Origin of the sequence: Xanthomonas nasturtii, from assembly GCF_023337365.3 — a bacterium.
Lineage (GTDB): Bacteria > Pseudomonadota > Gammaproteobacteria > Xanthomonadales > Xanthomonadaceae > Xanthomonas > Xanthomonas nasturtii.
In genome coordinates, this window is sequence record NZ_CP142084.2 from 3,961,774 (window position 1) to 4,019,444 (window position 57,671).

The 57,671-nt window shown below is 62.9% G+C and carries 52 protein-coding genes (2 of these 52 only partly in view); 23 read left to right on the forward strand and 29 right to left on the reverse strand.

Translation table 11 applies throughout. From position 1 onward, the window contains the following. Positions 1–1,243, reverse strand: partial view of a threonine/serine exporter family protein gene (locus M3O59_RS17215; protein ID WP_064635208.1) — the 5' portion only. 17 nt of this gene lie to the left of the window's left edge; only the first 1,243 of its 1,260 coding nucleotides appear in the window; the start codon lies at positions 1,241–1,243; its stop codon lies off the left edge, out of view. 169 nt (positions 1,244–1,412) lie between these two features. Here M3O59_RS17215 and M3O59_RS17220 point away from each other — a divergent pair, with 169 nt between their 5' ends. The 4 genes from M3O59_RS17220 to M3O59_RS17235 all read left to right on the forward strand — a co-directional run bounded on the left by M3O59_RS17220 (position 1,413) and on the right by M3O59_RS17235 (position 5,035). Beyond that, positions 1,413–2,525, forward strand: a complete 1,113-nt coding sequence (locus tag M3O59_RS17220; protein ID WP_064635207.1) for an MlaE family ABC transporter permease — start codon at positions 1,413–1,415, stop codon at positions 2,523–2,525. Positions 2,526–2,610: 85 nt separating this feature from the next. Further along, positions 2,611–3,447: an ABC transporter ATP-binding protein gene (locus M3O59_RS17225; RefSeq protein ID WP_249046945.1), complete on the forward strand. Its 837-nt coding sequence runs from the start codon at positions 2,611–2,613 to the stop codon at positions 3,445–3,447. 2 nt (positions 3,448–3,449) lie between these two features. Continuing rightward, positions 3,450–4,376 carry an MlaD family protein gene (locus M3O59_RS17230; RefSeq protein WP_064635202.1) on the forward strand — a complete coding sequence of 309 codons (927 nt, stop codon included), beginning with the start codon at positions 3,450–3,452 and terminating at the stop codon, positions 4,374–4,376. Then, the gene (locus M3O59_RS17235; protein ID WP_064635200.1) at positions 4,373–5,035 is read left to right on the forward strand and encodes an ABC-type transport auxiliary lipoprotein family protein; all 663 of its coding nucleotides are present in this window, start codon (positions 4,373–4,375) and stop codon (positions 5,033–5,035) included. Before M3O59_RS17230 ends, M3O59_RS17235 begins: the two co-directional genes overlap by 4 nt. Here M3O59_RS17235 and M3O59_RS17240 read toward each other — a convergent pair. After that, complete coding sequence (locus M3O59_RS17240) at positions 5,032–5,631, reverse strand: alpha-ketoglutarate-dependent dioxygenase AlkB family protein (RefSeq protein ID WP_064635198.1); 600 nt, start codon at positions 5,629–5,631, stop codon at positions 5,032–5,034. The two genes, M3O59_RS17235 and M3O59_RS17240, sit on opposite strands and share 4 nt — an antisense overlap. A 125-nt stretch (positions 5,632–5,756) precedes the next feature. On the opposite strand from M3O59_RS17240, the gene M3O59_RS17245 reads away from it, so the two are divergent. Both M3O59_RS17245 and M3O59_RS17250 read left to right on the forward strand, forming a co-directional pair. Continuing rightward, positions 5,757–7,406, forward strand: a complete 1,650-nt coding sequence (locus M3O59_RS17245; protein ID WP_249054562.1) for an electron transfer flavoprotein-ubiquinone oxidoreductase — start codon at positions 5,757–5,759, stop codon at positions 7,404–7,406. Continuing rightward, complete coding sequence (locus M3O59_RS17250; RefSeq protein WP_064635194.1) at positions 7,403–9,490, forward strand: glycoside hydrolase family 99-like domain-containing protein; 2,088 nt, start codon at positions 7,403–7,405, stop codon at positions 9,488–9,490. Before M3O59_RS17245 ends, M3O59_RS17250 begins: the two co-directional genes overlap by 4 nt. 54 nt (positions 9,491–9,544) lie before the next feature. On the opposite strand, the gene M3O59_RS17255 is transcribed toward M3O59_RS17250, so the two are convergent. After that, complete coding sequence (locus M3O59_RS17255) at positions 9,545–10,174, reverse strand: CoA transferase subunit B (protein WP_064635192.1); 630 nt, start codon at positions 10,172–10,174, stop codon at positions 9,545–9,547. Then, positions 10,174–10,905, reverse strand: a complete 732-nt coding sequence (locus M3O59_RS17260) for a CoA transferase subunit A (RefSeq protein WP_064635190.1) — start codon at positions 10,903–10,905, stop codon at positions 10,174–10,176. Before M3O59_RS17260 ends, M3O59_RS17255 begins: the two co-directional genes overlap by 1 nt. 135 nt (positions 10,906–11,040) lie before the next feature. Between M3O59_RS17260 and M3O59_RS17265 the strand changes: the two genes are divergently transcribed. Together M3O59_RS17265 and M3O59_RS17270 are read left to right on the forward strand one after the other, a co-directional pair. Continuing rightward, complete coding sequence (locus tag M3O59_RS17265) at positions 11,041–12,387, forward strand: phosphohexomutase domain-containing protein (RefSeq protein WP_064635189.1); 1,347 nt, start codon at positions 11,041–11,043, stop codon at positions 12,385–12,387. Between the two features lie 45 nt (positions 12,388–12,432). Further along, positions 12,433–13,836 carry a mannose-1-phosphate guanylyltransferase/mannose-6-phosphate isomerase gene (locus M3O59_RS17270; protein WP_249054566.1) on the forward strand — a complete coding sequence of 468 codons (1,404 nt, stop codon included), beginning with the start codon at positions 12,433–12,435 and terminating at the stop codon, positions 13,834–13,836. 115 nt (positions 13,837–13,951) lie between these two features. On the opposite strand, the gene rfbD is transcribed toward M3O59_RS17270, so the two are convergent. Genes rfbD through rfbB form a run of 4 tightly spaced genes read right to left on the reverse strand, consistent with a single transcriptional unit; the run spans position 13,952 to position 17,405 of the window. After that, positions 13,952–14,860, reverse strand: a complete 909-nt coding sequence (gene rfbD / locus M3O59_RS17275; protein ID WP_116905736.1) for a dTDP-4-dehydrorhamnose reductase — start codon at positions 14,858–14,860, stop codon at positions 13,952–13,954. Next, positions 14,857–15,414, reverse strand: coding sequence for a dTDP-4-dehydrorhamnose 3,5-epimerase (gene rfbC / locus M3O59_RS17280; protein ID WP_064635183.1), 558 nt, complete (start codon positions 15,412–15,414; stop codon positions 14,857–14,859). Before rfbC ends, rfbD begins: the two co-directional genes overlap by 4 nt. Then, positions 15,411–16,298, reverse strand: coding sequence for a glucose-1-phosphate thymidylyltransferase RfbA (gene rfbA, locus M3O59_RS17285; protein WP_064635182.1), 888 nt, complete (start codon positions 16,296–16,298; stop codon positions 15,411–15,413). The genes rfbC and rfbA overlap by 4 nt, the downstream gene beginning before the upstream one ends. Before the next feature lie 51 nt (positions 16,299–16,349). Continuing rightward, positions 16,350–17,405 carry a dTDP-glucose 4,6-dehydratase gene (gene rfbB / locus M3O59_RS17290; protein ID WP_249054571.1) on the reverse strand — a complete coding sequence of 352 codons (1,056 nt, stop codon included), beginning with the start codon at positions 17,403–17,405 and terminating at the stop codon, positions 16,350–16,352. 229 nt (positions 17,406–17,634) lie between these two features. Between rfbB and M3O59_RS17295 the strand changes: the two genes are divergently transcribed. The 7 genes from M3O59_RS17295 (at position 17,635) to M3O59_RS17325 (ending at position 25,628) form a co-directional block, all read left to right on the forward strand. After that, entirely contained in the window at positions 17,635–18,381 is a 747-nt protein-coding gene (locus M3O59_RS17295; protein WP_116905738.1) for an electron transfer flavoprotein subunit beta/FixA family protein, read from the forward strand. Next, complete coding sequence (locus M3O59_RS17300) at positions 18,381–19,325, forward strand: electron transfer flavoprotein subunit alpha/FixB family protein (protein WP_249054573.1); 945 nt, start codon at positions 18,381–18,383, stop codon at positions 19,323–19,325. Before M3O59_RS17295 ends, M3O59_RS17300 begins: the two co-directional genes overlap by 1 nt. A 555-nt stretch (positions 19,326–19,880) precedes the next feature. Next, the gene (locus M3O59_RS17305) at positions 19,881–20,981 is read left to right on the forward strand and encodes a DegT/DnrJ/EryC1/StrS family aminotransferase (protein ID WP_064635173.1); all 1,101 of its coding nucleotides are present in this window, start codon (positions 19,881–19,883) and stop codon (positions 20,979–20,981) included. Beyond that, positions 20,966–21,937 (forward strand): glycosyltransferase family 2 protein, encoded by a 972-nt coding sequence (locus M3O59_RS17310; protein WP_064635171.1) that lies wholly within the window; start codon positions 20,966–20,968, stop codon positions 21,935–21,937. Before M3O59_RS17305 ends, M3O59_RS17310 begins: the two co-directional genes overlap by 16 nt. Continuing rightward, the gene (locus M3O59_RS17315) at positions 21,934–22,863 is read left to right on the forward strand and encodes a WxcM-like domain-containing protein (protein ID WP_249054578.1); all 930 of its coding nucleotides are present in this window, start codon (positions 21,934–21,936) and stop codon (positions 22,861–22,863) included. Before M3O59_RS17310 ends, M3O59_RS17315 begins: the two co-directional genes overlap by 4 nt. Beyond that, positions 22,850–23,287, forward strand: a complete 438-nt coding sequence (locus M3O59_RS17320) for a GtrA family protein (RefSeq protein ID WP_064635167.1) — start codon at positions 22,850–22,852, stop codon at positions 23,285–23,287. The genes M3O59_RS17315 and M3O59_RS17320 overlap by 14 nt, the downstream gene beginning before the upstream one ends. Positions 23,288–23,375: 88 nt before the next feature. Next, a complete protein-coding gene (locus M3O59_RS17325) occupies positions 23,376–25,628 on the forward strand; it encodes a sugar translocase (protein WP_249054580.1) in 2,253 nt (750 codons plus the stop codon). A gap of 184 nt (positions 25,629–25,812) precedes the next feature. Here M3O59_RS17325 and M3O59_RS17330 read toward each other — a convergent pair whose 3' ends face one another. The 14 genes from M3O59_RS17330 to M3O59_RS17395 form a co-directional block, all read right to left on the reverse strand. After that, positions 25,813–26,751 (reverse strand): NAD-dependent epimerase/dehydratase family protein, encoded by a 939-nt coding sequence (locus tag M3O59_RS17330; RefSeq protein ID WP_082925909.1) that lies wholly within the window; start codon positions 26,749–26,751, stop codon positions 25,813–25,815. After that, positions 26,735–27,769, reverse strand: a complete 1,035-nt coding sequence (gmd, locus tag M3O59_RS17335) for a GDP-mannose 4,6-dehydratase (RefSeq protein ID WP_064635161.1) — start codon at positions 27,767–27,769, stop codon at positions 26,735–26,737. The genes M3O59_RS17330 and gmd overlap by 17 nt, the downstream gene beginning before the upstream one ends. Positions 27,770–27,848: 79 nt before the next feature. Beyond that, entirely contained in the window at positions 27,849–28,448 is a 600-nt protein-coding gene (locus M3O59_RS17340; RefSeq protein WP_064635160.1) for a hypothetical protein, read from the reverse strand. Between the two features lie 31 nt (positions 28,449–28,479). Continuing rightward, on the reverse strand, positions 28,480–30,225 hold the full coding sequence (locus M3O59_RS17345) for a glycosyltransferase (RefSeq protein WP_249054616.1): 1,746 nt from the start codon (positions 30,223–30,225) through the stop codon (positions 28,480–28,482). A 20-nt stretch (positions 30,226–30,245) separates the two neighbouring features. Beyond that, a complete protein-coding gene (locus M3O59_RS17350) occupies positions 30,246–31,307 on the reverse strand; it encodes a glycosyltransferase family 4 protein (RefSeq protein ID WP_064635156.1) in 1,062 nt (353 codons plus the stop codon). Between the two features lie 51 nt (positions 31,308–31,358). Next, entirely contained in the window at positions 31,359–33,422 is a 2,064-nt protein-coding gene (locus M3O59_RS17355) for a methyltransferase domain-containing protein (protein WP_249054581.1), read from the reverse strand. A gap of 40 nt (positions 33,423–33,462) precedes the next feature. Continuing rightward, positions 33,463–34,749, reverse strand: coding sequence for an ABC transporter ATP-binding protein (locus M3O59_RS17360; RefSeq protein ID WP_249054583.1), 1,287 nt, complete (start codon positions 34,747–34,749; stop codon positions 33,463–33,465). Then, positions 34,746–35,531 carry an ABC transporter permease gene (locus M3O59_RS17365; protein ID WP_181920537.1) on the reverse strand — a complete coding sequence of 262 codons (786 nt, stop codon included), beginning with the start codon at positions 35,529–35,531 and terminating at the stop codon, positions 34,746–34,748. Before M3O59_RS17365 ends, M3O59_RS17360 begins: the two co-directional genes overlap by 4 nt. Before the next feature lie 90 nt (positions 35,532–35,621). After that, the gene (locus M3O59_RS17370; protein ID WP_064635148.1) at positions 35,622–37,001 is read right to left on the reverse strand and encodes a glycosyltransferase family 4 protein; all 1,380 of its coding nucleotides are present in this window, start codon (positions 36,999–37,001) and stop codon (positions 35,622–35,624) included. Then, complete coding sequence (locus tag M3O59_RS17375) at positions 36,998–38,197, reverse strand: cystathionine gamma-synthase (protein WP_064635146.1); 1,200 nt, start codon at positions 38,195–38,197, stop codon at positions 36,998–37,000. The genes M3O59_RS17370 and M3O59_RS17375 overlap by 4 nt, the downstream gene beginning before the upstream one ends. A 101-nt stretch (positions 38,198–38,298) precedes the next feature. After that, the gene (locus M3O59_RS17380; RefSeq protein ID WP_064635249.1) at positions 38,299–39,669 is read right to left on the reverse strand and encodes a pyridoxal-phosphate dependent enzyme; all 1,371 of its coding nucleotides are present in this window, start codon (positions 39,667–39,669) and stop codon (positions 38,299–38,301) included. Positions 39,670–39,907: 238 nt separating this feature from the next. Next, the gene (locus M3O59_RS17385; RefSeq protein ID WP_005991804.1) at positions 39,908–40,126 is read right to left on the reverse strand and encodes a YdcH family protein; all 219 of its coding nucleotides are present in this window, start codon (positions 40,124–40,126) and stop codon (positions 39,908–39,910) included. Positions 40,127–40,479: 353 nt separating this feature from the next. Further along, positions 40,480–41,370, reverse strand: coding sequence for a hypothetical protein (locus M3O59_RS17390; RefSeq protein ID WP_064635144.1), 891 nt, complete (start codon positions 41,368–41,370; stop codon positions 40,480–40,482). Further along, on the reverse strand, positions 41,367–41,750 hold the full coding sequence (locus M3O59_RS17395; RefSeq protein WP_116905752.1) for a DUF4398 domain-containing protein: 384 nt from the start codon (positions 41,748–41,750) through the stop codon (positions 41,367–41,369). Before M3O59_RS17395 ends, M3O59_RS17390 begins: the two co-directional genes overlap by 4 nt. A gap of 99 nt (positions 41,751–41,849) precedes the next feature. On the opposite strand from M3O59_RS17395, the gene M3O59_RS17400 reads away from it, so the two are divergent. After that, positions 41,850–42,983, forward strand: coding sequence for a PilT/PilU family type 4a pilus ATPase (locus M3O59_RS17400; RefSeq protein ID WP_064635139.1), 1,134 nt, complete (start codon positions 41,850–41,852; stop codon positions 42,981–42,983). A gap of 329 nt (positions 42,984–43,312) precedes the next feature. Here the strand turns inward: M3O59_RS17400 and maiA are convergent, their stop codons facing one another. Both maiA and M3O59_RS17410 read right to left on the reverse strand, forming a co-directional pair. Beyond that, positions 43,313–43,975, reverse strand: coding sequence for a maleylacetoacetate isomerase (maiA, locus tag M3O59_RS17405; protein WP_249045707.1), 663 nt, complete (start codon positions 43,973–43,975; stop codon positions 43,313–43,315). 43 nt (positions 43,976–44,018) lie between these two features. Beyond that, entirely contained in the window at positions 44,019–45,008 is a 990-nt protein-coding gene (locus M3O59_RS17410; RefSeq protein WP_116905776.1) for a fumarylacetoacetate hydrolase family protein, read from the reverse strand. A 376-nt stretch (positions 45,009–45,384) separates the two neighbouring features. On the opposite strand from M3O59_RS17410, the gene M3O59_RS17415 reads away from it, so the two are divergent. The 3 genes from M3O59_RS17415 (at position 45,385) to M3O59_RS17425 (ending at position 47,782) form a co-directional block, all read left to right on the forward strand. Beyond that, on the forward strand, positions 45,385–46,767 hold the full coding sequence (locus tag M3O59_RS17415; protein ID WP_064635133.1) for a DEAD/DEAH box helicase: 1,383 nt from the start codon (positions 45,385–45,387) through the stop codon (positions 46,765–46,767). Positions 46,768–46,899: 132 nt separating this feature from the next. Continuing rightward, entirely contained in the window at positions 46,900–47,253 is a 354-nt protein-coding gene (queD, locus tag M3O59_RS17420) for a 6-carboxytetrahydropterin synthase QueD (protein WP_055850251.1), read from the forward strand. A gap of 193 nt (positions 47,254–47,446) precedes the next feature. Beyond that, positions 47,447–47,782, forward strand: a complete 336-nt coding sequence (locus M3O59_RS17425; RefSeq protein WP_116905754.1) for a phasin family protein — start codon at positions 47,447–47,449, stop codon at positions 47,780–47,782. Between the two features lie 321 nt (positions 47,783–48,103). Here the strand turns inward: M3O59_RS17425 and bioD are convergent, their stop codons facing one another. Beyond that, a complete protein-coding gene (bioD, locus tag M3O59_RS17430; protein ID WP_249054591.1) occupies positions 48,104–48,778 on the reverse strand; it encodes a dethiobiotin synthase in 675 nt (224 codons plus the stop codon). A gap of 307 nt (positions 48,779–49,085) precedes the next feature. Between bioD and M3O59_RS17435 the strand changes: the two genes are divergently transcribed. Then, on the forward strand, positions 49,086–49,568 hold the full coding sequence (locus M3O59_RS17435) for a GAF domain-containing protein (protein ID WP_249046266.1): 483 nt from the start codon (positions 49,086–49,088) through the stop codon (positions 49,566–49,568). Beyond that, positions 49,565–49,957, forward strand: a complete 393-nt coding sequence (locus tag M3O59_RS17440) for a TfoX/Sxy family protein (RefSeq protein ID WP_064635126.1) — start codon at positions 49,565–49,567, stop codon at positions 49,955–49,957. Before M3O59_RS17435 ends, M3O59_RS17440 begins: the two co-directional genes overlap by 4 nt. Before the next feature lie 183 nt (positions 49,958–50,140). Here M3O59_RS17440 and M3O59_RS17445 read toward each other — a convergent pair whose 3' ends face one another. From M3O59_RS17445 to dinB, 4 genes are all read right to left on the reverse strand, one after another. Then, the gene (locus tag M3O59_RS17445) at positions 50,141–51,067 is read right to left on the reverse strand and encodes an alpha/beta hydrolase (RefSeq protein WP_116905757.1); all 927 of its coding nucleotides are present in this window, start codon (positions 51,065–51,067) and stop codon (positions 50,141–50,143) included. 91 nt (positions 51,068–51,158) lie between these two features. Continuing rightward, the gene (locus tag M3O59_RS17450; RefSeq protein ID WP_116905758.1) at positions 51,159–53,402 is read right to left on the reverse strand and encodes a TonB-dependent siderophore receptor; all 2,244 of its coding nucleotides are present in this window, start codon (positions 53,400–53,402) and stop codon (positions 51,159–51,161) included. A gap of 405 nt (positions 53,403–53,807) precedes the next feature. After that, entirely contained in the window at positions 53,808–54,458 is a 651-nt protein-coding gene (locus tag M3O59_RS17455; protein WP_064635122.1) for a phosphoglycolate phosphatase, read from the reverse strand. 160 nt (positions 54,459–54,618) lie between these two features. Next, complete coding sequence (gene dinB, locus M3O59_RS17460) at positions 54,619–55,698, reverse strand: DNA polymerase IV (RefSeq protein ID WP_249054597.1); 1,080 nt, start codon at positions 55,696–55,698, stop codon at positions 54,619–54,621. Between the two features lie 345 nt (positions 55,699–56,043). On the opposite strand from dinB, the gene fabA reads away from it, so the two are divergent. Next, complete coding sequence (gene fabA / locus M3O59_RS17465) at positions 56,044–56,559, forward strand: 3-hydroxyacyl-[acyl-carrier-protein] dehydratase FabA (protein ID WP_249046954.1); 516 nt, start codon at positions 56,044–56,046, stop codon at positions 56,557–56,559. Continuing rightward, a protein-coding gene (fabB, locus tag M3O59_RS17470; RefSeq protein ID WP_064635117.1) for a beta-ketoacyl-ACP synthase I crosses the window boundary here: on the forward strand, positions 56,559–57,671 show its 5' portion. The gene runs 96 nt beyond the window's last position; only the first 1,113 of its 1,209 coding nucleotides appear in the window; its start codon is at positions 56,559–56,561; its stop codon lies beyond the right edge, outside the window. Before fabA ends, fabB begins: the two co-directional genes overlap by 1 nt.

Consider the following 57,671-nt stretch of genomic DNA (forward strand, 5'->3'; position numbering starts at 1 on the left):
CCGGAATCAGTAGATTGCCAAACAGCAATCCGGCCATCAACGCCATCACGATATTGGTCACCGCCAATAGCGCGGCTTGTCCCACGCTGACATCCTGTTGCTGCACCAGGGTCAAAAAGCCACGCAAACTGACGCTACCGGGAACCAGCATGATGATGCCGGGCAAACGGATCAGCGCACCGGGTTTGTGCACCACCCGCCCGAACAGATTTCCGGCAGCGGTCAATGCCATGGCCGATGCGAAGACGCCGGCAGGACCGCCCCAGGCATGTCCTGCATAACGCGCGATGACATACCCGGACATGGCCGCGGCCATGATCCATAAATAATCGCGTCGATTGGCTTTGAACAACACCGCAAACGCATAAGCGGCGACGAATAACGACGCCCATTCGACCCAGCCGGCCTGCGGCCGCAATGCGGCCACCTGCGGATGCAGGCCAACCAGCTGGGTCAGCGTGACCGCAATCACCGCACCGACGGTCAACTTGAGCACCGTGGTGACCGCACCGGCCAGCCGCGCCGTGCCGGAGACCCAGTGCTGGCTGGCCAGCTCGTTGAATGCATTGGTCAATGACATGCCCGGCAGCAGCACCACCAGCGAGGCGATGATCACCGTATTGAGGTTCAACGGCCCCACCAACGACGCCACCAGCGCGGCCACCACACCGGCCAGCAGGCCGGCCAGCGCTTCGCCAGCCTCCTTGGTGGCCGCGCGTTTGTCGGTGTACTGGGTGAGCAGGCCGATCGACATGCCGATCGCCCCCGCTGTGGCGATATCCAGCCAGGGCAGCTTCCACAACCCGGCCACACCGGCGGCGGCCAGCCCGAACGCCAGCACCTGCATGGTCTTGCCGCGCCGGTCCACCTCGCGGTCCAGCCGGCGCAGCGCGGTATGCCCCTGCGCAATGCTCATGCGCCCGTTGGCCACGCCGTCGGCCACGTAGTCGGCCACGCTGAGCTTGTATAGATCGTTCTCGCCCGGGGCCAGGCGGATCACCCGGGTGATGTCGCTGGAGCCGATCGCCTTGGTCGGGTCGCTGAAGCTCAGGATGATGCCGGTGGGGTTGGACCAGGGCTCGCAGTCCAGGCCCAGCTTCTGCGACAGCCCGATCACCGCCGCCTCCAGCCGTTGCGCGGTGGTGCCATAGGAATGCAGGCGCCCGGCGATCTCAGACACGAAGGCGACGCGCTGGGCGTAGGTGGCGCTGGCGGACGGAAGGACGACGGAGGCAGCGGACATGCGTGGCGGGTTGGATTGGAAGAATGCCGTGTCCGGCGAGGCCGCCAGTGTATGCCGCAGCGCGTGTGGCCGGCGCCCTCATCGCCGGCTGCATGCCGACCGCTTCCTTTCGCGTCCCCATCCTTCGCTCACATCGGCCCTGTATGCTGGCGCCACGGACAGGCCACCCATGATCAAACCGCAACCTCCACGCATCGAACAAGACTCGCAGGATCAGGCACAGCTCCGCCTCGCTGGCAGTTGGGTCCTGGCGACCGCCCTGCCGCAGGCAGAACTATTGCAGGCCGTGCCCGACGGGGTGCGCCGCATCGACGCGCGCGGCATCGGGCAACTGGATTCGGCCGGCGTGCTGCAGCTGCTGCGTTTTGCCAGCCGCATGGGCCTGAAGGAAGACGCGATCGATTTCCGCGATGAACACCAGGCGCTGGTGTGCACCATCGAAGAACTCAACGACGAGCGCCCCAAGCCCAAACGCGATTACGGCTTTGTCGCCGCACTGGACCGCCTGGGCCGCACCACCCATGGCGTGGGCCAGGGCATTCTCGAGTTGAACAGTTTTCTGGGCGAGAACCTGGTCAAGATCGGGCGGCTGATCCACGAGCCGCGCCGCTTCCGCCTGACATCCACCGTGCACCACATGGAGCAGGTGGGCCTGGATGCGGTGCCGCTGGTGGTGCTGTTGTCGTACCTGGTGGGCGCGGTGATCGCGTTCCTGGGCTCGACCATCCTGCGCGACTTCGGCGCGGAAATTTATGTGGTGGAACTGGTCTCCATCGCCTTTTTGCGCGAGTTCGCGGTGCTGCTGACGGCAATTGTGTTGGCCGGCCGCACCGCCAGCGCCTTCACCGCGCAGATCGGTGCGATGAAATCGCGCGAGGAAGTGGATGCCATCCGCACGCTGGGCCTGGACCCGATCGACCTGCTGGTGATTCCGCGCCTGCTGGCCTTGATCTTCACCCTGCCGCTGCTGACCTTCATCGCGATGATTGCCGGCCTGGCCGGTGGCGTCACCGTGGGCGCCTTCGATCTGGATATTCCGCCGCAGATGTATCTGGCGCGCATGCACGACACCATCCAGTTGCGGCATTTCCTGGTCGGGTTGTCGAAGGCGCCGCTGTTCGCGCTGGTGATCGGCCTGATCGGCTGCCTGGAAGGCCTGAAGGTCAGCGGCACCGCGCAATCGGTGGGCGAGCGCACGACCTCGTCGGTGGTGCAGACCATTTCCTTGGTCATCATCCTCGACGCGATTGCGGCGTTGTGGTTCATGAAGATGGGGTGGTGATGGAGCCGGGATTCGACATTCGGAATTTGGGATTCGCACGAAGCAGACGCGCAGCCAGCGGCCTGATATCCGGAAGCGCTGTGCTGTGACCAATCCCCAATCCCCACTCCCCACTCCCGGCCCAGAGGCCGACGACGACCAGTTGGCCATCTCCGTCCGCGGGCTGACCAATCGCTTCGGCAGCCAGACCGTGCACGAAGATCTGGATCTGGACGTGCGCCGCGGCGAGATTCTTGGCGTGGTCGGCGGTTCGGGTACCGGTAAATCGGTGTTGATGCGCAGCATCCTGGGCCTGCGCGAGCCCGATGCCGGCAGCATCCAGGTGCTGGGTGCGGATGCGCGCTCGGGCCGGTTCGCCGACCGTCAACACATCACCCGCAACACCGGCGTGCTGTTCCAGGACGGCGCGCTGTTCTCGTCGATGACCGTTGGCGAAAACGTGCAGGTGCCGTTGAAGGAGCATCACGGCGAGTTCCCGGAGCGCTGGTATTTCGAACTGGCGCTGCTGAAGATCAAGCTGGCTGGCTTGCCTGCCGATGCATTGGACAAGCTGCCCTCGCAATTGTCCGGCGGCATGCGCAAGCGCGCCGGCCTGGCGCGGGCGCTGGCACTGGATCCGCCGCTGCTGTTCCTGGACGAGCCCACCGCTGGCCTGGACCCGATCGGCGCGGCCGCCTTCGACCGCTTGATCCGCACCCTGCAGCAGGCGCTGGGCCTGACCGTGTTCCTGATTACCCACGACCTGGATACGCTGTACGCCATCTGCGACCGCATCGCGGTGCTGGCCGATCGCAAGGTGATCGCCAACGCGCCGCTGGCCGAAGTCGAACAACTCGACCACCCCTGGATCCAGGAATACTTCCACGGTCCGCGCGCCCGCGCCGCGCGCGCGGCCAAGACCGACTCCACCGAGACCGCCTGAGCATGGAAACCAAAGCCAATTACGTCCTGATCGGCGCCTTCACCATCGTGGCGGGCCTGGCCCTGCTGCTGTTCGGTCTGTGGGCGGCCAAATACTCCTCCGACCGCACCTGGCAGCAATACCGGGTGGTATTCCGCGAGGCGGTCACCGGCCTGTCGGTCGGCAGCCCGGTGCAGTACAACGGCATCGCGGTCGGCTCGATCACCGCGCTGACGCTGGCGCCGAACGACCCGCGCCAAGTGGTCGCGCACGTGCGTGTCAACTCCACCACGCCGATCAAGAGTGACACCCGCGCCAAGCTGGCCATCACCAGCCTGACCGGCCCGTCGATCATCCAGCTCTCCGGCGGCACGCCCGAGGCGCCGTCGCTGACCACCATCGACAAGAGCGATGCGCCGATCATCCAGACCACGCCCTCGGCGCTGCAGAACATCACCGACACCGCCAACCGCATCGTCGAGCGCATGGACGAAATGCTCTCGGACAAGAACGTGGCCAGCATTTCGGCAACGCTGCAAAACCTGGAAAAGATCAGCGGCGGCATCGCCGACCGCGACGAAGGCATGCAGGCGCTGATCGTCAGCGCACGCGATGCCGCACGCAATCTGGATACCACCCTGACCACCACCAACGGCACCATCAAGCGGCTGGACCAGAACCTGGTGCAGCAGCTGCCGGGCATCTTGAACAAGCTGGACGCAACCCTGGTCAAGCTGGATTCGGCCGCCGGCAACGCCGACAACATCCTTGGCGAGAACCGCGCCGCCATCAATAGTTTTGCCAACGACGGGCTGGGCCAGCTCGGACCGACACTGACCGAGTTGCGCGGCCTGATTCGCGACCTGCGCCGGGTCAGCGACAAACTGGACAACAACCCTGCGCGCTACCTGCTCGGCCGCGACGCACCCAAGGAGTTCGAACCGAAATGACTGCCATGCGCCTGTTGCGTCCCTTGCTATGCGTCTCGTTGCTGGCGCTGGGCGGCTGTTCGGTCCTGACCGGCGGCGACCAGAAGCCGGCCACGATCTATGCCCCCACCGTGCGGATCACCCCGAATCCGTCCTGGCCGCAGGTGACCTGGCAGCTGGTGGTGGCCAAACCCAGCGCCGCACGCGTCATCGACAGCCCGCGGATCAATGTGCGCCCCACCCCTGGCGAACTGCAGGTCTATCACGGCGCCGGCTGGGCGCAGCCAGCGACCGACATGCTGGAGGACAGCGTGGTACGCGCCTTCGAGGACTCCGGCAAGATCGCCGCCGTGGCCCATGTCGGCACCGGCATCCGATCCGATTACAAACTGGCGATCGACCTGCGCCGCTTCGAATCCGATTACGCCGGCCAGACGCTGCCCTCGGCCACCATCGAACTCAACGCCAAATTGCTGCATTCGGCCGATCAACGCGTGGTCGCCTCGCGCACCTTCCTGGTTGCACGCCCGTCCACCGGCACCGACACCGCTGCAGTTGCGGCAGCATTCGAACAGGCGATGACCCAGGTCACTACCGAGCTGGTCGGCTGGACGCTGATCACCGGGCAGCAGGACAGCCAGAGCCTGCCGCGTCCGCTGCCACCGCGACAGCCGAACTAGCGCTCCAGGCCGCGCGTCGCGATCTGGCGAAACGTCAGATTGATGCGCTCGCCGATGGGTTTTACGGTGCGCGGTAAGGCATGCTTGTAATGACGCTGGGTATCGCCGCCCATCAGCAGCAAATCGCCGTGGCCTAGCTCCAGCGTCTGCTTCACGGCTGTATCGTCACGATGCTTGAACGCAAAACGCCGCGTCGCGCCCAGGCTCACCGAGGCAATCAACGGCTGTGCGCCCAGCTCCGGCTCGTCATCGCTGTGCCAGCCCATCGCATCGGCTCCGCTGCGATAGCGATTGACCAGCACGCTATTGAACGGGCAACCGGTTTCATCCTGCAGACGGGCGCGCACTGGCTGCAGCGCCTTCAGCCACGGCTGCGGTGCGAACTGCGTGCCCGAGTAGCGATAGCTAGCACCGGCATCGCCGACCCAGCTGCTCAGACGCGGCGAATCCACCACCCGCCCGAACATGCGGATGCGATGGATCTCCCACCGGACCTGGTCCAGCAAGGCCTGCATCAGCGCATCGGCGTGCGCGGCCTGCAACCAACCGCGACACCAGTGGATCTGAGCTTGCGGCAGTGCAACGCGTATTTTCATGCGCAAACGCTAGCATGCGCATGGCCAGGCGCACCGGCAGAGGCGGATGAATCGACGCGATTTGCCGCCGTCACATGCAATCCCGGAAAATGCACACCAGCCATCGAGCCAACGGGAGCGGAGCAATGTCGGAAGCGGGAGTGGGCGCGCAAGCGTCAGAGACGGTCGAGCGCGACGTCATGGAATACGACGTCGTCACCGTCGGTGCCGGTCCGGCCGGGCTGTCGTTCGCGATCCGGCTCAAGCAGCTCGATCCGAACATCAGCGTGTGCGTGATCGAAAAATCCAGCACCATCGGCGCGCACATCCTCTCCGGGGCAGTGATCGAGCCCGGCCCGCTGGACGCCCTGCTGCCCGGCTGGCGCGACAACCCGCCGCCGATCTGCGTGGCCGCCACCGACGACGAATTCTGGTTTCTCGGCAAGGACAGCGCACGCAAGTTCCCGGTGGTGCCGCCCGGCATGCGCAACCACGGCAACTTCATCGTCAGCCTGGGCGCCATGTGCGCCTGGCTGGCGCCGCAGGCCGAAGCGCTGGGCGTGGAGATCTACCCCGGCTTCGCCGCTGCCGAAACCCTGCATGGTGACAGCGGCCAGGTCATCGGCGTGCGCATCGGCGACATGGGCGTGGCCAAGGACGGTTCGCACAAACACGGCTACACCGCCGGCATCGACATCCGCGCCAAGGTCACCGTGCTGGCTGAAGGCGCACGCGGACACCTGACCAAGCGTTTGCTGAAGCGCTTCGACCTCACCGCCGACAGCGACCCGCAGGGGTACTCGATCGGCATCAAGGAGCTATGGCAGGTGCCCGAAGGCCGCGTCACGCCGGGCAAGATCGTGCACACCATCGGCTGGCCGGCCGACACCCACACCTACGGCGGTAGCTTTGTCTACCACCTGGACAACAACCAGATCGCGCTCGGCTATGTCAGCGGGCTGGACTACAGCGACCCGACATACCAGCCGTGGGAAGCCTTCCAGCAATGGAAGAACCACCCGATGATCAAGCCGCTGCTGGAGGGCGGCAGCATTCTCTCGGCGGGCGCACGCGCATTGGTCAGCGGCGGCTGGCAATCGCTGCCGAAAGTGGAGATGCCCGGCGCCTTGCTGATCGGCGACACCGCCGGCCTGCTCAACGTGCCCAAGATCAAGGGTACCCATCAGGCGATTCGCAGCGGCATGCTGGCCGCCGAACACCTGGTGCAGTCGCAGCTGGCGCCGCAAGGCTTCGACGCCAAGTTGCGCGCTTCCGATGCGATGGCCGAGCTCAAGCAGGTGCGCAACATCAAGCCCGGTTTCAAGAAGGGCCTGTGGTTCGGCCTGCTCAACGCTGCCTGGGAAACCGCGGTCAAGGGTGCCTCGCCGTGGACGCTGCAGAACAAACCCGACTGGTCGGCGCTGCACAAGCTCGGCGAGTACGAGCAACCCGAGCGCGACTACGGCACCCGCGACCTCGCGCCACGCGATCGCCTGCAGGCGGTGTATTTCGCCGCCACCGAACACGACGAAGACCAACCGGTGCATCTGAAGGTGCTGGACACCAATGTGTGCGCCACCCGCTGCGTGGAGGAGTACGACAACCCCTGCACGCGCTTCTGCCCGGCCAATGTCTACGAAATGGTCGCAGACACCGCCAGCCCCTCCGGGAAACGCCTGCAGATCAACGCCGCCAACTGCGTGCACTGCAAGACCTGCGACATCAAGGACCCGTACGAAATCATCACCTGGGTCACGCCGGAGGGTGGTTCGGGCCCGAACTACCAAAACCTGTGAGTGCGCCCGGTCGCTCGATGCAGTCGCGCCTGCGCACTTATGTGTTCGCACTGTTGCGTGCAGGATTTCGTGCGATACCGCTGAGTGATGCCACGCGTGACCGCTGGCGCGGCTGGTTCCTGGATCGACATGCGGATTGGGTGCCAGAGCCCGCGCGCGGCCGTCTACGCCATGGCAGCTCGCGACGGCCGGTAGCACGCGGCGACGAAGCGGCGATTGGATATGTCCCCTACAGCACTGCCACCCTGCCTCAAACGCTTCCTGCGAAGCTGATCGCGTTCTATCTGCCGCAATTTCATCCGATCCCTGAAAACGATGCGTGGTGGGGCAAGGGCTTTACCGAATGGCGCAATGTCAGCCGTGCGCTTCCCCAATTCGAAGGCCATCAACAACCCAGGCTACCGGCAGATCTGGGCTTCTACGACCTTCGCACTCCGCACGTCATGCGCGAGCAAGCACGCCTTGCGCAAGAGTACGGTGTGGGCGCTTTTTGTTTTTATTTCTATTGGTTTGCCGGCAAGACCTTGCTGGAAATGCCGATCACCCAGTGGCACGAAGATGACACGATCACCCTTCCATTCTGTCTTTGCTGGGCCAACGAAAAGTGGGCACGCCGCTGGGATGGCCGCGGCGACGATATCCTGATCGATCAGGCGCATGATGCGCAGGACGACCTGGCTTTTATCGCGCATGTCGCAACTTACATGCGCAATCCCAAGTACCTGCGCGTCGAAGGGCGGCCGGTGCTATTGGTGTATCGACCACATTTGCTGCCTGAGCCTGTACAAACAGCCGATCGCTGGCGGGGCTGGTGTCGCGATCATGGAATCGGCGAGATTCACCTCGCGTATGTGCAGGGTTTCGAACGCCCCGATCCCCGCGATATCGGATTCGATGCTGCCGTCGAATTCCCACCGAACATGAGCACGCCACCTTCGGTGGCTGCCCGGCAGCGCTTGATCAATCCAGACTTCGATGGCGATGTACTCGACTGGCGGGAACTTGCCCGCGACATGGAGCAGCGACCGCTGCGCGAGTACACCTTGTACCCGGGCGTAAACCCTGGCTGGGACAACGAGCCACGGCGCTCCGGCAAGGGGCGCGTCTATCTGCATGCATCCCCGCGCCGTTACCGCGATTGGCTGATGCGTACCGTGCGGCACCGTCTGACCAATACGCCGCCTGCGCACCGCTTGGTGTTCATCAACGCGTGGAACGAGTGGGCAGAAGGCGCTGTACTCGAACCGGACACTCGCCTCGGGTACGCGTGGCTTGATGCGACACGGCAAGCGCTGCTACACAGCGCAGAATCTGTCACCTCATCGAATCAACACGATGCCTGCGTGGTCTTGCATGTCTGGTACCTCGATGTCCTGGATGAAATGCTCGATGCACTTACTCACTGCGGGCTGTCGCTGCGGCTTGTCGTCACCACGGATATCACGAAAGTGGTGCAGGTTCGCCAGCGCCTGCAAGAGCGCGGCGTCCAGGCGCAGGTGGAAGGCTTCGAGAATCGCGGCCGCGATATTCTTCCGTTCTTGCGGGTCGCCAACCGACTGCTCGACGAAGGCGAGCAATTAGTCTTGAAATTGCACACCAAAAAATCGACCCATCGCGAGGACGGAGACATGTGGCGGCGTGAAATGCTGTCTGCATTGCTCGCGCCACAGCACGTTGCTGCAGTCGTGCGCGGATTCGCGAACGAACCGCTACTTGGCCTTGCGGCGCCTGCGCAACACCTCTTGCCAGTCGCAGACTTTATTGGCGGCAATGCCGATGCACTCGATTACCTCGCTGTCCGCACCGGCACGGATCCAGTAAACGAAAACAGCATGTTCGCTTCCGGCAGCATGTTCTGGGCCAGACTTGAAGCGCTGCGGCCATTGTTGGATGCACATTTGCATCCCGGTGAATTCGAAAGCGAGCAGGGCCAGATCGATGGCACCCTGGCCCACGCGATCGAACGCTTTCTGGCTGTTGCCGTCACCCACTCCGGACATCGTGTCGAAACGGTCGAGCAGATCTCAGGACTAACTCAACCTGAGGCAACCGATCCATACCGCTATGCACGTAAGGCGCCCTGAAGCGCCTTGCATGCATAGCTGCTCAATGCGAGTCGCTACGTGAAGAAGCTTTGATTACGTAGCGAATTCCACACCAGTTTTCTGGCGCAACTCTTCGACCGCCACACCGTCCGCGGCCTCCACCAGCACCAATCCATCCGCAGTGACATCGAACACCGCCAGGTCGGTGATGATGCGGTCCACCACGCCGACGCCGGTCAGCGGCAGGTCGCATTCGCGCAGGATCTTGTGGCTGCCGTCCTTGGCGACGTGCTCCATCAGCACCACCACGCGCTTGACGCCGGCAACCAGATCCATTGCGCCACCCATGCCCTTGACCATCTTGCCGGGCACCATCCAGTTGGCCAGGTCGCCGCGCTCGGTGACCTGCATTGCGCCGAGGATGGCCAGGTCGATGTGGCCACCACGAATCATCGCGAACGAGTCGTGGCTGCCGAAATAACTGGCACCCGCGCGGGCGGTCACGGTCTGCTTGCCGGCGTTGATCAGGTCTGCGTCCACCTCGTCTTCGGTAGGAAACGGGCCGATGCCGAGCAGGCCGTTCTCCGATTGCAGCCACACGTCCACACCGTCGGGGATATGGTTGGCGACCAGCGTCGGCAGGCCAATTCCCAGGTTGACGTAAGCACCGTCAGTCAATTCGCGTGCCGCGCGCGCGGCCATCTGGTCTCTGGTCCAGGCCATTACTGCTGTCCTTCGCGCACGGTGCGCTGTTCGATGCGTTTTTCCGGCGTGGCGTTGAGCACCAAGCGGTCGACGTAGATACCGGGCAGATGCACGTGATCCGGGTCGATGGCGCCCAGCTCCACGATGTCCTCCACCTCGGCAATGCAGACGCGACCGGCCATGGCGCAGGCCGGATTGAAATTGCGCGCCGTCTTGCGGAACACCAGGTTGCCCGCAGTATCGGCACGCCACGCCTTGACCAGCGCCACATCGGCATGCAGCGCGGTTTCCAGCACGTAATGTTTACCGTCGAATTCGCGGATTTCCTTGCCCTCGGCCACGATCGTGCCGTAGCCAGTGGCGGTGTAGAACGCCGGGATGCCCGCCCCGCCCGCACGCAAACGCTCGGCCAGGGTGCCTTGCGGATTGAACTCCAGCTCGAGCTCGCCAGCCAGATACTGGCGTTCGAATTCCTTGTTTTCGCCCACGTAGGACGAAATCATCTTGCGGATCTGACGGGTGGCCAATAATTGACCAAGCCCGAAACCGTCGACGCCGGCGTTGTTGGAGATGACGGTCAGCCCGCCGATCCCACTGTCGCGCACGGCAGCAATCAGTGCCTCCGGAATTCCACACAAGCCAAAGCCGCCGACCGCCAGGGTCTGACCATCGGCCAGTACCCCATCCAGCGCTGCCTTGGCATCGGCATAGCGTTTACCGCTCGCCGTACCACGTTTTTCACTGCGCATCACCGCCCTCACCTCGCTGATGTGAAGCGCCCATTCTATCCGCTGACTGTTCCCTGTCCCCGATCGCAATTCCGCCACACCCAAGACACGGCGCAGCCGCTAAACTCGGGTGTCCCCCACCCTAGAGATTTGCCCATGACGCTACCCGCCTTCAAGGCCTACGACATTCGCGGCCGCGTGCCGGATGAACTCAACGAGGACTTGGCCCGCCGCATCGGCGTGGCGCTGGCGGCGCAGCTGGATCAGGGGCCCGTGGTCCTGGGCCACGACGTGCGCCTGGCCAGCCCGGGGCTGCAGGAAGCACTCTCGGCCGGCCTGCGCGCCAGCGGCCGTGATGTCATCGACATCGGCCTGTGTGGCACCGAAGAGGTCTATTTTCAGACCGATTATCTCAAGGCTGCCGGCGGCGTGATGGTGACCGCCAGTCACAACCCGATGGATTACAACGGCATGAAGCTGGTTCGCGAACAAGCCCGGCCGATCAGCTCTGACACCGGGCTGTTCGCCATCCGCGACACAGTCGCGGCCGATACCGCGGCGGCAGGCGAACCCACCGCCAGCGAGCAGAGCCGCACCGACAAGACCGCGTACCTGGAGCACCTGCTCAGCTATGTGGACCGCAGCACCCTCAAGCCGCTGAAGCTGGTGGTCAATGCCGGCAACGGTGGCGCCGGCCTGATCGTGGATCTGCTCGCGCCGCATCTGCCGTTCGAATTCGTGCGCGTGTTCCATGAGCCCGATGGCAATTTCCCCAACGGCATCCCCAACCCGCTGTTGCCGGAAAACCGCGACGCCACCGCCAAGGCGGTCAAGGACCATGGTGCCGACTTCGGCATCGCATGGGACGGCGATTTCGATCGTTGCTTCTTCTTCGATCACACCGGCCGTTTCATCGAAGGCTATTACCTGGTCGGCTTGCTGGCCCAAGCCATCCTGGCCAAGCAGCCGGGCGGCAAGGTCGTTCACGACCCGCGCCTGACCTGGAACACGGTCGAGCAGGTCGAAGAAGCCGGCGGCATTCCGGTGCTGTGCAAGAGCGGCCATGCCTTTATCAAGGAAAAGATGCGCAGCGAAAATGCCGTATACGGCGGCGAAATGAGCGCACACCACTATTTTCGCGAATTCGCCTACGCCGATTCCGGCATGATTCCGTGGCTGCTGATCGCAGAGCTGGTGTCGCAGTCGGGCCGCTCGCTGGCCGATCTGGTCGAGGCCCGCATGCAGAAATTCCCGTGTAGCGGTGAGATCAATTTCAAGGTCGCAGATGCCAAGGCGTCGGTGGACCGCGTCATGGCCCATTACGCCGATCTGTCGCCGGAGCTGGATTACACCGACGGTATCAGCGCGGATTTCGGCGAATGGCGCTTCAATCTGCGCAGCTCCAACACCGAGCCGCTGTTGCGCCTGAACGTGGAAACACGTGGCGATGCCGCACTGCTGGAAACGCGTACGCAGGAAATTTCCGCCATGCTGCGCGGCTGATCTACCATTCTCCCCACCTTTGACGCACTGGAGTTTCCCCCGCCCATGAGCGACGTCCTCCCCATTATTTTGTCCGGCGGTTCCGGCACGCGCCTGTGGCCGCTGTCGCGCGAATCCTATCCGAAGCAGTTCCTGCCACTGGTTGGCGACAAGAGCATGTTGCAGGCGACCTGGCTGCGTGCGGCTCCGGTGGCTGCGCATGCACCGATCGTGGTGGCCAATGAAGAACACCGCTTCATCGCCGCCGAGCAGTTGCAACAGCTGGGCGTGAAGCCCTCGGCCATCCTGCTGGAGCCCAAGGGACGCAATACGGCACCGGCAATTGCCGTTGCGGCGCTGGAAGCGACCCGCGACGGTGCCGACCCGCTATTGCTGGTGCTGCCTTCGGACCATGTCATCGGTGACGAGGCTGCGTTTCAGGCAGCAGTGACGGTTGCCGCCGAAGCGGCAGCGCAGGGCAAGCTGGTCACCTTCGGCATCAAGCCGACCGCACCTGAGACCGGCTATGGCTACATCAAGGCCGGTGCGGGCACTGGCGCGAGCGCGGTCGAACGCTTCGTCGAGAAGCCCGACCTGGCAACCGCGCAAGGCTATCTGGCCAGCGGCGAGTACTACTGGAACAGCGGCATGTTCCTGTTCCGTGCCTCGCGTTATCTGGAAGAACTGCACAAATTCCATCCCGCCATCGCCGATGCTTGCCAGAAGGCATGGGAAAGCGGCAAGCGCGACGCCGATTTCACCCGCCTGGACAAGGACGCCTTCGCCGCCAGCCCGTCGGATTCGATCGACTACGCGGTGATGGAAAAGACCGCCGATGCGGTCGTGGTGCCATTGGATGCGGGCTGGAACGATGTCGGTTCGTGGTCCTCGCTGCTGGATGTCTCCAAGCAGGATGCGCAAGGCAACGCGCACCATGGCGATGTGATCCAGCTCGATTGCCAGAACACCTATGCATACGGCTCGCGCCTGATCGCCATGGTCGGACTGGAGGACGTGGTGGTTGTCGAGACGCCGGACGCGGTCCTGGTCGGTCACCGCGACCGTATCCAGGAGGTCAAGGACGTGGTCAGCCAGATCAAGACGGCTGGCCGTTCCGAGGCAACCTGGCATCGCAAGGTCTATCGTCCGTGGGGCGCCTACGATTCGATCGACATGGGCCAGCGTCACCAGGTCAAGCGCATCACCGTCAAACCCGGTGCGGTGCTCAGCCTGCAGATGCACCACCATCGCGCCGAACACTGGATCGTGGTGAGCGGAACCGCCGAAGTCACCCGTGGCGACGAGGTCTTGCTGCTGACCGAAAACCAGAGTACCTACATCCCGCTAGGCGTAACTCACCGCCTGCGCAATCCGGGCAAGTTGCCGCTGGAATTGATCGAAGTGCAGTCCGGCAGCTACCTGGGCGAAGACGACATCGTGCGCTTTGAAGATACCTACGGGCGCGCGTGATCGGTTGTTCGTGAAACGCTGCGTCGCATGAGCAAACAGCCGGGAATTCCCGGCTGTTTGCATTTCGGGCATCGGGCATCGGCAGTCGCGCTACCGGCATCGACCTGTTGTTGAACTACGTCCTGGCCGCGGGCAATTCGGCAATCACATGCTGCAAGCCAACGCGCCACTCGGGCAATTCGATGCCGAAATCGCTCTGCAGCTTGTCGATCGACAACCGCGAATACGCCGGACGCCTGGCCGGTGTGGGGTAGTCGGCAGTCGTAATCGGCACTACACACGGCGCACGCTCCAGCAGACCGGCACTGACCGCTTCCTCGAAAATGGCCTCGGCAAACCCATGCCAGCTGGTCTGGCCAGCTGCAGTGAGGTGCCAGGTGCCCGAGGTATCGGGCGCGCGCTGACGCAGCAACTGCGCAGTGACATCGGCGATCAAGGCCGCTGGGGTCGGTGTTCCGATCTGATCGGCCACCACGCGCAACTCATCGCGTTCGACACCCACCCGTAACATCGTGCGCAGGAAGTTGGCACCATGCGAGGCATACACCCAGGCGGTACGCAGGATCAGATGCTGTGCACCGGACGCACGGATGGCCTGCTCGCCGGCGAGCTTGGTTTCCCCGTAAACACCGAGCGGTGAGGTCTGTGCATCCTCGCGGTACGGCGCTGTGCCCTGCCCGTCGAAGACGTAGTCGGTCGAGTAGTGCACAAGCGGTATGCGATTGGAGGCGCACCATGCTGCGATAACGCCAGGCGCCGTTGCATTGGCACGGATCGCACTTTCGCGATCCTGCTCGGCGCGATCCACTGCCGTATAAGCGGCGGCATTGACCACACGCGATGGCTTGATCCGATCCAGCAAGGCCGTCAGCGTGTCGGGCGCATCGAAGTCCGCTGTTTCGCACGCGCTGCCGTCAGACAACTGGCCGCTGCGCGTGGTGGCCTGCACGGCATCGTCGATTGCCAGCGCACGCAGCAGTTCCGTCCCAACCTGCCCGTTTGCGCCAAACACCAACGTGGTCACGGCATATACACCGGCAGTCGGTCGGCTGGCACCTCATCCAGGAACGGCGCAGCGGAGTCCTTTGCAGACAGCAATGGATCGCTGATCGGCCAATCGATACCGATCGCGGCATCGTTCCAACGCACGCCGGCATCGGCTTCCTTCACATACACGTCGGTGCACAGATAACTGAACAATGCTTTCTCCGAAAGCACGGCAAAGCCATGAGCAAATCCCTCAGGTATCCAGACTTGGCGACGGTTTTCTGCACTCAGCAAAACGGCGGTCCAACGCCCGAAATGGGGAGATCCAGCGCGGATATCCACCGCGACGTCGTAGACCTCACCTTCGAGCACGCTTACCAGTTTGCCCTGTGGCCGAGGCCACTGGTAATGCAGACCGCGCAGCACTCCCTTGGCAGAGGTGGAGACGTTACTTTGCACAAAAGTCGTCGGCAGACCATGCTGCCTGAAGCGCTCTGCATTCCATGTTTCGAAGAACTGACCGCGCTCATCGCCGAACACTGCAGGCTCGATGACGACGCAGCCGGGCAACGTCGTTTCGATCACTTTCAATGGACAACCCCGCGCTTGGCCAATGCCGTCAGATATTTGCCATAGTCATTCTTCAACAACGGCGCTGCCAGGCGCTCCAGCTGCTCTGCATCGATCCAGCCCTGGCCAAATGCGATTTCTTCCGGGCAGCACACCTGCAGACCCTGGCGCATCTGGATGGTCTCGATGAAATTGGCCGCTTCATGCAGCGACTGGTGCGTGCCTGTATCCAGCCATGCATAGCCGCGCCCCAGAGGCTCAAGATGCAGATCGCCAGCATCGAGATAGCAACGATTGAGATCGGTGATCTCAAGCTCGCCGCGTGGCGAGGGCTTCAACGCAGCCGCGTAGTCGCTGGCCTTGCCGTCATAGAAATACAGACCGGTAACCGCGTAGTTGGAGCGGGGCTTTTCCGGCTTTTCGGCAATGTCGATGACCCTGCCTTGCTGATCAAATTCGGCCACGCCATAGCGCTCTGGGTCGTTGACCCAATAGCCAAACACGGTTGCACCCTGCTCGCGCATGTCGGCGCGGCGTAGGGTGTCAGTCAACCCGTGACCATGAAAAATATTGTCGCCCAACACCAGGCAGCTCGGCTTGCCATCGACGAACTCGCGACCGATCAGATAGGCCTGCGCCAGGCCGTCAGGGCTGGGTTGCACGGCATACTGAATATTGACGCCCCATTGGGAACCATCGCCCAGTAGCGACTGGAACAGCGCCTGCTCGTGCGGTGTGTTGATGATCAGGATGTCGCGGATACCTGCGAGCATCAGCACGCTGAGCGGGTAGTAGATCATGGGCTTGTCGTACACCGGCAACAGCTGCTTGCTGACGCCTTTGGTGATCGGATACAAGCGCGTTCCGGAACCGCCCGCGAGAATGATGCCTTTACGTTGAGTCATGAGAGCGTCCTTGGAGGTCCGCACAGCATTATGCGGACGCTGAGATGAGTATCAGGCGGTCGCGCCAATGCGTTCAAGGCGATAGCTTCCATCCAGCACGCCCTGCACCCAGGCCTGATTGGTCAGGTACCACTCCACCGTCTGCGCGATGCCCTGCTCGAAGGTGTAAGCAGGCTCCCAACCCAATTCGTTCTTCAACTTCGACGCATCGATCGCGTAACGACGGTCGTGCCCAGGCCGGTCGGTGACATGGGTGATCTGGCTTGCCCGCGGCTTGCCGTCCTCACGCGGGCGATGCTGATCCAGCAGTGCACAGATCGCCTGCACGACCTCGATATTCTGGCGCTCGGAATTGCCTCCCACGTTGTAGGTCTCGCCAATCTTGCCCTTGGCCAGCACGGTGCGGATCGCCTCGCAGTGATCGCTGACGAACAACCAGTCGCGCACCTGCTTGCCATCGCCGTATACCGGCAACGGCTCGCCGGCCAGCGCCTTGGCGATCACCAGCGGGATAAGCTTTTCCGGGAAATGGTACGGGCCGTAGTTGTTCGAGCAGTTGGTGGTCAGCACCGGCAGCCCGTAGGTGTGGTGAAACGCGCGCACCAGATGATCCGATGCCGCCTTGGACGCCGAGTATGGCGAATTCGGTGCGTAAGGAGTGGTCTCGGTGAACTTGCCGGTCGCACCCAACGTGCCGTAGACCTCGTCGGTGGACACATGCAGGAAACGGAAAGCATCGCGACGCGCAGCCGGCAGCGCTTTCCAGTAATCGCGCACAGCCTCAAGGAGAGCCAAGGTGCCGACGACGTTGGTCTGGATGAAAGCGCCCGGGCCTTCGATCGAGCGATCCACATGGCTTTCGGCAGCGAAATTCAGCACCGCGTCCGGCTGATGTTCCTGCAGCAGGCGGGTCACGAGCGCGCCATCGCCAATGTCGCCCTTGACGAACACATGGCCGGCATTGCCTTCCAGCGACACCAGCGTGTTCAGGTTGCCCGCGTAGGTGAGCGCGTCGAGATTGATCACACGGATCCCGCGTGCGACTGCCTCAAGAACAAAATTTCCGCCGATAAAACCGGCCCCGCCGGTCACTAGCCAAGTCGCCACTATCTACCCCTCCTGGTCGCGCGCGCACTGCGCTGCGTTTTCAAACCACACAGGATATACGGTCAGAGCAATGCCGGGCCTAAGCATGGGCCAAACCACGCACGGGAGTATTGCAACGCACCATCCATACGCCATCGCATGGTACGCCCAGCCCGGTTAGAATGGCCGCACTCCCGAGCCTGCCGCCGCGGCCAGGCCTTCCCGCAACAGCTGAAGGATCTCGTACACGATGAAAATCCTCGTCGCCTACAAGCGCGTGGTGGACTACAACGTCCGCATTCAGGTCAAGCCGGATGGCTCCGGCGTGGTCACTGACGGCGTCAAGCTTTCGCCTAATCCGTTCGACGAAATCGCACTCGAGGAGGCATTGCGCCTGCGCGATGGGGGTATCGCCACGGAAGTCGTGGTCGCCACCCTGGCGCCGGCCGATGCAGCCGCGCATCTGCGCAACGGGCTGGCAATGGGAGCCAACCGTGCCATCCATGTGGTCACCGATGCAGCCATCCAGCCGCTGACGGCTGCGCGCGCCCTGCTCAAGCTGGTCGAGAAGGAACAGCCGGACCTGGTGATTCTGGGCAAGCAGGCCATCGACGACGACGCCAATCAGACCGGCCAGATGCTGGCCACATTGTGGGGCCGGCCGCAGGCAACCTTTGCTGGCAAGCTGGTGGTGGCCGACGGAAAGGCCACGGTCACCCGCGAAGTGGATGCCGGCCTGGAAACGCTGGAAGTGGACCTGCCTGCGGTGATCACCACCGATCTGCGCCTGAACGAGCCGCGCTTCATCAAGCTGCCGGACATCATGAAGGCCAAGAGCAAGCCATTGGAAACGCTGGCGTTTACCGATCTGGGTGTCGATGCACATGACAGCCTGGTCACCTCCCACTATGCGGCGCCGTCCAAGCGCAGCCGTGGTGTGATGGTCAAGGACGCCGCCGAACTGGTGGCCGCACTCAAGCAGAAGGGGTTGCTGTAATGGCCAAGGTTCTCATCGTTGCCGAACATCTCAACGGCCAGCTCAACGCGGCCACCGCCAAGACCCTGAGCGCCGCGCTGGCGATCTCGGCCGAATCCATCGATGTGGTCGTGCTGGCCGCCGACCCGGCCGCCGTCGCAGCACAGGCCGCGCAGCTGGCCGGCGTCGCGCGCGTGCTGACCGTGGCCAACGCAGCAAACGAGCACGCCATCGCGCAGGTGCTGGGACCGCAGATCGCCCAGCTGGCCCGCGAGGGCTACACGCACGTGTTCGGCCCGTCCACCACGTTCGGCAAGGACCTGATGCCGGTCGTTGCGGCCTTGCTGGGTGTCAACCAGATCTCCGATCTCATGACGGTCGAAGACGCCTATACCTTCAAGCGCCCGATCTACGCCGGCAACGCGATCATCACCGTCAAGGCACCTGCCGAGCAGATCGTGGTGGCGACCGTGCGCAGTGCCTCCTGGCCGGAGGCGGCCAATGGCGGGAACGCGACAGTCGAGCCCATCACGGTTGATGCCACCCTGCCAACCCACAGCCGCTTCATCGGTCTGGCTGCAGGCAGCTCCGACCGCCCCGACCTGCAAAGCGCCAAGCGCGTGGTCTCCGGCGGCCGCGGCGTCGGCTCGGCCGAGAATTTCCAGCACATCTACAGCTTGGCCGACAAACTCGGCGCCGCCGTGGGCGCCTCGCGCGCCGCCGTGGACGCCGGCTACGTGCCCAACGAGCTGCAGGTCGGCCAGACCGGCAAGATCATCGCCCCCGAACTCTACGTGGCCATCGGCATCAGCGGCGCGATCCAGCACCTGACCGGCATCAAGGACGCCGGCACCATCGTGGCGATCAACAAGGATCCGGAGTCGCCGATTTTCGAGATTGCCGATATCGGGTTGGTGGGGGATTTGTTCTCACTGCTTCCGGAGCTGGAACAGGCGCTGGGCTGAGCCCGGGGCAGGCACGCCGCGCGCCCTTCCGGATGACGCGGTGTGCTTGGAGGATCCGGATGCGGTCCAGCTGCTCTGCACACAAATAATCCGTCTTGGCAGAACGTGTCGCTATAATTCCGTGCCAATCTACAATGACCCCCTTGATTCTCTCCCTGGGCCTCAGGGTCCGTGACGTGCGATAGCGGGAGGCGGGCGATCTCCGGTCTCGTTTCGGGCGCCGCTGAAGTTGGGTACGGCTACATCCAGATCGCTGCGGAAACAGGCGCGCGCGCCGTCGACCGCTTCGTGGAGAAGCCGGATCTGGCGACCGTTGGGGCCTGCGAAGCTTCTGAGGGCACTTCTGGAACAGCGGCGTACTCTGGTACCTGGGCACTGCGGTGTCACCCGCAGTTTGAAGACCCCGGACAACGTTTCACCAGAGCTGTTCGACGTCCAATCCGGTCGCTACCTGGATGAAGACGCTATCGTCTGGTTCGAAGATCAGTACAACCGTGCCTCCCACCAGGCGGCACGCCATTCCAACTTACACCTTACTCAAACTCTGCGGATCCCATGGACGCTCTGATTCCTGTCAACTCGCTTTCCCGCCATATCGCTCCCTTGCAGGACACGCTGTCTCAGATCGCCGGCAGCATCATTGCCAGCGGCTACTACGTCCTCGGCCCGAACGTGAAGGCCTTCGAGCAGGAGTTTGCGGGCTATTGCGGCGCCACTCACTGCGTCAGCGTCGCCAATGGCACCGACGCCCTTGAGCTCTCCTTGAAGGCGCTGGGCGTGGGTCAGGACGACAAGGTTGCGGTGGTGGCCAATGCTGCCATGTACGGCACCAGCGCCGTTCTGGCGTGCGGCGCGACGCCTGTTTTCGTCGATACGGGTGCAGGCACGGGACTGATGTCGGTGACCGCGCTGGAGGCTGCGCTGGAGGGTGGCGCCCCCAAGGCCGTGATCGTGACCCATCTGTACGGACAGTTGGCCGATATCGAGGCCATCGTCGCGCTGTGTCAGGCGCGCGGCATCAAGGTGGTGGAAGATTGCGCGCAGGCGCATGGCGCAGAACGCAATGGCCGCCGCGCGGGCAGCTTCGGCGATATTTCGTCCTTCAGTTTCTACCCGACCAAGAATCTGGGCGCCCTGGGCGATGGCGGCGCCATCGTGACCAGCGATGACGCCCTGGCCACCCGTGCGGCACAGCTGCGCCAGTATGGCTGGACGGCCAAGTACACCAACAGTCTGCGCGGCGGTCGCAACAGCCGCCTGGACGAACTACAGGCCGCGATGCTGCGGCATATGCTCGTGCTGCTGGATGGCTGGAACCAACGCCGCCGGGACATCGCCAACCGCTACGCCCGAGGCCTGTCCAACCCAAAGATTGCATCCGCCGGCGTGGTAGGTAGCGATAACGTGGCCCATTTGTACGTCGTGCGCTGCGAGCAACGCGAGGGACTGCGCGCGCACCTGCAGGCGGCCGGCGTGCAGACCGACGTCCACTACCCGCTGTGCGATCATCGCCAGCCCTGCCATGAGGGCGCTTTCGAGTCGGTGGTGCTGCCGAATACGGAAGCCGATGCCGCGTGCGTGATCACGCTGCCTTGCTTCCCCGAGCTGACCGATGAAGAAGTCGACCAGGTCATCGATGCATGCAACCGGTTCTGAGCGACGTGCAGCCGCCCTCCCTCAGCCTCGTTGTCCCGATCTATGGCAATGAGGGTTCCATCGACGACCTGCTGCAGGCCGTCGACTTCATCGCACGGAGCGTGGATGGGGATTTCGAAGCGGTTTTCGTAGTGGACGGCAGCCCTGACCGTAGCTACGCCTTGCTGCGCGAAAAGTTGCCTGGCTGCGCATTCCGTTCGCAACTTGCAACGCTGACCCGCAACTTCGGTGCATTTCCGGCAATCCGTACCGGGCTACAGCTCAGCTCCGGGGAGCTGACGGCGGTCATGGCCGCCGATCTGCAGGAACCCCCCACGCTGGTGATCGACTTCTGGCAGCGCTATGCCAAGGCACGCTACGACGTGGCCTTCGGCGTGCGCGAAGCGCGCAGCGATCCGGCGGCCTCGAAGCTGGCGTCGACCTTGTTCTGGGCGACCTACCGGCGCATGGTCATCAAGGACATTCCCAAGGGTGGCGTGGATATCTTCGCTGTCAGCCGTGGTTTCCTCGAACGGCTGTTGCTGTTGAACGAAGCCCATTCCAGCCTGCTTGCGCAACTGTTCTGGCTGGGCGGCAAGCGCGAATTCGTCAGTTATCAACGGCGCGAGCGGCAGCACGGCAAGAGCGCCTGGACCTTGAGCAAGAAACTGCGGTATCTGTCCGACAGCGTCTTTGCTTTCACCGACCTGCCGGTCCGCATGCTGACGGCGCTGGGCCTGATCGCGCTGGCATTTACCACGCTGCTCGGTGCGCTGGTGCTGGCCGCGAAGTTTTCCGGACTCGTCGCAGTGCCGGGATACACACTGACCATCTTGACCATTCTCTTCTTCGGCGCACTCAATTCATTGGGCCTGGGTATCGTAGGTACCTACGCCTGGCATGCGTTCGAAAATACCAAGGCACGTCCGCTGTCGATCATGCAGTCGGTCGAAAACTTCGAAAAGGATAACCCGTGAGCCATTTCGTGCACCCCAATGCTCTTTGCGAGAGCGACACCATCGGCGAAGGCACCCGCGTCTGGGCATTTGCCCACGTGCTGCCCGGCGCCCGCCTTGGCCGCGATTGCAATATCTGCGACGGCGTCTTCATCGAATCTGATGTTGTTGTCGGGGATCGGGTGACTGTCAAATGCGGAGTGCAGTTGTGGGACGGCGTGCGCCTTGGCGACGATGTCTTTGTGGGCCCCAATGCCACCTTCACCAACGACCTGTTTCCGCGCAGTCGGGTGTATCCCGAGAAATTCCTCGGCACCGTCGTGGAATCAGGTGCTTCCATTGGCGCCAATGCGACAATCCTGGCCGGCACCACCATCGGCAGCGGCGCGATGATCGGCGCTGGTGCGGTGGTCACACGCTCGGTACCGCCCAATGCCATCGTGGTTGGCAATCCTGCGCGCATCGTGGGTTACGTGTCCGACAAGGATGCGGGCAAGACAGCTCCGCTGCCCGCCGGCCAGGGCATCACCGACACCGTCGTTCCGGGCGTCAAGCTTTACCAGATGCCCAGCTTCGCCGACATGCGCGGTTCCCTGTCGGTCGGCGACTTCGACAGCTTCCTGCCCTTCAATGCGCGGCGGTACTTTCTTGTCTACGGCGTACCCACACAGGAGACCCGTGGCGAGCACGCGCACAAGCGCTGCCATCAGTTTCTCGTCTGCGTCTCCGGTTCGGTCAGGGTGCTGGCGGACGACGGTACGCGCCGCATCGATGTCGAACTCAACTCGCCGAACCAGGGCATCCATCTGCCGCCGATGATCTGGGGCACGCAATACAAGTATTCCAAAGACGCCGTGCTGCTGGTGTTTGCGTCCGAGCCCTACGATTCTGACGAATACATCCGCGACTACGCGGACTTCAAGAGTCTGGCGAATGCGGGCGGATGAGTCCCCACAGGCCGATACCCTGCTTCGGCGGCATCGGCCATTGGTCTCCGTAGCCCTGCGCTTCCTGCTGGGCGGAGCACTCAACACGGGCCTGACCCTGGTGCTGTACTGGGTGCTCCTTCGCTTCATGCATTATCAGTGGGCGTATCTTGCGAGTTTCTGTGCAGGCATCCTGCTCAGTTACCTGATCAACACCCGTTATGTCTTTCGTGCCGACCACAGTTGGTTGAAGTTTGCGGCGTTTCCGCTCATCTACCTGGTGACCTACGCGCTTGGGGCCCTGGCGCTGAAACTCAGCGTAGGGCATCTGGGCGTGCCGGCAGCGGTCGGCCCGCTGATCTCCATCGTTGTCACGCTGCCAGTGTCGTTCATCCTGAGCAAGTTGTTGTTGCAGGCTCCCAAGCCCGACGCCTCTCAGGGCTGAGCCAGACGCGGCGCAGAACGTCACCCCACCTCGCACCTGCCTGCAGCCCCCGATGGCGCAGCGCATCCATTCTTGACCTGTGGATTACATGAGCACCCTACTTCCTCCTACGACGCCGGCCCGCCCTCTCATCAAGGCCGAATGGCTGCCCCTGCTGTTAGGCGCCGTCCTGTCCGTCGTGGCGGGCAGCGTCCTGCTCGTCGGCTGGCGGGCGGGCCTGTTGCCCGTGCTGGACTACCCACTCTCGTATAGCGGCGACGCCTTGAGCAGCCTCTGGCTGACGCAGCGAGCGATGGAAGGATGGATCTTCGAGAACGCCCGTAGCGGCTTCCCATTCGGCTCCTCCTTCCTGGATTACCCCGGGGCAGACTCCGGCAGCTTCCTGTTCCTGAAACTTGCCGGCATGCTGACCGGCAGCAGTGCCGCAGCACTGAATCTGTTCTTCCTGCTGGGCTTTGCCGCGAACTTTCTGACGGCATATTGGGTGATGCGCTGGCTGCGCGTGGGTCGTTCGCTGTCCTTTACCACTGCCATGCTCTTCACGCTGGCGCCGTTCCATTTCCTGCGCCTGCAGCACATCTTCTACACCTGGTATTTCGGCATCCCGATCTACTTCATGCTTGCGATCCGGATTGCACGCGCCGACGTATCGCTGGATTTCTGGAGCGCCCGGCCCGCCCGCAAGATCGCGCTTGCTGCGCTGTACCTGATCCTGAGCTGTTTTGGCGTCTACTACACGGCATTCGGCCTGATCCTGATTGGAACGGCCTGCCTCATGGCGTTGTTCCAGAAGAACTGGGCGTCCATCACCCGCCTCGCAGCACCCGTCATTTTCTTCCTCGCGCTTGGCACGCTGGCAAATGTCGCACCCAACGTGATCAACGAGCGGATCAACGGTCACAATCCGGAAGTCGCTGCCCGCGCGCCGGCAGAGTCCGAGATCTACGGCGTGAAGTTCATGCAGTTGATCCTGCCGCGCCCCGACCACAGGCTACCCAAGCTGGCCAATGTGACGGCCAGCTACATGGCCAGCACACCGTTGATCAACGAGAACACGACCGCCTCGCTGGGCCTGATCGGTTCCTTCGGTCTTGCCATCCTGGCGCTGGTCGCGTTCGCACGCCTGTCCGAGCGGCGCAACGAAGAACGCATTGCCCTGTTGGCGATTCTTTCCGGCGTCCTTCTGGCATTCATGACCATCGGCGGGCTTGGCTCACTCTTCGCGCACGTCGTATCGCCCTCCATCCGCGGCTGGAACCGGGCCAGCATCTTCATCACGTTCAGCACCCTCGCTGCGGTAGCCATCGGCGTGCAGATGCTGTCCGACAAGGTGGGGCGTCGACACCGCATGACCATCGCCTCGATCGCTGCCGCCGGCATGCTGGTCTTCGGCATCTGGGACCAGACCTCGGCGGTGTGCGGCCCGTGTCAATCCAGCGCGCGCACTGCGTACGAGCAGGACAGGCGTTTCATCCGCAGCATTGAAACTGCCCTGCCTGTCGGTGCAGCCGTTTACCAGTTGCCCTATATGCCGTTTCCAGAAGTGCCGCCCAAGAATGCCCTGCACGCCTATGACCTAGCGGTGGGATTCGTCCACTCACAGCACCTGAAGTGGAGCTACGCAGGCATGAAGGGCCGTGAGGGCGACCTGTTCTACCGGAATCTGGAGACCCAACCCGCCGCCGCACAGCTCAAGGCGATCAGTCGCTTCGGCTTCGACGCTGTCTACATCGACAAGCGCGGCTACGCCGACCAGGGGGCGCAGGTCATCGCTGAATGGACCCAGGCCATTGGCGCGCCGCCGGCGATAACACGCGAAGATGGCGCTGTTGTGGTTTTCCGTCTGCCAGGTGGTGCCAAGCCTGCAAGCGCCGATGCTGCCAAGGACACCGTGGTCACCGAGCCCGCGGCAGATACCAGCATTACGCTCCCCGCGCTCCGCAGCTTGCTCACGCAAGGCTGGTCGTCCGACGAGGCATGGGGTGTCTGGTCGGAAGGCACAAGCTCATCGCTGCGCTACCGTGTCAACTCAACGACCGTCGGCAAGACAACGGTGATTCTGCGCGGCAACCCGTTTCTGCCTGGCCCCCAGCAAGCCCTGCGCATCCGTGCCACGGTCAACGGCGTCCAGGCGCTCGACACCCGCGTCACTGCAGCACAAGCGGTGCCGCTGGCACTACGGATTCCGGTCACGACCCGCCAGCCTGGTGAAGTAGTGCATCTGGTTCTTAGCTACGAAACACCGGTCTCTCCCGCGCAGGTCGGCATGTCTGCGGACCAGCGGCTGCTTGCCCTCGGGCTGACCAGTCTTGAAATTTGCAAGTCCGACTGCAGCAGATAAGCCGGCCGGGAAGCACGATCGCCAGCGCGTTAATCGCCCCTTTCACCTGGCGCGGTTCCTGGCAACTGCGGGTGCGTCAGCCTGTTAGATAACGCTGAACAAAAACACTACCAAGCATTCGCAGCGAGCTTCGGCTGAATTTTCCAGCCGAAGCTCGATTGCTCTCAATGTCCTTGGATTGCCCTCACTGCTCAGTGCTGGCAGCTTCAAGCATCCAGCGCAGCGTGTCCTCCAGCGCAAGACTCTGCCAATCGCCGATCAGCTCCTGCAATCTGGCATTGCTGCCAAGCAACTTCTTGACCTCGTTCTCCCGAACGAACGCGGGGTTCACCTGGACGTCGATGTCGTGGCCAGTGATTTTCGAGCAGATCCTGATGATGTCCCCTAGCGAACTGGCGACACCCGAACATACATTGACGATTTGCCCTTCGGCCGCTGGCGCCTGCAGGAGCTTGCGGTAAGCCAGCACGACCGACCTGACATCGCCGAAATCGCGCCACACTTCGGTGTTGCCCAACTCGATGGAAGAGGCACGCGATGCGAAATGGGAAACGATCTTGGGAATCAGGAAGTTGGTCGCCTGACCGACCCCGGTATAGTTGAAGGGGCGCGCAATCACCAGGGGCAGGCGCTCGCGCCATAAGCTGGCGACATATTCCATGGCGAGCTTGCTCACCGCGTAGTCGTTCGCGGGCGCGGGCGTGACCGACTCGTCGATCACGCCTTCGGTTGCATTGCCGTAGACATTGGCACTGCTCGCGATCAGCACCCTCTCCGGGCGGTGTCGGCTTGCGGCCAGCGCCTGCAGCAGGTTACGCGTACCTAGCAGATTGACGCGGTAAAAATCGTCAGCATCCCCATGACCGACAAAGGCCACTGCCGCCAGATGCACAACGTAGTCGGCTTGGGCCTGCGCAACGGCGCGGGCGACGTCGGCAGCGTCGCGCAGATCCATCGGCCAGAACTCGTCGGTGCTGCCCATGCCGGCAGTGTCCGAACGCGTGCCGACGCCAATGACCGTGCAGCCCTGTTCCTGGAGCTGCTGGGTCATGTAGCGCCCGGTGAACCCGGACGCTCCGCTGATCAGAACCCGCTTGCCCATCAGGTCAGAATGAGAAGCCACGCTCGTTCCTCTTCAGATCGGCCTCGACCATCATCTGGCACAGCTGCTCCAGCGTGGTCTCGGGCTTCCAGCCGAGGATGCGGGCCGCCTTTTCGGGATCGCCGATCAGCAGCTCCACTTCTGCAGGGCGGTGGAACTTCGGGTTGATGCGCATGAGCACCTTGCCGGTGGCAGTATCCACCGCAGTCTCTTCAGCGTCCTTCCCACGGAACTCGACGTCGATGCCCGCGCCCTTGAACGCCATGCTGACGAAATCGCGTACGGTCTCGGTGCGATTGGTTGCGAGCACGAAAGTATCCGGCTCCTCGGCCTGCAGCATCCGCCACATACCTTCCACATACTCGCGCGCAAAGCCCCAGTCACGCTTGGCGTCCAGGTTACCCAATTCCATGCAGTCCAGCAGCCCGAGCTTGATCTTGGCTACCGAGTCGGTGATCTTGCGCGTCACGAATTCACGTCCACGCAATGGACTTTCGTGGTTGAACAGGATGCCACTGCAACCAAAGATGTCGTAACTCTCGCGGTAGTTCACCGTCATCCAGTGTGCATAGAGTTTGGCGACACCATAGGGGCTGCGTGGATAGAACGGCGTGCTTTCGATCTGCGGAACAGCCTGCACCTTGCCGAACATCTCCGACGTCGAGGCCTGGTAGAAGCGGATATCCCGGTTCACCTGACGGATCGCCTCCAGCAGGTGGACCGGACCGATACCGGTGATCTGCGCCGTCGTGGTCGGCTGATCGAAAGACACACCCACGAAGCTCTGAGCCGCCAGATTGTAGACCTCGGTGGCTCCGGTGCTTTCAAGCATACGGATGCTCGACCCTAGATCCGTCAGATCGTATTCGATTAGATTAAGGTTCGGGTGGGCTGCAATTCCAAGCTCTTCGATCCGCCAGAAATTGACCGAACTCGTACGGCGATACGTGCCAAATACGCGGTAGCCCTTGTCCAACAGCAGTTCTGCAAGGTAAGCACCGTCTTGACCCGAGATTCCAGTAATCAACGCAGTTTTCATTAACACATTCTCTTGTTTACGTATTGGTTCCGGCTTTGAGCCGATGCAGGATCGGGCTGTTTCCGCCGCACGGTGCAGCTCAACGCGTTGACAGCGGCTTCCCACCCGCACCGCATATCGTCTGCTTGCCCTGATCTGCGCAGCTGCTGAACGGGCCGTAGTCGAGCGGCTCGATCTTGAAATCGCTGAACCAGGCGACGCCTTCCTGTACCAGCCCGATTCGCAGGCTCTTTCCAACCACTGCCTGGGCTGGCACCTCGGCGATCACCTCGGCGGAGGCACCCGCAGCAATTCCATCGGCGGGAAGCGAAGCGCGTACGAAATCCTTCGCCGATAAAGCGCCGGAACTGTCTACCAGAGAGATTGCGAGGTTGACCGGCAAGGTGCCCTTCGAACTCAGCGTTTCCTTGCCAGCGTTGGTGACCGACACAACGGTGCGTATCACCTCGCCATTATTGGCGACCACAGGGTCCGAAACGATGGCATAGCGAGCCCCGACTTGCTCCTGCGTCAAGGGGCTCGTCATACCGGGTGCTTCGGAGGCCGGAGCAGCCGGTTGAGGTGCGGCGGTTACCGGCTGGTCTGCCTCAGGCGATTTGGAGCAACCAACAAGGGTGATGAAAGTCGCCAGGATGGCGACAGTGCCCAGAGAGACGGGGGTTTTCACAAAAGCTTTCATGCGTTAGGACCTGGGTTGGATGAATGTGCCCTCATGATTGAGTGGCTTCTACACGTACGAGCAGCCGGGCTGGTACAAACCCCCGAGTTTTGAACCAGCCAACAGATTCCTGGACGAGATCGATTTCCAATTCGTACTCACCAACTGCATCAGGCACACGAAGTGAGATGACCTGTTCGCGACACGAAGCTGGCTCGATTGGCTCGTCAATCCAATGGCGCGGCTGCTCGACTTCCTGCAGCGGCACAACGGAGCGCCAGTAGCATCCGATGTAAATGCCGAACGGCATCACCGAGTGGCCGGGCGGACTGAGCCAGGGGAACCCGCTGGTATTGTTCAGCATCAGCCTTACGGTGACCTCGCTGGAGGGCTCGGCCACACCAAGATCGGTTTCGATCAGTGCCGCCCCTCCCTGACATGCTTCGACCGGCAAGGCCTCAGTATAAGGGTACGGCTCGACCGTGGCGAAGACCATTTGTCCGTGCGTGTCGACCTGGCGCTCGGATAAGGCCTTGAGCGCAGAATCGACCCACCGGTCACCACGCAGCGTACTGCGGACATCGATTCTCTGAACTTCGCCCGACAGCGGAGATTCAAGGTCGATCTTGAGATCGACCAAGGCCTCGGCGACGCGATCCCTGAAATCGGAAAAGACACGCCTGGATTTCAACAGCTTCACATAGCGGTCGGTAGCACCGTATGGGTCAAGCTCCGGGCGACTCGCCTGATCTCCACATTCTTCTGCCCAACGCGAGTACGCTGCCGAATCCAGTGCAAAGTGCCGCAACAGACTGCCAAGAACCTCTGGACAGTCGGACGTGGGGGGCACTTTCCTGACGCAGGACGGCAGTTCTGCGTACCAGCCCTGATCCGATACCACGACAGGCAGGCCCGCTTGCAATGCCTTTGACACGACCGCGGAGGCTTCGCCCATGGTCGGCTGGCGAAGCGCGATCATCAGGTCGGCACGCTCGAACACACTGCGAAATTGCTCGTCGTCGATGCGACCATGATCGATCAATCGCACGTTCTGCAAACCCGAAAGCCGCTCCAGCTGTAGCTGCACGGCAGGTTCGACCACACCGGCTATCTCAAGAGAAAGCGGGTGAGTCAACTCGGGCTCGACCTGCAACAATGCCTCAACGATCCAGTCGAACCTGCGATTCACCTGCCCACCGCCCATCACCGCAATGGTGCTGAGACGATCACGCACCCGATGCCGCGCGGCGACAGGATAGAGTTGGGGGATGACCGTAACAGGCAGCCATGGAAACTCCTTGGCAACGCTTTCGGCCGCGTATCGGGAATGCACGACCACCTCCAGTGCGAATTTCGTCGCCACTTGATGAAGCGGGTAATGCACGATGTCGTCACGGCCCCAGATCGGAGAGCCATAACGCAGTGCAAGCGTTGCGTTCTTCACTTCAGCAGCGGAATGCCATTGTTCCAGCACCCGCGTATACCCGTCACCGAGCAGCGACTCGTCACTCAGGACACCCGCCACCATGTGGTGCAGCACCAGATCATGCAGGTGAACAACGCCGGGAACACATGCCATCAGTGGAAGCATCCACCCATGAAAAGCGGGATGATTTCCCATCTGGTAGACAACGGCATCCGCTTCAAGCAGCCCATCGACAACCTTCTGGGCTCCCATGCGTTCCACGTCACCGCGGACCACCGTGTCGACCTGCACGCCCCGCGCGCGCAACAGTTCCACCAGCCCGGCCGAATACTCGGCAATGCCGGAATGCTCGGGGGGTAGTGGCCCGACCATGGCAATGCGGAAACGCGTGTTCAAATCCTTTCCTCCACGAGCTCGCGTATCACGCGATCCCATGTAATCGAGGTGCTGAGTCGGTATCCTTCATCGGCAAGCGCGCGTAGTTGCGCACCGGTTCTTGCGTAGCAGTCCCCGATACTCTGCGCGATTTCCTCTGCCGTGGGACCGGTGACCCACCCACTTCCGGTGGCTTTTACGATCCTTCCGACTTCGCCGCTGTCGTCAACCGTAATGACAGGTTTATGCGCCGCAAATGCCTCCAGCGTTGCGAATCCGTAGTCTTCGTCAACGGGTGAGTAGAAAACGGCCCTGCAACCGGCGATCAACGCGAGCAGTTTCTCATCCTCGACAAAACCCGTCAGTTCCACCCTGTCCTGCAGCCCCAGCTCATGCACCAGCGGTGCCAGGGACAGCGCGTAATCACTGGCTCCTGTGCCTGCTATGACGATTTTGGCCTTTGATACATGTGCCGCTGCGCGAATCAGCAAGTCGGGCCGCTTCATCGACTCGAGGCGGCCGATGCACAAAATATAATCGCCGTAGTCACCGGATGTGATCAACGGGGCCAGTTTGGATGGGGGGTATAGAACCTGCGAAGAAAGACCGTTGAACTGTTGAAGCCTCTCGGTCACGGTCTGCGAGATGGTGTAGCGCGATTCGATGTCCGACAACAGCTGCGTGTCTGAAACGCGCAAGGCGTCGCGCAACGCCACATCGCGAGAGTTCAGATGGGGGAAATCAAAACGGGTGCGCTCCAGATCGTAAAGTACCCTATGCTGATGCACCAGCCAGAGCGTCTTGTTCGCATGCTGGGCAGCGTATGTTGGAAACTTGGTACAAATACACAGGTCGATCTTCTGCCCGTTACTTTCATTCAGATCCAATAACCGCCACGCCAATGCGGAGGAAAGGATTTCCGTTTCGGGATACCAACGATACGGCAGCTGCACCAGTTCGGCGACGACCTGGTGTTGCTTACCCCACAGATTGATCTGACGGACCAGCTCCTCATTCAGAAACTCTGCCCCTCCCCTGATAAACGGCACCTGCGCACCGAGCACGATGACTCTTTTCACGACCCGAACCCCCTACATGATGTCCTTACCACAACGTTGACTTCCTCTGGATTATTTACGTGACTTGCGGATACGACTACCCAGCTGATCGACTGCGGCAACACGTTTGTCCATTGCAGCTTCTGCCGGAGTCGGCACCGAACCATCAAGGGTGGCCACGTCCTCCAGCTGTGGGACTGGCGCGTTACGGATAATCGCAACATTGCCGTCGCCACGTTTGAGTACCCGCGTGGTGAACAAACGAAGCGGCGCCGTAATCCGCCAGGACCGGCTTGCATGAAGGCTGTCGATCTGTCCTTCCAGGACCTCCACCGCCAACTCAAGCTCGCGAATGTGCTCTCGTGCTGCAGTAGCGATCTGCATGCTTCTGGAAAGATCGGCCTGCAGCTCCTTCACTCGGTTTCTATCCTGCTCGCGCGAGTTCTCGAGCTGGGAAATTTGTTGCTGCTGTGCGGCAACCCGAGCCTGCAAGGCAGCAGATGCGATCGCTTGAGCTTCGAGTCCTTTGGCCCAGGCTGCCAGTTTCTCGCTGTCCTCCTCGAGTCGCTGGCACCTGCTTTCGGAAGCAGCAATTTGCTGTTCAAGCAACTGGAAGCGCCCCTGTTCCTTCGATGCGCTCTCACGAAACTGCTCGATCGCCGCGCCACGTGCGGCAAGCTCCACTCGATGATGCTCCGTCTCGATATGCACCGCGCTCAGCCGCGCGTTGTAAACGAGTAGCGCGTCATGCAGACGCCGATAAATCGATGCCCACTCAGGAAGCGGGGCCGGTGCGGCATCGGCTTGTTGGAGACACTGTTGCAGCAGGGCGAACGTCAACTGGGAACGATTCTGCCCAAACAGCGCTACGAACGCATTGCAGTACCGGGCAGGTAATGTCGTGAAATCCAGCGCAGGCTCACGGCTCGGGCTGGGGGAAACAACCCGACGTTCAAGAATCTCCTTGACCGTGATCAGAAACGAAAACAACAGATCCTCAAGCCAGGAGCAATCGGCGGCGTTGGTCGAGATCGCGCCGTAATCGATCAGTACAGCACGCATTTCCGGCGTGATGAGGATATTCCAGCAGCGCACATCGTTATGATACAAACCGGCACGTTCAAGCAACACAAGTTGCTCGAGAATCTGCGCGATGATCTCATCGGCGTCATAAGCCGAACCATCGTCGATCGCCTGGGAAAGAAGTCGCCCATCCATCATCGACCTGGCAAGAAACAAATCCCTGGAGTCGTTCAGCGACGCGATCAGGCGCGGCGCCGGATAGCCGAGTGGCGGATTGCTTAGAAACTCCACTTCATTGACGAATTCGCGCAAGTTGATCTCTGCGCGATCTTCAACGGCCAGCGTCATTCTTTTTACGAAAACCTGTGGCCCGAAATAATAGCGACGCGATTGCAGGTGCGTGCCCCGCCCATGCGCATGCGATTCAGCTGTCCAGGACGTGAAATCGCCGATGATTCCGTCCACATACCAGAACTGGCTGCTCGCGAAATAGAGCGGCCTTGACACTGCCGAAAGGTGCGTCTCCTGCCGCGAAAGCAGGCGCAGGAACGCATAACTGGATAGGATTTCGGCAGGATCCTGCGGTAACGATGGCGCCCAGTAAAGCGGCTCCTCATGCAAGGCGAGTTCAAACACTCCCGCAGCGGTCTTTTCCGAAAGCTTGCGACACAGTTCCGATACGCTCAGGATGCCTCGGGCGTGTACGAGATGATGGAAGACGCTGAGCCCGAGGACCAGATCGTACCGACCCGGTTCAAGCCGATCTATCACGTCCTCGACAGTACCGTGCTCAAAGCTCGCTGCAAACGAAGGATTTTCGGCAGCCAGCGCTTTGCACACATTTACATTGAGATCGAGAAAGTCCACTCCGTGCACCGTGTGGCCGTCGGCCGCCAGGTTCAATGAGAAGAAGCCCTGCGCACAGCCAAGATCCAGGACGCGCAGCGGACGCCCGAGCGTAGCCTGAAGGCGCTGCGCACACTGGCGGATCAACAGCAGCCTATCCTCGCAACCACGCGAGCTGCCATCGGTTAGTTCAGGATGCGCGAAAATCGGCTGATACTTCTCAGGAAGGGCTGCCACAAGGGCGCCCATACTCAGTGACTCGGTCATGACTGTTCGCTCTTTGTATTGATGTAAAATTCCGCCGTCGTCATGACAAGGCCTCAACGATCTCGAAGTCGGCCTTCAGGTCCATCATTCCCCAAAACTGCATCCCTCTGGCCACGTTCAGCACGATGGCATCGTAGCGCCGATCCAGTGGCGTCAGTTCCACCAGTGGATCCCCACTGGAAATGCCCAGCGAAATCAGGTAATTCGCTTCGTTCAGGTCAAGAGGCATGGTGAACTTGCAGACAATCACATCGCCTGCCTTAGCCGCAATCTCGGTACGACCCTCGCTGGAAAGAAAGGAATTGGTTCCGTAAAGAAACAGTCCTTCAAGCGTTTTCACCAAGATACCGGGCACCACGCTATCGAAATCCTGATCGAATGCAATCTTGAAGTAAAACGTCGTCCTCGAGCCACTTTCCACGCGCGCGGGAAATTCCTGACCATCGCTGGCAACCACGTAATCCAGAATTCGGGCACCGCCCTGCCCCCAGCGATGCTCGGATGCATTGTAATATGGCCTGGTATGAAACACGTCTTCGCTGCCGGTGCGGAACTCCTTCGGGGTATCCTTGGCCTCCGCGTGAAGCGAGACCGACTTCTTTCCAAACAACTCGTCAAGATAGAGGTTCGACACCTCCCGCGACGGACCATCGGCATGAACGCTACCGTCCTTGATCAAAATGGCACGATCGCAGTGTTTGACAACATCTCCGACCGCGTGGCTGACCAGGATGAGCGTCATGCCCTCGTCCTTGTAAGACTGGATGCGCTTGAAGCACTTCGCCTGAAAATACGCATCGCCCACCGACAATGCTTCGTCGACGATGAGTAGATCGGGCCGAAATGCGGTGGCCACCGCAAACGCGACGCGCACCTGCATACCGCTTGAGTAGGTGCGGACCGGCTCATCGAAGTACTCTCCGATCTCGGCAAACTCCTGTATCTCGGGCAACACCTTGTCGATTTGTTCCAATGTGTAACCCATGAGCCCGGCGGAATGTTTTGCATTCTCCCGGCCACTCAGGTCCGGATTGAATCCCATGCCGAGCTCAAGAATCGCGGCGATACGGCCATGCCGGACGATTCGCCCTTCGGTGGGTTGCGATGTACCGGTGATCAGCTTGAGCAATGTGCTCTTTCCGGCGCCATTGCGCCCCATGATCCCGATCGACTCACCCGGAGCGACCGAAAACCCGACATTCCGCAGTACCCAGTGCTCCTCTCGCGGCTTGACCTTCAACCCAAACCAGCTGGCAGCGCGTAGCCACTCGCTACCCCAGACACGGTAGGACTTCCCAAGCCCTTCAACCATTAGTACCGGGCTCATAGGGCATCCACCATTTCGGCACTCGCGCGGCGGAAAATAACCAACGACATGGCACACAACACGAGGGTCGCCAGCATGAGAGGCACAAGCTCGATCCATGCCGGGGAACGTCCGTAAAGAAGGACCCCCTGATATGCACTGACAAGCGGGAACAGCGGGTTGAGCTTGAACAGCTCCTGGGTCTGCGCAGGGAGTATGTCAATGGTGTAAACGATGGGCGTCACCCAGAACAATGCCTGCAAGACGACCGGCACGACCTGCCCGATGTCGCGCACGAACACGTTGAAGACCCCAAGCAGCAGGCCGATCGACATTGCAAATGCCAACGTCAGCAGCATCAGCAGCGGGAGCCACGCTGCCTGCGGCCCCAGGGTATGGCCCAGTACGGCAAAAACGACGATGATCGCCAAAAACAGCAACAGGTTGTTGACCATGACGGTGCCGCCGGCAATGAGCGGAAGGCAGATGCGAGGAAACGCCTGCTTCTTCATGAGATTGCCGTTATCAACGAACAACGAAGCACATTTGCCAATACATTCGGCGAACATGCTCCAGCAAAGGGTCCCGGCCATCAGGTAAAGCGCGTAAGCAAACTTGTTATTGACGCCTGGCAGCTTCGCGGCCAGCACCTCGGAGAGAATCGTCGCAAAGATCAGCACCTGCATGAGCGGATGGATGATCATCCACAGTGCGCCCAGTTTGCTGCGCAGGAAGCGCAGACGCAGGTCATTCCTGATCGACGACAGGATGAAGTATCGGAAGGCCCATACGGACCGGATCATGTCCAACGTTGCTACCTCTGAAAGTGTTCACTACCTTGGTGGAACGGGCAACCTAAATTGCTACATCACAGGACCAACAAATGGCCACCATCAGTGCGTTGACTTGACAACCCTCTCTGCCCTCGCCAGCAGATGCTGGGCCACGCTTTGCGGAGCAAGCCTGCTGCAGATATCGGCCCTGGCTGTTTCGCCCAGCCGCCGCGCCTGTAGCGGGTCATCCGCGAGCCGGCGCATAGCAGCGGCGGCGGATGCGATGCTGGGCTCCGCCCAGCGCGCGCCATCTGACTCCGGATATCGTCCCGCAACCGGCACCAGATCGTAGTCCACGAGGCAGGAGTTGCTGTATGTCATGAATTCCATGTTGCCCGACCAGCCCGTCGCGATGACCGGCTTACCGAGTGACATGCACTCGGCAAGCCCCAGCCCGAAGCCTTCGGCCCGGTGCAGCGACACATACACATCACAGCAGCGCTGCAGCGCGCGCACATGCATCTTGTCGATCACCTCGTCCCGCAGCAGGATCCGCGTGTCCGCTGCGACCAGACTCAGGAGTTCTGCCATGTGTTCGGGATACATATGCCCATTGCTTGACTTCACGACCAGACGCACGTCGTCACGACCGTCCGGAAACGCATGCCTGAATGCATTGACGACGGCCTGGGGATTTTTCCTGGTCACGAAGGAGTGGAAATCAAAAGTGAAAAGAAAGACGAAGGTTTCCGGATCCAGCCCGAAGTCCTGTCTCTGCAAGCCGCTATCACGCTGGTCAGAGAGCGGCAGCGGAACTCGCATGATCGGTTTGTCGGTCACGCTGCGGAACGCATCCTCAATGAATCGTGAGGCCACCATGATCTCGTCCACCAGCGCAATGGCGCTCAGCCAACTTGGCGGAATCACCTCAAGTTCCCAAAACCAGCACGCAATGACGTAATGCCCTTCCATACGGGCCCGGCCGATCTTGTCGAACGCGGCTTCGAGGTAGTCGGGATTGACGAAGATGACGGTGACCTGGTGCAGCATGCGCTGGTCGATGAGACCATCCAGGCTCCGGTCGTCCCAGGAGTGCGGAAGCCCCATGTCCAGGTCGTACAACGACACAGGCACGCCAGCGCTGATCAGCGCACGCGCATACATCCTTGCACTTTCCGCCAACCCGAATTCGCCACGGAGATAGCCAACAATGTTGATCCCCACCAATGGAGTCTCGGTGAAGGAGAAATCAGCGTTCGTCGGCAAGGAAGCGTCAGCGCCTTTTGGGTTCAGCTCCCAGGCATCCGTGCGCTGGAAACGCGTTTGAACCAAGGAGCGGGCGGATAGCTTGGAAGAAACGCGGTCACGCCAACTCTGCGGAAAAACACGATAGATACGCTGCAACCAGGCCTGTTGGCGTACCCACGACTGCAGACGAAGGCCGGCCAGCCCGCTCCGCCAGTAAGCGAAGAAGTCCCGTCGGTGCGGCGACGCAGTCATGGAGAACGGGATGCATCGAGGGCACGTTCCAGATCCCCACGCAAATCCTCCACATCCTCAACACCCACACTCAGCCTGACCAACGCATCGCTGATACCAAGCTGTTCGCGGCGGGCCACGGGAATCGAGGCATGCGTCATGACGGCGGGATGGTTCACCAGGCTTTCCACGCCGCCGAGCGATTCGGCCAGGGTGAACAGTTCGGTCTTTTCGCAGAAGCGCTTGGCCGCATCGAAGCCGCCCTTGAGGACGATCGAGACGATGCCGCCGAAGCCGGACATCTGGCGCTGGGCCAGTGCGTGCTGCGGGTGCGAAGCCAGGCCGGGGTAGATCACCTTTTCGATCGCGGGGTGGTTTTCCAGCCACTGCGCCAGCGCCAGGGCGTTTTCGCAATGCGCGCGCATGCGCAGCGGCAGGGTCTTGAGGCCGCGCAGGGCGAGGAAGCTGTCGAACGGACCTTGCACGCCGCCGATGGAGTTCTGCAGGAAGGCCAGTTGCTCGGCCAGTTCGGCGTTGTCGCCAACCACGGCGATGCCGCCGACCATGTCGGAGTGGCCGTTGAGGTACTTGGTGGCCGAATGCACGACGATGTCGGCGCCCAGGCTGAGCGGGCGTTGCAGCATCGGCGAGGCGAAGGTGTTGTCGACCACGATCAGCAGGCCGTGCTTGCGCGCGATCGTGGCGATGGCGGCGATATCGACCAGCTTGAGCATCGGGTTGGTCGGGGTTTCGATCCACACCATCCTGGTGTCGGGGCGGATCGCCGCTTCGAAGGCGGCCGCATCGGTCAGGTCGACGAAGCTGAAATCCAGGCCGGCAGTGCGGCGACGCACGCGCTCGAACAGGCGGAAGGTGCCGCCATACAGGTCGTCCATCGCCACCACGTGGCTGCCGGCATCCAGCAATTCCATCACCGTGGAGGTGGCGGCCATGCCGGAAGCGAACGCGAATGCACGCGTGCCACCTTCCAGCGCGGCAACGCAGCGCTCATAGGCAAAGCGCGTGGGGTTGTGGGTGCGCGAGTATTCGAAGCCCTGATGCTCGCCCGGGCTGGACTGCGCATAGGTGGACGTCGCATAGATCGGCGGCATCACTGCCCCGGTGCTGGGATCCGGCGACTGCCCTCCATGGATCGCCAGCGTTGCGAGCGAAAGTTCGCGCTCGCCTTCGTGGCTGGGTGTGGTGCAATTGGACATGGAGGTTCCCGGAAAAAGTGGCGGATTGTAACAAGCAGGTCTGAATGCCCGGTGCCGCGCGTCTCATCCGGACGCGCGCGCTACCCAGTCACTGCATGCGATCACTGCACGCGGCGGCGCAGGTAGTTGAGCAGGTCGATACGGGTGATCAGGCCCAGGAACTGCTTGCCGTCCATGACGATGGCGACCTGGCCGCGGTCGAACACCGGCAGCAACGCTTCGATCGGCGATGCGACATCCAGACGATCCAGCTTGCTGACCATGGCGGTGGAGATCGGGTCGCGGAAGCGCGCCTCGTCGCCATACACGTGCAGCAGCACGTCGCTCTCGTCGACGATGCCCACCAGCTCGCCGTCGTCGATCACCGGCAACTGCGACACGTCGTACAGCTTCATGCGCTGATAGGCGGTGGTCAGCAGATCCTTCGGCCCCACCACTACGGTGTCGCGCTTGTTGTAAGGGCGCAGGATCAGGTCGCGCAGGTCGCCGTGCTGCGGGCGCTCCAAAAAGCCGTTGTCGAGCATCCAGTAGTCGTTGTACATCTTCGACAGATACTTGTTGCCGGTATCGCAGACGAACACCAGCACACGCTTGGGCGTGGTCTGCTCGCGGCAATATTTCAGCGCAGCGGCCAGCAAGGTGCCGGTGGACGAGCCGCCGAGGATGCCCTCCTTGGCCAGCAGCTCGCGCGCGGTGTGGAAGCTTTCCGCATCGCTGATGGAATAGGCCTTCTTGACGCGCGAAAAATCAGAGATATCCGGCAGGAAGTCTTCGCCGATGCCTTCGACCAGCCAGCTGCCGGACTTCTCGCTGACCGTACCTTCTTCGATGTACTGGGTCAGGATCGAGCCGACCGGGTCGGCCAGCACCAGCTCGGTGTGCGGCGAGGCGGTAGCGAACGCGCGCGACAGGCCGGTCATGGTGCCGGAGCTGCCGCAGCCGAAGACGATCGCGTCCAGATCACCATCCATCTGCGCCAGGATCTCCGGGCCGGTGCCGAATTCGTGCGCGGCCGGGTTGTCCGGGTTGCCGAACTGATTGATGAAGTAGGCGCCGGGGGTTTCGGAAGCGATCTTGGCCGCCAGGTCCTGGTAATACTCCGGGTGGCCCTTGGCCACGTCCGAGCGGGTCAGCACCACGTTGGCGCCCATGGCCTTGAGGTTGAAGATCTTCTCGCGGCTCATCTTGTCCGGCACCACCAGGATCAGCTGGTAGCCCTTCTGCTGCGCGACCAGGGCCAGACCCAGGCCGGTATTGCCGGCCGTGCCTTCCACCAGGGTGGCACCGGGCTTGAGGTCGCCGCGCTGTTCTGCCGCTTCAATCATCGACAGGCCGATACGGTCCTTGATCGATCCACCGGGGTTGGCCGCCTCCAGCTTGAGGAACAGCTCGCAGACGCCGGTGTCCAGGTGCTGTGCCTTGACGATGGGCGTGTTGCCGATCAGTTCGAGTACGGAGGAGTGGATCGCCATCGGAATATCGTCGCTGCGCCGCACGGGCTAGACCGGTCATTATCCGACGAACGGCTGGGGAATGCTCATTCAGGCGTGAAACCATTGCGCAGACCCATGAACGAGCAGGCTCAGCCGCTGCAGGGAGGCGCCATCTGCGCGAAAGCGCAGCGGCTAAATAAAGACGCGGACGGTGGCGAGCCGACGAGGAGGCTGCCACCGCCCGCGACGGTGAACTTGTTCTAACGGTGGGGAAGGATCAGTGCGTGAGCTGGTCGTACATCCGGGTGAGCTTTTCTTTGGCCTGCAACTTTTCGCGTTTCATCTGGCCCAAGGTCACATCGTCGATGGGGAGTACCCCAAGTTCGGCATCCATGCATTTCTTGTTCAAGAGCTTGTGGCGTTGGTACAGCTGCTTGAACTCGGGATCGGACTTGATCAATGCGTCGATTTCGGTCTGCGGTTGCCCTTCGAACATGGCGTTACCTCCTTCACTTAAAACAAGAACGCCCCGGCCGCAGACGGCGCAGGGCGCTGCTTGGGAATGGAAGACCCGCGCGTCACGTTGCCAAGGGTCATCACGGTAAACGCACTGGTAAGAACACTACCTGTTGCAACTGCGTGCATCGCTGCGTGCCCTTGCGTCACTGACCCGGCCCTCCGTACTTTCCGGGCAGCGGAGTTGCTGCCCAGGAGTACGACCCTACGCCGGTCGCGAGGGGGGTTCAAGGCCAGAACGGCTGCTTTTGCCGTCCTTCGCGTCAATCAGTGAACGCGGTTCAACCGGGCGTCATGCCCGGGTTAAAAGACCTTAACTTCCAACTACTTGCATCAGGGCGCGACAACCACCTCGGCGGCGCGCGTCTTGCTGGCCGCACCCTTGCTGCCACTGACCTGCAAGCGTGCACTGGCGACACCGGCGGCAACCAACGCGTCGCGCACCGCTTCGGCCCGCTTCTTGGCGGTGGCGGCATCGTTGTCGAAACCGACAATGCTGACCCGGCCCTTCTTGCCGATGTTCAGATATTCGGCCAGCGCCTTTGCCTGCGCCGTGGCGTCGTCGGACAGGGCGGCCTTGCCGCCGAACGCACCACTGCCCAGCGAGAACACTTCGCCGCGGCCGTCGAACTTGGCAGCCGGCAACTTGGCCCCGGACACCAGCTCGGCTTCTTCGTGGGCCAGCTGCACGGCCTTCTGCTGGGCCGCATTGAGCTTGGCGGTCTGCTTGCCGGCCACGCTGGTCAGCGCCAGCTCGGCGTCCTGCCGCGCCAGGGTTTCCTGCTCGGCCGCCTGACGCATGCGCTCGGCCTCTTCGGCCTGGATCTGCGCCTGCACGCGCAAGCGTTCGGCCTCCTGGCGCGCACGCGAAGCGTCGCGACGGCTGGCTTCGATCAGCAGATCGTTACGGGTGCCTTCCAGCCGATCCAGCTCACGCCGCGCCAGTGCGGTACGCGCGGTGAGTTCGGCAATTTCGACCCGGCGGTCGGCCAGGAACACCAGCTCGTCGCGGTCGCGGCGCTTGGCCTCGGCCAGTGCGGCCACGCTTTGCTGGGCCTGCAGCCGCTCGAAGCGGGCCAGATCACTGGTCTGCGGGTCGTTCTGCAGCGTGGCCAGGCGCCGGTTGAGCGCGTCGGCCTGTGGGTCGTCCTTGGCCGCCATCGCCAGCGGCGGCACGCTGGCCAGGCTCAATACACCGATGTAGAGCAGTGGGCGCAGGTTCATCGGCCGCCCTCCCCGGTGTTGAGCGTGTTCTGCAACTGCGCCACTTCCTTCTTGCGCTGTGCCAGCTGGGCGGTGACCACCGCCTCTTCGCTGCGGGCCTTGGCCAGATCGGCATCGGCCGCTGCGCGCAGGGCGATCTGCGGCACCTGCTTGCGCTGGCGCTTGTCCAGTTGCGCCTGCTGGGCCTGCATCAATTCCTGGCGTGCCAGGTTGACCAGATCCGGGGCGTATTGGTCGGCATCGGCCTGGGTGGCGCGTTGCACGGCCTGTTCGGCGGCGGTGAGCTCCGGTGCCACCTGGGCGGCGGCCGGAGAGGAAAGAACCATGAAACAGGCGATGCCATACAGGGATCGCCGCAAGTATGCGAAGCTAGCCGTCATTAGGGGAGCCGTAGCGAGGAAGTCTCGAGCACGGCCATTGTCGGAAGCCTGCGGCGGACTTGCAACGAGACGCTGCTGTTTGTTGGGGAACCATTGCGCATGGATATCGGCTACTTCCTGAAGCTGATGACCGAAAAGAATGCCTCGGACATGTTCTTGACCACCGGCGCGCCGGTGTATATCAAGATCGAAGGCAAGCTCTACCCGCTCGGCAATACGGGGTTGCCGCCGGGGATGGTCAAGAAAATCGCCTACTCATTGATGGACGAGGGCCAGGTGCCGCAGTTCGAGCGCGAGCTCGAGCTCAACATGGCGATCGCCTTGTCCGATGCCGGCCGCTTCCGCGTGAACGTGTTCAAGCAGCGTGGCGAAGTGGGTATGGTGATCCGCGCCATCCGCAGCCGGATCCCGAGCATCGAGGAGCTCAACCTGCCGCAGGTGCTCAAGGACGTCATCATGACCCCGCGCGGGCTGGTGCTGGTGGTGGGCTCGACCGGCTCCGGCAAGTCGACTTCGCTGGCCTCGATGATCGACCATCGCAACAGCACCACCACCGGGCACATCCTCACCATCGAGGACCCGATCGAATATCTGCACAAGCACAAGATGTCGATCGTGAACCAGCGCGAGGTGGGCCTGGACACGCATGCCTTCCAGAGCGCGCTGAAGAACGCGATGCGCGAAGCGCCGGACGTGATCCTGATCGGCGAAATCCTGGATGCCGAGACCATGGAGGCCGCCATCGCGTTTGCCGAAACCGGTCACCTGTGCCTGGCCACGTTGCACTCCAACAATGCCGACCAGACCATCGAGCGCATCCTCAATTTCTTCCCCGAGAGCGCGCACAAGAACGTGCTGATGAATCTGGCGCTCAATCTGCGCGCGGTGGTGTCGCAACGCCTGGTCAAGGGGGTGGATGGACGCCGCCGGCCGGCGACCGAAGTGCTGCTCAACACGCCGATGATCCGCGACCTGCTGCGTCGCGGTCAGGTGCACGAGGTCAAGCAGGCGATGGAAGAGTCGCTGGAAGAAGGCATGCAGACCTTCGACCAATGCCTGTTCCGGATGGTGAAGTCTGGCGAAATCGAGCAGGAGGAAGCGCTGCGCGCCGCCGATTCACGCGATGGCCTTGCCCTGAAGTTCCGTCTTTCCGAAGGCGGCTCCGGCGAACACGACCCGTATGCGGACTACGAAACGGCGGCTGCGCCGAAGATCAGCCACGGGTTCATCTGATCGGTCTGGCGGCGAAGGTCGGTCATTGCGGCGCTCGGGTTGCCGGCTCCTGCACTGTCAGGGCGGACGCTGCGACGAGTCCCTCATTCGCGATATCGATGCGACAAGCGCCCTCATCCGGCGCTGCGCGCCACCTTCTCCCGCATGCGGGAGAAGGGACATAAGTGAGCGTGCGGTGCCTTGGGGCGTGCGCTTTGAACCGTACGGCTTTGCGTCGCAACTTCATCCAGCATCGCAACGACTGGGATCGAATCAGACGCCCGCCTGCCCTTCTCCCGTCCACGGGAGAAGGTGCCCGAAGGGCGGATGAGGGCCTCGATGCGCAGCCCTCACGCCACCGCATCAACCTGCATCTCCGGCCGTGCCGCATCGAAGGCCGGTAACGCCAGGCAGGCCTGTTCGATGCGCTGCAGGGTCGGATACGGGGCCAGATCGACCTCGAACCGGTGCGCGTTGTAGAGCTGGGGGACCAATACCCCATCGGCCAGGCCTGGCACATCGCCATGACAGAAGCGGCCAGTGAGCGGGTCGCGTGCCAGCTGCTGTTCCAGTGCGGCAAAGCCGCGCTCCATCCAGTGCCGCGTCCAGTGCTGGCGTTGCGCCGCATCCAGCGCGAACTCGCGCTCCAGCACCCGCATGACGCGCAGGTTGTTGAGCGGATGCACATCGCAGGCGATGACCTGGGCGAGCGCACGCACGCGGGCGCGCTCTGCCGGCGCTGCAGGCAGCAGGCGTGTGCTGTCCGGGAACGCCTCTTCCAGATACTCCAGAATCGCCAGCGATTGCGGAATCACCACCGCGCCATGGCGCAGCGTCGGAACCAGCTGCTGTGGGTTGAGCTGTGCATAGGCAGCGGCGTGCTGCTCGCCGCCGTCGCGTACCAGATGCACCGGATGCGTGAGGTACGCCAGCGCCTTCAGATTCAGGCCGATGCGGACGCGATACGCGGCACTGGAGCGCCAGTACGAGAACAGCTCCAGTGGCGCGCTCATGCCCGGCCTCGCACGTTTTTGGTGACCAACACCTTCGCCGGTGTCATGGCAGCGGCTGCCGTTCGACGCGCTGCTCGATCGCACCGAAGATGCTGGCGCCACTGGCATCGAACATCTCGATCCGCACCACGTCACCGAACGCCATGAAGGGCGTGCTGGGCTTGCCGTCGCGCAGGGTCTCGACCACGCGCTGTTCGGCAAAACACGAGGCACCCAGGCTGGTGTCCTGGTTGGCGATGGTGCCCGAACCCACGATCGTGCCGGCCGAGAGCGGCCGCGTTTTGGCGGCGTGGGCGATCAGCTGGGCGAAGTCGAACTGCATGTCGTTGCCGGCTTCGGGCGCGCCGAACCAGGCGCCATTGACGTGGGTCACCAGCGGCAGATGCACCTTGTTCTCGCGCCAGGCAGCGTCCAGCTCGTCGGGAGTGACAAACACCGGCGATAGCGCCGAGCGCGGTTTGGATTGCACGAAACCGAAGCCCTTGGCGAGCTCGGCCGGGATCAGATTGCGCAGCGACACGTCGTTGACCAGGCCGACCAGCTGGATGTGCGCGGCGGCCTGCTCGGGCGAGGCGCCCATCGGCACGTCGTCGATGATCACCACCAGTTCGGCTTCCAGATCGATGCCGTGGTCTTCGCTGATCACCTTGATGGCATCGCGCGGGCCGTAGAACCCTGCGCTGGTGGCCTGATACATCAGCGGGTCGGTGTAGAAGCTGTCCGGCACCTCGGCATTGCGCGCGCGGCGTACCCGCTCCACGTGCGGCAGGTAGGCGCTGCCATCGACGAACTCGTAGGCACGCGGCAGCGGTGCGGCCAAGGCCTGCATATCCAGATCGAACACGCCGTCGGCGCTGCCGTCGTTGAGCGAGGCCGACAAGGCGTTCAGACGCGGCGCCACATTGCTCCAGTCTTCCAGCGCGCGCTGCAGGGTGGGCGCGATGCCGGTGGCGCGCACGGCAGTGCGCAGGTCGCGCGCGACCACGATCAGGCTGCCGTCGCGGCCGCCTTCCTTCAGGGAACCTAGCTTCATGACCATCCTGTGCTGTGGCTGATGGGGCGATTGTACGGCCTGCCGCCGCAGTGGTTGCAGTTGAAACAACTGACCGGTACCACAACCGCAGTGACGGGATTTTGTGCAGCGCGCCAAACGCGAGTACACTTGCCGGGTCTGCATGCGGCCGTCCGTTTCCCTTAGGGACAGCCGGCGAGGCCAGGATCGATCGATCCGCTCGCCCGCCCCACCCGACGCCTTTCGTGGTGCCGACAAACCCATCGCTCTTTGATCGGGTTGTTCCACCATCTCGCAGCGCGGTTCACGGGAACGCTCCGAGCCTCACTTTTTGCATCTGCAATGCGTCTGCGCTCCGGGCTGTGCCTGGCGGCGGCGCTTTACCTGGAGCTTCCTGATGTCTTTTGAATCCCTGGGCCTTGCGCCCTTCCTGCTGCGCGCGTTGGCCGAGCAGGGCTATGAAACCCCCACTGCGATCCAGCAGCAGGCGATCCCGTTGGTGCTGGCCGGTCACGACCTGCTGGCCGGCGCGCAGACCGGTACCGGCAAGACTGCCGCGTTCGGCCTGCCGCTGCTGCAGCACCTGGGCACCACGCCGCAGCCGGTCAACGGCCCGCGCAAGCCGCGCGCGCTGATCCTGACCCCGACCCGCGAGCTGGCCACCCAGGTGCACGACAGCCTGCGCGGCTACAGCAAGTACCTGCGCATTCCGAGCGCAGTGATCTACGGCGGCGTGGGCATGGGCAACCAGCTCGACACCCTGCGCCGCGGCGTGGACCTGCTGATCGCCTGCCCGGGGCGGCTGATCGACCATATCGAGCGTCGCAGCGTGGACCTGTCCGGCATCGAAGTGCTGATCCTGGACGAAGCCGACCGCATGCTCGACATGGGCTTTTTGCCGTCGATCAAGCGCATCCTGACCAAGCTGCCGCGCCAGGACCGCCAGACCCTGCTGTTCTCGGCGACGTTCGAAGAGAACATCAAGCAGCTGGCGCTGGAGTTCATGCGCAACCCGATGCAGATCCAGGTCACCCCGAGCAACACCGTGGCCGAGAGCATCACCCACCGCGTGCACCCGGTCGATGGCGCGCGCAAGCGCGATCTGCTGCTGCACCTGCTGGCGCAGGACAGCCGCGAGCAGACCCTGGTGTTCGCGCGCACCAAGCATGGCAGCGACAAGCTGGCGCTGTTCCTGGAGAAGTCCGGCATCAAGACCGCGGCGATCCACGGCAACAAGAGCCAGGGCCAGCGCATGCGTGCACTGAGCGACTTCAAGGCCGGCCGCGTCACCGTGCTGGTGGCCACCGATATCGCTGCGCGCGGTATCGATATCGATCAGCTGCCCAAGGTCATCAACTACGACCTGCCGATGGTGGCCGAAGACTACGTGCACCGGATCGGCCGCACCGGCCGTAACGGCTCCACCGGCGAGGCGATTTCGCTGGTGGCGCAGGACGAAGCCAAGCTGCTGCGCCAGATCGTGCGCATGCTGGGCCGCGACGTGGAAATCCGCGACGTGCCGGGCTACGAGCCGCAGACCCCGATCCGCTGGGGCAACAGTGCGCCGGGCCGCGCCGAGCAGCCGGGTGGCGACCGCGCACCGCGCAAGAGCCACGCGCGTCGTCCGCATGGCGATGCGCCGCGTCAGGCGCATGCGCATGCCGGCCCGAAGAAGCCCGGTGGCCAGCGCAGCAGCGGGCCGCGTCAGGCAGCCGGTGCCGGCGCAGGCCGTCGCGATGGTGGCCGTGGCGGCCAGCGTCCGGCCAACCGCGGCGCCTGATACACGGCGTCTGCTGAGTACAAGGGCCGCGATGCGGCCCTTGTTGTATCGGGGCCGGCGTCGCCGGACCCTTGCGTAATCCGGCGACGCCGGCGCGCCCCCTCCTTTTGCTACTGCTTACCGATCACCGCCATGGATATCTTCAAAGTCTTTACGCTCGAAGCCGCGCATCGGCTTCCCAATGTGCCGCCCGGCCACAAGTGCGCCCGGCTGCATGGGCATTCGTTCCGGGTCGAGCTGCACGTCAGCGGCGAGCCAGGTGCCGACACCGGCTGGATCATGGACTTCGGCGACATCAAGGCCGCCTTCCAGCCGATCTACGATCGCCTGGACCACCATTACCTCAACGACATCGAGGGGCTGGAAAACCCCACCAGCGAACGGCTGGCAATCTGGATCTGGCAGCAGCTCAAGCCGGCGCTGCCGCAGCTGAGCGAGATCGTGGTGCATGAAACCTGCACCTCCGGCTGCCGCTACCGCGGCTGATTCTTCCGCGCATTCCGGTGTCCTGAAGCCGCCCGCTGGGCGGCTTTTGTCGTTTCAGACCTGTTCCAACCGTTTGATACGGAAGGACTTCTGCAGATATTTGGTAAATTTTCAGCAAACGTGTTGCATCGCAACAATATCGGCGTATGCTGCAACGCAACAAACGGTCACACGCTTCCCCAAGGGGTTCGCAATGTCGGCGCAGTTCGAAAACAGCTTCACCAGTCAGTTCGCCTCTGCTGCAGCGCGTGCCAACCAGTTGGTATTGGACACGCTGGAACAGAATGTCAACGCGACCACCAGCTTCTTCGGTGAGTTTGCGCAGGCACGCGATCTGGGCGCCTACCAGACGCTCTGGTCGAAAGGACTGCAACTGGCCCGCGACAACCTGGAACGTCTGGCTTCGGTCAATCAGGAAGTGATGGGAATGGGGTTGAAAATGTCCAGCGAGCTTGGGCAATTGGCCAAGCAGCAGTTCGACACCGGCAGCGAGCAGGCCGGCGCAACAGGCAAGACCCGGCGCAAGTAACCGCCAATAAAATTCAGCGTCTTTGCATGGGCCCCTCCCCCCGTGCAATCCGGCCCGACAGATCCCTCCCTCTGTCGGGCTTTTTTATTGCCTGATCGCTGGGGTTTTCGCTGCGCAGGTTTGGCTCGGGGACGCTGCAGGTGCGCAGCTGCTGCGGTGACATGCAAGCGTGTTGCTTACAGAGCAGTGACGGTGCGCACCACCGGCGCGTGGAGCGTGCATGCAGTCTCTGCTCAGCCACAACACGCGCGCTGGGCGCGGACCCGACCAGACGCCGACCGCGCTGCGCGCCAGCAGGCTCGCGTACTTGCCGGGTCTGACCTAGGCCGGCAATTGCAGCCCGTGCGCCTGGCTGGCGGCATCGGCACCCGGTCGCCACGGGATCCGCCCCCAGCACGGCATCGCCAGACGCGCGTGCAGCATGCGGATGTTGTCTTCGGCGCGCTCCATCTGCGGATCGATTTCGTTGGCGATCCAGCCGATGCAGTCCAGGCCGTCGGCGGCGATGGCAGCGGCGGTCAGGCGCGCATGGTTGATGCAGCCCAGCCGCACGCCGACCACCAGCACCACCGGCAGCCGCAACGCGCGCACCAGGTCGGCTTGATCCAGGGTCGCGCTCAGCGGCGCGGCCCAGCCACCGACGCCTTCCACCACCACCACTTCGGCCTGCGCGCGCAATTGCGCAAACGCCTGCGCGATCGGCGCCAGCGACAGCGTCACGCCGACATCGGCTGCGGCCAGTTCCGGTGCCAACGGTGCGGGCAAGGCATAGGGATTGAGGGTTGCATAGTCCGGTTGCGGGTGGCTGGCCGCCTGCAGCGCCAGCGCGTCTTCGTTGCGCCAGCCCTGCGGCGTGTGTTCGCAGCCGCTGGCCACCGGCTTCATGCCGACCGCGCTGTGGCCGCATGCGCGCAACGCATGCAGCAGCGCAGTGCTGCCCATGGTCTTGCCGATACCGGTATCGGTGCCGGTGACATAAAACGCCGGGTGCTGCATACGCCAGATCCTGCGGCCGCGCCGCCATTGCCGTGAGGGCGCGCAGCATAACGCGCGCACCGGGCCGCACGGCTGAGCACGGTTGATTTGCGTTGATAGCGCGCCGTGCTGCCCGTCGCTGCCGGTGATCGATGAGCAGCGTACCGACGCCAGCCAGCCAGCGCGCGGCAATTGAGCGCAGAACGGTGCGCACCGTGATGGGCCTGCTGCGTGCTCTGACCTGCCCACACGCCCGGCGCAGCGCGTGCTCGTGCGTGACCTGCCCCGTCGCAGGCACGCTGCAGACGGCCGCTGCTAAACTTTGCCGATGTTCGCCACCTCTTCGCTGACCGGCAGCAAGCCGGAACAATATGCCCAGCTCACCGCCCAGGCCCAGGCACTGGTACACGGCGAGCCGGACCGGATCGCCAACGCCGCCAATCTGGCCGCGCTGATCTTCAACTCCCTGCCCTCGCTCAACTGGGCCGGATTTTATTTCTACGACGGCCGCGAGCTGGTGGTGGGGCCGTTCCAGGGTCTGCCGGCATGCGTGCGCATTCCGCTGGACAAGGGCGTGTGCGGCGCGGCCGCCAGCACCCGGCAGAGCCAGCGCATTGCCGACGTGGATGCGTTCCCCGGGCATATCGCCTGCGATTCGGCATCGCGCTCGGAGCTGGTGATTCCGCTGGTCAAGGGCGATGCGCTGATCGGCGTGCTGGATCTGGACAGCCCGGAGCTGGACCGCTTCGATGCGGACGATCAACGCGGCCTGGAAGCCATTGCGCAACTCTTTGTGGACGCGCTGGCGTGACCACCGAGCGGATGCGCAACATCGGCCCCAAGAGCGCGGCGTGGCTGCGCCAGGTCGGCCTGCGCACGCAGCAGGACCTGCAAGCCGTCGGCGCGGTGGGTGCATTCGTGAAAGTCCGCCGTGCCGGCTTCAAGCCCAGCCTCAACCTGCTGTATTCGCTGGAAGGCGCGCTCTCCGATTGCCACTGGCAGGACGTGCCGGAAGCGCGGCGCCATGCGTTGCTGGCCGAATACGAAGCAGCCAGCGCGCTGCTGCCGGTGCGCGGCCGCGCCATCGGCGGGCCGGTGGAAACCGTGCATTACGCACGCGCCGACAACGACGATACGCACGGCGACATGATCGAGTCGGCCGATGACGGCGCGCAGCCAAGCGGCGCGCACGACGACTAAGGGCAGCGACCAGCACGATTGCGCTCACCGCCAGACGCGCGCAACCAGCGCTCGGAATCGGCATCTATCACTTGTCCGCCGCGGTTCCTGTGCGCGGCCCACACCCGGCCGGCGACTGCTCGCTATGGGTTGTTCGCGACTGTGAGCGCGTGACGTCCGGCGACGCCTGCGCATCGCGGGACGTTAGCGGGCGGCGGCCTCCCGCAGCGTCGGTGCGAGCGAGGCGCCCAGCGTCTGTCCGTGCGTGAGGCCGGGAAGCGGCCGATAGTCGGCCTTGACGCCGGGTAACGACGACAATAGCGCAACGAGATCTTCTGCCGCCTGCGGATCTGCACGTGGCCGCCCGGGCCGCTCTTTGGCCGTATCGCGTGTCTGGTCGCGCGCGGGAGGGTCGCTCACGCCAGCCATCACCGTCACGCCTCGCAGCATCTGTGGAGTGTGTACGGACGGCGATTGCGCCGCAGCCACCACGCGCCGCGCTTGATCGACGATGAAGCCATCGCCCCACCACAGCGACGGGTCGACCGCGACATAGTGTTGAAACAGCTGTGGCTGCGTCAGCAGCACCTGCAACACGAACAGCCCGCCGTAGGAATGCCCCCACAAGGTCTGCCGGCGAGTGTCCACCGCCACGCGCGCCGCCACCTGCGGGCGGATGCGGGTTGCGATCAGCTGCGCGAACGCGGCCGCACCGCCGCTCCGGCGCTGCGGGTTCAACGGATCGGTCTCAATGCGACCATCGCTGAAACGTGCAAACGTGTAGTCCAGGCTGCGCCCGGTCGCATCGATGCGCAGCGCACTGTCGTCGGCAATGAACACCAACACCGGCGCGTCGCCAAGCGTGGACAGGCTGTCGAGCAAATGCGCGTCCAGTTCCATCAATGCCGCATTGCCATCCAGCAGATAGACCACCGGGTAGCCTGCGGTCGGCGGCGGCGTTTTTGGCGTGGCGATCCGCACGCGATACCGCCGCTGCCCATCGGCAGCAGCCAGCCGCAGCGCACTGAACACATACCAGGCACTGGCGCGATCGGCCACCGTGCTGCCGATCGCACGCGACAGATCCGGCTGCGCGAGCGCCGGCGTTGCGCAGACAAGCCACGCCAGCATTCAGATGTAGACGGCCCATCGATAGCGATGCATCGAACATCTCCTCATGGGTGCTGCTGGCATTGCAAGCACGCCGTCTTGATCACCAATCTCAGAAACCAAAACGCAACGTCGCCCAGTACGCGCGTCCCGGTTCGTTGTAGGTGGCCGCGCCTGCCGCACCGCCGGTGTTGTTGGTGCCCTCGCGAAACAGCCGGGTGTCGAACAGGTTGTCCACGCCCACACCGACGCTGACCGTGCGGGTGATGCGATAGCGGGCACTGATACCCCACAGGTCGTAGGGGTCGCGGGTGTCGGAGGCGATGGCACCGCCGCTGGTGCTCGACTGCGTGGCCGACTCCTGCTTGCCGTAAAACGTTCCGGTAAGCAGCAGCGACAACGCCTGGGTCGGTTGCCAATCCAACGTGGTGTTGACCGTGTATTCCGGGATTACCGACAGCGGCTGATCGGTGGCGGTGTTCTTGTTCTCGATCATGTAGGTGACGTTGGTGTTCCACTTTACTACGCGGCCCTGTTCGCCCAGCAACGGCAGGGTGAGATTGCCTTCCACACCCTGCACGATCGCTTCCGATGCGTTGGTCCACTGGAACACCTGCCCGCGTCCATCGGCAGTGGTACCCACCGGCACCATCCCGGCGACGATCTTGCCGTCGTATGCATTGTGGAAATAAGTCAGCGAGGCGTGGTGGCCGGACTGCGGTGCCCACTCGATGCCGATTTCCTTGTTGATGCTGGTTTCCGGATCGAGGTTGTCATTGCCCTGGATGTAGCAGCCCGACCCCAGATTGGGAAACAGCACCGGGCAGCCATTGCCGCGCGTGTAATACAGATAGTTATCGTTGGACTGATACAGATTGGGCGCCTTGAACGCACGCGCGATGCCGCCCTTGAGCAACCAGTCTTCGCTGAGTTTGTATTGCACATTGAGGCTGGGGCTGAGGTTGTTGCCGAACTGGCTGTGGTGATCCATTCGCAGGCCGGGGGTAAGCGTCAGCCGCTCGGTGGCGTAGATGTTGTCTTCCACATACACCGCGCTGAGCGTGGCCTCACTGCGTGGACTACGGGCATCCGCAGAAAGGCCAGGAAAGCCACCACCTGCGGTGACGGCCTGCGACATCGAATACGCATCGCTGAGGCGGCTCTGGCGACGCTCGAAACCGAACGTGAGCACTTGTTCGGCCCAGGCCTGCAACGGCAGGTTGAACTCGCCGTCGATGTTGAGATTGTCGAGCATGGCGGTGGAGTTGAGCAGGCTGGCCGCAATGGAACCTTCCGGGCCGCCGGCTAGGCCTTCGTTGAGACGGGTGTTGTCGGTGCCTTCGTAGGCGGCGGTGAGCCGCGAAGTGCCCAGCGCCCAGGTGCCGCGGTGCGTCAGCGAGAACGTGCGGCGCAGCATGGTGTTGGTTTCGCTGCCGAACAACGCAGCGAGATCGGCGCCTGCCAGGCCATCGGCGCTCACCGCGCGATCGCCTGCATACAGATTGCCCTGGCGGCTGAAGCCGGCATCGAGTTCGATCACCTGCCCTTCCGTCGGGTCCCAGCGCAACAGGCCGTTGATGTCCTTGTTGCGCACGCCCTCGCGCCCGGCCGGCGGCACTGCATTGGCGTTACTCGCAAAGCGGCGATTGAGCTCCAGCGAATCCGGATCGGTCTTGTTGATGTTGCCGTAGAGGCGGAACGAAAACGTGTCCGACAGCGGGCCGCTGAGCTGGAATCCGGTGCGTTGCCCATCGCCTTCGGCGCTGTGCTGCGGCACAAGACCGAACAGCGTCATCGCACCGGTGAGATCGCCAGTCGGTTTCTTGGTGATGATGTTGACCACACCGCCGGACGCACCGGAGCCATAACGCGCCGCCGCCGGGCCACGCAGCACCTCGATGCGCTCCACCGCGTCGGCCGGTACCCAGTTGGTATCGCCACGCGTGTTGCGTTCGCCGCTGCGGCCCATGCGCACCGCATCGCGCGACCCCACCGGCTTGCCATCCACCAGAATCAGCGTGTTTTCCGGGCCCATGCCGCGCAAATCGATCTGGCGGTTGTTGCCGTATTGCCCGGATGCGCTATTGCCGGTGAGATTGACGCCCGGCATGGTGCGCAGCAGCTGCGACAGATCGTTGACCGGTGGACGCCGCTCGATATCTTCGGCGGTGATGACCGATGAGCCCAGCGCCTGGCGCGCAATCTGCGCGGCGGTGACGTGCACGGTGTCCAGCGATTGCGGGTCGGCCACCGCGTCTTCGGCGGATGCGCTGCACATGCAGCTGCCGCAACCGATAGCGATTGCCAGCACCAGCTGACGGCGGGACACCACAGGACGGCGCGCAGGCACAGACATCCATGACCGGCATGATGCGGACATTTTTAAACCTCTCGACAGGAGATGGGCCTCTAGCGACGGCTTGAGGTGACAAAGCGGGGGCCACGCGTGCAGCAGGCGCACGGTGCGTGCGAGGCGGTGCAGCGCAGTCAAGATTGTCCGCGCATTCTACACAGATGCGATTCATTCTCAAATCGAACATGTGTGTTGGCGCAGTTGCGTACGGGAATCGCACCACTGCGGCAGCTCATCTGTTGCACATCAGGTGTCGCGTGCAGAGATGTCTGCGTTAGCTGTGTACAGACCCGGCAGCAGCACGAACGGTGTCACTCCGGGGCCACCCGTGCAGCAACATGGCGGCTGCATGAGTGGCACTCTGCGGATGTAGCGATTTGGCAAAACGCGCTGGTAGCGCGTTGCGGATTACTTCAACGCAAGCAGCTCGCGCATGTCGTCGATGATGGCCACCGCACCGGAGGTCTGCACATCGAAGCCGCGCAAATAGCCGTAACGCACCATCGCCAGCGGCATGCTGGCGGCGTTTGCGGCCGCGGCGTCGGTAGCCGAATCGCCGACCATCAGGCACTGCTGTGGTGTGTGCTGGAACTGCTCGGCCAGCTGCAGCAGCGGTGCCGGGTCGGGCTTGCGCTGCGGCAGCGAATCGCCGCCGAGCACCGTGCTGAAATACGCCCCGATCCCCAGATGCTCCAGTAGCGGTGCAATGAAACGCGACGGTTTGTTGGTGCACAACGCCAGCGTGGCGCCGGCATCGCGCAAACCTGCCAGCGCATCGGCAACGCCGGGATACAGCTGCGGGTTGTGCAGCAGGCAGGCTTGGTAGTGGCGCATCATCACCGGCATTTCTGTCTCGGCATCGTGCGTCCCGCCGGCTTCGCGCAATGCGGTGGCGAGCAGCACATGCACACCTTCGCCGATCCAGCTGCGGATCGTGGCTTCGCTGAACTGCTGCAGCCCCAATTCCTGCAAGGTGGCATTGAGTGCTTCGGCGATATCCGGGGCACTGTCCACCAGCGTGCCATCCAGATCGAAGATCACCAGCGGATACGGAAACATGCGGACTGCCTTGGGTGGGGGAGCAAGCGGCAGTGTACGCAGTGCAGGATTCATGGCGTGTCACTGTGGAGCGCCGGGGATATCTCGCTGGCTGCATCGATACAGTCATCCACGAAGGCCGCATGCGAAGCCCGCAGCACTGCTTACGAGAGAACCGCCCTCACTCGGCCTGCGGTATTTCACCGAACAACTGGCCCTGCACCGCGGCGTCTTCGACATCGCTGAAACCGCTCAGGCCGACACCGACCAGGCGGTAACGCGTTTGCGCTGGCAACTCCACGCGGCGGGTCAGGGCCAGCGCGATCTGTGCCAGTGCGTCCTGCGAGGCAGGCGGCTGCTCGGGCGTGTAGGAACGCGTGAGAATGCGGAAATTCGATGTCTTCAACTTCAGCACCACCGTGCGCCCGATGCGCTCGGTGCGACGCGTGGCGAGCCAGGTTTTTTCGGCCAGCCGCAGGATGTGCGGGTCCAGCGCATCAAGCGCAAGATCTTCGCTGAAGGTGTCTTCCGAAGAGACCGACTGCACCTCCTGGTCCGGCTCCACCGGGCGCTCGTCGATGCCGCGCGCGCGGCGATACAGGCTCTGCCCGAAACTGCCGAAATGCGCCTGCAATTCTTCCAGCGGGCGCAGGCGCAGATCGGCCACGGTGACGATGCCCAAGGCCGCCAGCTTGCCATCCATCACCTTGCCCACGCCGGGAATGCGATTGACCTTGAGCGGGAGCAGGAATGCATCCACGCGACTGGGTGCGATCACGAACTGGCCATCGGGTTTGCGCCAGTCGGAGGCGATCTTGGCCAGGAACTTGTTCGGGGCGATGCCGGCCGACGCGGTGAGCTGGGTTTCTTCGCGGATCTGGGTGCGGATCAGTTGCGCGATTTCGGTGGCCAGCCGCATGCCGGTCTTGGCTTGGGTGACATCCAGATAGGCCTCGTCCAGCGACAACGGTTCGACCAGATCGGTATGCCGATGGAAGATCTCGCGCACCTGCCGCGACACCGCCTTGTAGCGGGCAAAGTCCGGCGGCACGAAGACCGCATCCGGGCACAGGCGCTCGGCACGCACAGCCGGCATCGCCGAGCGAATGCCGAAGGTGCGCGCTTCGTAGGAGGCCGCGCACACCACCGAGCGCGCACCGCGCCAGGCCACCACTACCGGCTTGCCGCGCAGGCTCGGGTCGTCACGTTGCTCCACGGATGCGTAGAACGCATCCATGTCCACGTGCACGATCTTGCGCATCAAGCTGGTTTCTCTGTTACAGGTCTGCATCCATGATAAGCCAGCGCCGTCTCATGCCTTGAGCGGCGATCGCACACAACGCAAGTGGTAAACGGGCGCGACCGGCCATCGAACACCAGCGATCTCGCGTGGTAGACCACAGCAGCAGAGCCAACCATGCAGGCCCGCCCGCCCCCAAAGACGGCACGCCCGCATGCTGCCGCTCAACATGCAACGCGGCCCTGCTGCACGGCGCAACCGGCTGAAAACAGCACGCATGCGTACGGATAAAACGTTTGATTGAACCGCGCCGGCTCATGCACCCTTGCCGGCTTCGCCTTTCGCTCCTTGCAGGAAACGTTCGTCATGACTCGTCAAAGTACGTACTCGCGCGACCAATTGCTGGCCAGTGCGCGTGGGGAATTGTTTGCACCCGACAGCGGCCGTCTGCCCAACGATCCGATGCTGATGTTCGACCGCATCACCGAGATCAGCGACACCGGCGGTGCGCATGGCAAGGGCGTGATTCGTGCCGAACTGGATATCCGCCCGGACCTGTGGTTCTTCGGCTGCCACTTCATCGGCGACCCGGTGATGCCCGGTTGCCTGGGCCTGGATGCAATGTGGCAGCTCACCGGCTTCTTCCTCACCTGGATCGGCGCACCCGGCCGCGGCCGCGCGTTGGGTTGCGGGGAGGTCAAATTCACCGGCCAGGTGCTGCCGAGCGCCAAATTGGTGAGCTACGAGATCGATGTCAGCCGCGTGATCAACCGCAAGCTGGTGATGGCGCAGACCGACGCACGCATGCTGGTGGACGGGCGCGAGATCTATACCGCCAAGGATCTGCGCGTGGGCATGTTCACTTCAACGGAGAACTTCTGATGCGTCGCGTCGTCATCACCGGAATGGGCATCAATTCTTGCCTGGGCAACGATCTGGACACCGTCTCCAGCGCTCTGCGCGAAAGCCGCTCCGGCATCACCGCGCTCCCTGATCACGCAGAGGCCGGCCTGCGCAGCCAGGTGGGCGGGGCAGTCACGCTGGATCTGGAAGCGTTGATCGACCGCAAGCTCAAACGCTTCATGGGCGATGCCTCTGCGTACGCCTATCTGGCCATGCGCGATGCGATCGCCGATGCGGGCCTGAGTGCCGAACAGGTCAGCGATGTGCGCACCGGCGTGATCGCCGGCTCCGGCGGCGGCTCCAGCCAATGGCAGGTGGAAACCGCCGACCTGCTGCGCAACCGTGGCGTGCGCAAGGTCGGCCCATATATGGTGCCGCGCACGATGTGTTCGGCGGTCTCTGCATCGCTGGCCACCGCGTTCAAGATCCGCGGCCTGAGCTATTCGCTGTCGGCCGCCTGCGCGACCTCGGCGCATTGCATCGGCGCATCGGCGGATCTGATCCGCCACGGCGCGCAGGATGTGATGTTTGCCGGTGGCGGCGAAGAACTGCACTGGACCATGAGCGTGATGTTCGATGCGATGGGCGCGCTGTCCACCGGCTTCAACGATCGCCCGGCGGTGGCATCGCGCCCGTACGACGCGCAGCGCGACGGCTTCGTCATCGGCAGCGGCGGCGGCATGCTGGTACTGGAAGACTACGACCACGCCATCGCACGCGGCGCACGCATCCATGCCGAACTGCTGGGCTATGGCGTGACCTCCGATGGCGCGGACATGGTGGCGCCCAGCGGCGAAGGTGCGGTGCGCTGCATGCATATGGCCCTGCAAGGGCTGGATCGCCCGATCGATTACCTCAACACGCACGGCACCTCGACACCGCTGGGCGATGTCACCGAACTGGGCGCGGTGCGCGAGGTGTTCGGCGACAACGTGCCGCCGCTGTCCTCGACCAAGGCGCTGTCCGGCCATTCGCTGGGCGCCGCCAGCGTGCACGAGGCGATCTACAGCCTGCTGATGCTGCGCGACGGCTTCATGGCCGGCTCGGCGCATATCGAAGAACTGGACCCGCGCGCGGAAGGTTTCCCGATC

Coding starts and splice junctions, on each gene's coding strand:
- M3O59_RS17260 (WP_064635190.1), bottom strand. CDS start 10,905: ATGCGCAGTGAAAAACGTGGTACGGCGAGCGGTAAACGCTATGCCGAT.
- M3O59_RS17450 (WP_116905758.1), bottom strand. CDS start 53,402: ATGTCTGTGCCTGCGCGCCGTCCTGTGGTGTCCCGCCGTCAGCTGGTG.
- M3O59_RS17380 (WP_064635249.1), bottom strand. CDS start 39,669: ATGGCGATCCACTCCTCCGTACTCGAACTGATCGGCAACACGCCCATC.
- M3O59_RS17235 (WP_064635200.1), top strand. CDS start 4,373: ATGACTGCCATGCGCCTGTTGCGTCCCTTGCTATGCGTCTCGTTGCTG.
- M3O59_RS17400 (WP_064635139.1), top strand. CDS start 41,850: ATGGATATCGGCTACTTCCTGAAGCTGATGACCGAAAAGAATGCCTCG.
- M3O59_RS17245 (WP_249054562.1), top strand. CDS start 5,757: ATGTCGGAAGCGGGAGTGGGCGCGCAAGCGTCAGAGACGGTCGAGCGC.
- queD (WP_055850251.1), top strand. CDS start 46,900: ATGGATATCTTCAAAGTCTTTACGCTCGAAGCCGCGCATCGGCTTCCC.
- M3O59_RS17455 (WP_064635122.1), bottom strand. CDS start 54,458: ATGTTTCCGTATCCGCTGGTGATCTTCGATCTGGATGGCACGCTGGTG.
- M3O59_RS17410 (WP_116905776.1), bottom strand. CDS start 45,008: ATGAAGCTAGGTTCCCTGAAGGAAGGCGGCCGCGACGGCAGCCTGATC.
- M3O59_RS17265 (WP_064635189.1), top strand. CDS start 11,041: ATGACGCTACCCGCCTTCAAGGCCTACGACATTCGCGGCCGCGTGCCG.
- M3O59_RS17425 (WP_116905754.1), top strand. CDS start 47,447: ATGTCGGCGCAGTTCGAAAACAGCTTCACCAGTCAGTTCGCCTCTGCT.
- M3O59_RS17375 (WP_064635146.1), bottom strand. CDS start 38,197: ATGTCCAATTGCACCACACCCAGCCACGAAGGCGAGCGCGAACTTTCG.
- rfbA (WP_064635182.1), bottom strand. CDS start 16,298: ATGACTCAACGTAAAGGCATCATTCTCGCGGGCGGTTCCGGAACGCGC.
- M3O59_RS17240 (WP_064635198.1), bottom strand. CDS start 5,631: ATGAAAATACGCGTTGCACTGCCGCAAGCTCAGATCCACTGGTGTCGC.
- gmd (WP_064635161.1), bottom strand. CDS start 27,769: ATGAAAACTGCGTTGATTACTGGAATCTCGGGTCAAGACGGTGCTTAC.
- M3O59_RS17255 (WP_064635192.1), bottom strand. CDS start 10,174: ATGGCCTGGACCAGAGACCAGATGGCCGCGCGCGCGGCACGCGAATTG.
- M3O59_RS17320 (WP_064635167.1), top strand. CDS start 22,850: ATGCGGGCGGATGAGTCCCCACAGGCCGATACCCTGCTTCGGCGGCAT.
- M3O59_RS17230 (WP_064635202.1), top strand. CDS start 3,450: ATGGAAACCAAAGCCAATTACGTCCTGATCGGCGCCTTCACCATCGTG.
- dinB (WP_249054597.1), bottom strand. CDS start 55,698: ATGCGCAAGATCGTGCACGTGGACATGGATGCGTTCTACGCATCCGTG.
- M3O59_RS17220 (WP_064635207.1), top strand. CDS start 1,413: ATGATCAAACCGCAACCTCCACGCATCGAACAAGACTCGCAGGATCAG.
- M3O59_RS17390 (WP_064635144.1), bottom strand. CDS start 41,370: ATGAACCTGCGCCCACTGCTCTACATCGGTGTATTGAGCCTGGCCAGC.
- M3O59_RS17300 (WP_249054573.1), top strand. CDS start 18,381: ATGGCCAAGGTTCTCATCGTTGCCGAACATCTCAACGGCCAGCTCAAC.
- fabA (WP_249046954.1), top strand. CDS start 56,044: ATGACTCGTCAAAGTACGTACTCGCGCGACCAATTGCTGGCCAGTGCG.
- M3O59_RS17435 (WP_249046266.1), top strand. CDS start 49,086: ATGTTCGCCACCTCTTCGCTGACCGGCAGCAAGCCGGAACAATATGCC.
- M3O59_RS17295 (WP_116905738.1), top strand. CDS start 17,635: ATGAAAATCCTCGTCGCCTACAAGCGCGTGGTGGACTACAACGTCCGC.
- M3O59_RS17445 (WP_116905757.1), bottom strand. CDS start 51,067: ATGCTGGCGTGGCTTGTCTGCGCAACGCCGGCGCTCGCGCAGCCGGAT.
- M3O59_RS17370 (WP_064635148.1), bottom strand. CDS start 37,001: ATGACTGCGTCGCCGCACCGACGGGACTTCTTCGCTTACTGGCGGAGC.
- M3O59_RS17415 (WP_064635133.1), top strand. CDS start 45,385: ATGTCTTTTGAATCCCTGGGCCTTGCGCCCTTCCTGCTGCGCGCGTTG.
- M3O59_RS17345 (WP_249054616.1), bottom strand. CDS start 30,225: ATGGTCGGGCCACTACCCCCCGAGCATTCCGGCATTGCCGAGTATTCG.
- M3O59_RS17395 (WP_116905752.1), bottom strand. CDS start 41,750: ATGACGGCTAGCTTCGCATACTTGCGGCGATCCCTGTATGGCATCGCC.
- M3O59_RS17365 (WP_181920537.1), bottom strand. CDS start 35,531: ATGATCCGGTCCGTATGGGCCTTCCGATACTTCATCCTGTCGTCGATC.
- M3O59_RS17340 (WP_064635160.1), bottom strand. CDS start 28,448: ATGAAAGCTTTTGTGAAAACCCCCGTCTCTCTGGGCACTGTCGCCATC.
- bioD (WP_249054591.1), bottom strand. CDS start 48,778: ATGCAGCACCCGGCGTTTTATGTCACCGGCACCGATACCGGTATCGGC.
- M3O59_RS17355 (WP_249054581.1), bottom strand. CDS start 33,422: ATGACCGAGTCACTGAGTATGGGCGCCCTTGTGGCAGCCCTTCCTGAG.
- M3O59_RS17325 (WP_249054580.1), top strand. CDS start 23,376: ATGAGCACCCTACTTCCTCCTACGACGCCGGCCCGCCCTCTCATCAAG.
- M3O59_RS17305 (WP_064635173.1), top strand. CDS start 19,881: ATGGACGCTCTGATTCCTGTCAACTCGCTTTCCCGCCATATCGCTCCC.
- M3O59_RS17385 (WP_005991804.1), bottom strand. CDS start 40,126: ATGTTCGAAGGGCAACCGCAGACCGAAATCGACGCATTGATCAAGTCC.
- M3O59_RS17360 (WP_249054583.1), bottom strand. CDS start 34,749: ATGAGCCCGGTACTAATGGTTGAAGGGCTTGGGAAGTCCTACCGTGTC.
- M3O59_RS17310 (WP_064635171.1), top strand. CDS start 20,966: ATGCAACCGGTTCTGAGCGACGTGCAGCCGCCCTCCCTCAGCCTCGTT.
- M3O59_RS17270 (WP_249054566.1), top strand. CDS start 12,433: ATGAGCGACGTCCTCCCCATTATTTTGTCCGGCGGTTCCGGCACGCGC.
- maiA (WP_249045707.1), bottom strand. CDS start 43,975: ATGAGCGCGCCACTGGAGCTGTTCTCGTACTGGCGCTCCAGTGCCGCG.